Consider the following 57,671-nt stretch of genomic DNA (forward strand, 5'->3'; position numbering starts at 1 on the left):
CGGTTACATTCCGAACCCGGAAGCTAAGCCTTACAGCGCCGATGGTACTGCAGGGGGGACCCTGTGGGAGAGTAGGACGCCGCCGAACAATTTTTGAGGGAAACCCCCGTGCCATTCGGCACGGGGGTTTTCCGCGTTATGGGTGGTATCAGGCGTAAGGGCTTCCAGAGAGAAGCCCTTTTTGCATTACAGGCGGCCTGCCGCTTTCAGCGCGAGGTAGGCATCGGTCAGTGCCGGCGCCAGTTCGTCCGGAGGGGCGTCGACGACGGTGACTCCGTGGCGGCGGAGTCTTTCCGCGGTGCGGAGACGTTCCGATCGCGCCTGCGCTGCGGCCGCTGCTTCGTACACCGCATCGACGGTGCCTCGTGAGGCGGCCATGCGGGCCATGTGCGGGTCGGCCACCGCGGCAACCAGGACTGTGTGCCGGCGGGTGAGTTGCGGCAGCACCGGGAGGAGGCCCTCCTCCACCGGAGCGGCATCGAGAGCGGTCAGCAGGACGATCAGTGAGCCGCGGTGGGCAGTGCGCAAGGCCGTGGTCGTGAGACCGCGGGCGTCCGTCTCGACCAGCTCCGGCTCGAGGGACGCCAGGGTGTTCACCAGGGAGGGGAGCACATCTCGCGCTGTGCGGCCCTGGGCGAGCGCGCGCACCCGGCGGTCGTAGGCCAGGAGGTCGACGCGGTCGCCGGCACGGGCTGCGAGGGCGGCCAGGAGCAGGGCCGCGTCCATGGAGGCGTCCAGCCGGGGAACGTCACCGACCCGTCCCGCGGAGGTGCGCCCGGTGTCGAGGACCAGGAGGATGTGGCGGTCCCGTTCGGGGCGCCAGGTGCGGACGGTGGCCGTGGTCCGGCGGGCTGTGGCGCGCCAGTCGATGGACCGGGTGTCGTCGCCGGGCACGTAGTCGCGCAGGCTGTCGAATTCTGTGCCTTCGCCGCGGGTCAGGATGCTGGTGCGGCCGTCGAGTTCACGGAGACGAGCGAGTTTCGAGGGCAGGTGCTTGCGGCTGGTGAACGGAGGAAGGACCCGTACGGACCAGGGGATCCTGTGGGCGCCCTGGCGGGCGAAGAGGCGCAGAGGGCCGTAGGAGCGGATGGTGACGCGGTCGGCGTGACGGTCGCCGCGTCGGGTGGGTCGCAGGCGGGTGGTGATACGGCGGCGTTCGCCGGCGGGGACGGTGACCTTGTGGCGGGAGGCGGTGATCTCCGTGCCGGGCTGCCAGCTGCTGGGAGGCCAGGCGTCGCGCACGTCGGCGCGCAGGGGGCGTCGGGAGGGATTGGTGATGGTGAGGGTGACGTCCGCTGTGTCGCCGAGGCGTACGGAGGTGTCGCCGGAGCGGGTCAGACGCAGGCGGCGTACGGGGGCTGCGAGGGCGAAGTCGCAGGCGCACGCGACGGCCAGGGGGGCGTTGACCGCGAGGATGCCTGTCCAGCTGGGCTCCCAGATGCCGACGGGGAGGGAGCCCAGGGCCGCGAGGAGGGCGGTGCGTCCGGTGAGTGCCATCAGCGGGGGACGGGGACGTGGGTGAGGATCGCGGTGACGACCGAGTCGGGGGTGACGCCTTCCATCTCGGCCTCCGGGCGGAGTTGGACGCGGTGGCGGAGAGTCGGGAGGGCGAGGGCTTTGACGTCGTCGGGGATGACGTAGTCGCGGCCGGTCAGCCAGGCCCAGGCGCGGGCGGTGGACAGGAGAGCCGTTGCGCCCCGCGGGGACACTCCGAGGGTGAGGGAGGGGGATTCGCGGGTGGCTCGGCAGATGTCGACGACGTAGGCCGTGATCTCGGGGGAGACGGTGGTCTTGGCGACCGCGGCGCGAGCGGCTTCCAGGTCGGTGGGGCCGGCCACCGGGCGTACGCCGGCGGCGCGCAGGTCGCGTGGGTCGAAGCCCTCGGCGTGGCGGGTCAGGACGTCGATCTCGTCCTGGCGAGAGGGGAGGGGCACCGTGAGCTTGAGGAGGAAACGGTCCAGCTGGGCCTCGGGAAGGGGGTAGGTGCCTTCGTACTCGACCGGGTTCTGGGTCGCGGCGACCAGGAACGGTTCGGGGAGGGGGCGGGGCGTGCCGTCGACGGTGACCTGGCGTTCCTCCATGGCCTCGAGGAGGGAGGACTGGGTCTTCGGCGGGGTGCGGTTGATCTCGTCGGCGAGGAGGAGGTTGGTGAAGACCGGGCCGGGCTGGAAGGAGAACTCGGCGCTGCGGCTGTCGTAGACGAGGGAGCCGGTGACGTCGCTCGGCATGAGGTCGGGGGTGAACTGGACGCGCTTGGTGTCGAGTTCCAGTGCGGAAGCGAGGGCGCGGACGAGCAACGTTTTGGCCACTCCGGGGACTCCTTCGAGGAGAACGTGTCCGCGGCAGAGGAGGGCGACGACGAGGCCGGTCACGGCGGGGTCCTGGCCGACCACGGCCTTGGCGATCTCGGCGCGCAGGGCTTCGAGGGAGGCGCGGGCGCTGCCCGGGTCCCCGGTGCTCCCGGCGTTGTCAGTGGTCGGGTCCATCATGGACGGCGTACCTCTCTTTCGAGGGCGTCGAGTTGGTCGGCGAGGTCGATCAGGCCCGTGTCGTCGGCGGGTGGCGGGCCGAAGAGGAGGGGGTGCAGGGACTGTCCGTCTCGGTGGAGATGGGCGGTCAGCGCGGGGACGAGGGCCTCGGGCGCGTGTGCCTGGGTGCCGGGGACGCCTACGAGAGGGGCGAGGCGGGTGCGAGTGGTGGAGCGAAGAGCGGTGGCCGCGCGGTCGCGCGCGTCGGCCTTGCGGTAGAGCCGGGCACGGCCTTCGACGGTTTCGGAGGCGCGGATCGCGACGGGGAGTCTTTCGGGCACGAGGGGGCCGAGTCGGCGTGCCCGCCAGAGGGCGGCGAGGGCTGCCGCGGCGAAGAGTTGCAGTGTGCCCCAGAGCCAGCCGGAGGGGATCAGGTCGAAGAAGCTCCTCTCCTCGTCCTGGTCCGCGGCGGAGGTGTCGGACAAGGAGGGGAGGTACCAAACGAGATGAGGGCGCGAGCCGAGGAGCTGGAGGGCGAGGGAGGCGTTGCCCTGCTCGTCGAGGCGGTCGTTGTGGAAGATGTCGGGTGCGCCGAGGACGACTGTGTCGCCGTCGCCGGTGGTGGCCGGGACGCGTACGAGGGTGGCCAGGCGGTTGCTGGGGTAGCACTCGTCGGCGTCGGATCGGGTGGTGGTGTAGCGGATGCCGCCGGTGTCGGCGCTGCCGGCGCTCTGTGCGGCGGGCAGCGTGCAGTCGGGGTCGAGAGTGGAGCCGCGGCTGGTGGCGGGGTCCGCGGTGACACCGGGGGCGAGGGTCTCGACGGACCAGGCGCCGGGGGCGACGAGGACGGTGCGGCCGCCGGAGTCGGCTGTCGACGCGTGCAGTTCCCTTTGCCGGCGTTCCGTCAGCAGGTCGGGTGCGGCGACCAGGAGGGTGGTGTCGGGGCCGGTCGCGGCGCGGGCCTCGGCCAGCGTGGTGACGACGCGGGTCGAGACGCCGTGTTCGGCGAGCAGTTCGGCGACGGCGCGGCTGCCGTAGGGGTCCGCGGACCGGGGATCGAGGGCGCCGCGGTGGGCGTCGGAGCGGAGGGCGGCGAGAACTGCCGCGCCGGCCAGGAGGAGCACGAGGGCGAGGGCGACGCCGCGCGAGCGGGTCCACACCTGGCGGGCGGTGGGCGACGCCGAGGTGGCCGGGGGCGTGGCCTCGGTCGTCATCCGGTCCCCTGGCGGGTGTGCGGTGCCGCGTCGGGGTCGCTGTTGTGGGTGAGTCGGGGCCTGGTGTCGTCCAGGTCGCGGTCGAGGCCGGCGATGCGGTGGTACGCCTGCTCGGTCGCGGTGCGGCCGCCGTAGGTGACGTCGTCGAAGTCGCGTGCGGCGGAGCGGAGCCGGCCGGTGTGGGCGGGGAGGGTGCGGCCGGCTTCCGCGGCGGCCTCGTCGGCGGTGCGGCCGGGGCGGGCGTCGAGGAGGGCGCGTTCCTCCAGGGAGCGGACGATGGCGCGCATGCGTTCCTGGACGGCCTGGTTCCAGTAACCCTGGGCGGCGTGCGCCTCGGCGGCCGCGCGGTGGTCGGCGGCGCTGCGGGGGCGGTCGTCGAACAGGGCGGCCGCGGAGGCGGGTTGGCGGCGTGGAGTGCCGAGGCGCCACCAGAGGGCGGCCACGACGGCGGCGACGGCCAGGACGATGACGAGCAGGCCGAGCGCTCCGCCCGGGACGGCGGTCGAGGCGGCGCCGAACAGGCGGTCGAGCCAGTCCCAGAAGGTGTTCAGGGCGCGCTCGAAGAGGCCGGGATCGTTCTCGTGGTACAGCCGTTTGGACAGCTCACGGCGGGCCGCCTCGCGTGCGGGATCGCGCGGGACGGTCACCGGTGGTTCGCCGCCCGAGCGCGCCCACGACGGGGGTGAGCCGTCGGCCGCTCGCAGCAGGGCTTGCCCGGCACGGTCGGCGGCGCCCGACAGGGCCGTCGGGGCCGGACCGGCCGTGCCGGGCGGTGCCGCCGTGGGTGGACCGGCGGGTGTCGCCGTGAGAAATCCCCCCGCGGACCTCACCGCATCAGCTCCCCGCGGTGGTGCCGGGGGTGGGGGTTCCGTAGCCCTGGACGCCGGCGGCACGGGCGAGTTCGAGGTCGAGGGCTTCGCGGCGGATGCGCTGATCGACGTAGAGGAGCACGGCGACGCCCGCCGTGATCGGGAACGTGATCAGGGAGCCGATGACCGAGCCGACTCCGCTGATGACGAGGTATGTCCAGCCGAGTTCGGTGTCGGTGTCCGTGAAGGCGCTGAGACCGCCGGGGCCGAGGGCGGCACCGAGGAGGGCGAAGGGCACCGCGATGATCATGGCGACGATGTTCGCGATGATCAGGGAGAGCACCTGGATCCCGAAGACCCGCCACCAGGAGCCGCGGACGAGCTTCGCGGAGCGGGTCATGGCCTTCTTGATGCCCTGCTTCTCCAGCATCAGGGTGGGCGAGGCGAGGGAGAAGCGGACCAGCAGCGACACCGCGACGACGACCGATGCGATGCTGCCCATGGCCGCGAGGGCGTCGCCGGCGGCGCCGCCCAGAAGGGCGCCCGGCAGGACGCAGACGACGGCGACAGCCGTCACCATCAGCAGCAGCAGGAGGATCAGACCGAACAGTCTGAGCAGCTGGGGGCGGGCGTCGCGCCAGGCCTCACCGCTGGTGACCGGCTTGCCGAGGACGGCACGGCTGGTGACGGCGGTGAGGAGCGCGGTCGCCGTGATGGTGCCGACCAGGCTGACCAGGAAGATGACACCGGAGTTCAGCAGGACGGCGCCCATGGCGTCGAGCTGTTCGTCGACCGTGGCACTCGCGTCGCCGAGGGCGGTCGTGCTCGTGGATTCGTCCAGGACCAGGCCCTGGAGGAGGACGACGACGGTCTCGACGACGAGGGCGACGGTCAGGGAGATGCCGAGGACCGTGCGCCAGTAGGCGCGCATGGTGGAGACGGCGCCGTCGAGGATCTCGCCCACGCCGAGCGGGCGCAGGGGAACGACACCAGGCTTGGCCGCGGGCGGGGGGCCACCCCACCCACCGCCCCAGCCGCCTGGTGCGCCGTAGCCGGCGGGCGGGCGGGTGCCCCAGCCGGGGCCGGGAGGCGGTGGCGGAGGCGCCTGGGCCGGGTTCTGAGGGCCTGTCGGCGCGGACCACTGGCCGGGCGGCGGCTGCTGGGAGGACCACGGTGTGCCGGGACCCTGCGGCTTCGTGGCCGGCTGGTCCGCGGGCCGCGTGCCGCCGGGTCGGTCGGCGGGCTCGGGAGGCGTGGACGTCCCGGGCTCCTGTCCGTCGGACGGGGCGGATCCGGGCGAGGCCCAGCCCGGAGTGTCGTTCATCGTCGCTCCTTCACGGTGCCCGTCCGCGGTCGCGGCGGCAGGTTGGGAGCCATCGTGCCATGGGGTGGTCGACGGCGGATCGGCCGCGGTCCGGGCCGCACCGCTTCGATTGTCGGGCGGATAACGGGCACACTGACGGCATGGCTGATGAGTACGCGCAATCCGGCGATGACAAGCGGCCCACCGAGGTACCGACGATTCGCTGGGAGGAACCACCCGAAGGTCCCGTGCTGGTGCTTCTCGACCAGACGAGGCTGCCGGCCGAGGAGGTGGAGCTGGTCTGTACGGATGCGTCGTCGCTGGTGGAGGCGATCGGTTCGCTCGCAGTGCGCGGGGCGCCGCTGCTCGGCATCGCCGGGGCGTACGGGGTCGCGCTCGCCGCCGCGCGCGGCTTCGCCGTGGACGAGGCGGCGGACGCACTCGCGAGCGCCCGGCCCACCGCGGTGAACCTGTCCGTCGGTGTGCGCCGGGCCCGCGACGCCTATCAGGCGGAGATCGCCAAGGGCGGCGGCCCCGAACAGGGCGCCCGGGCCGCGCTGGCCGCGGCCCGGCAGCTGCACCGGGAGGACGCCGAGGCCAGCGCCCGGATGGCCGAGCACGGGCTGGCGCTTCTCGACGAGCTGCTGCCCGGCGGCGGGCACCGGGTCCTCACCCACTGCAACACCGGCGCGCTGGTGTCGGGCGGCGAGGGGACCGCGTTCGCGGTGGCTCTCGCGGCCCACCGGGCGGGAAAGCTGCGGCGGCTGTGGGTGGACGAGACGCGTCCGCTGCTCCAGGGCGCCCGGCTGACGGCGTACGAGGCGGCGCGCAGGGGCATGGCGTACACGCTGCTCACCGACAACGCGGCGGGGTCGCTGTTCGCGGCCGGGGAGGTCGACGCGGTGCTGATCGGAGCCGACCGCATCACGGCCGACGGCTCGGTGGCGAACAAGGTGGGGAGCTATCCGCTCGCCGTGCTCGCCCGGTATCACCACGTGCCGTTCATCGTGGTGGCACCGCTGACGACGGTCGACCCGGACACCCCCGACGGGGCGTCCATCGAGGTGGAGCAGCGGCCCGGGTTCGAGGTGACGGAGATGGCCGCGCCGCAGGCGCCCATGTCGGGAGCGGGGGCCGGGATCCCGGTGGCGCCCCTGGGGACACAGGCGTACAACCCGGCCTTCGACGTGACGCCGCCCGAGCTGGTCACGGCGATCGTCACGGAGGAGGGCGTCGTCTCGCCGGTGACGGCCGAGGGGCTGGCGGAGCTGTGCGCCAGGGCACGGCGCGTGACCACCGACTGAGGCGCCGGCCGCACCGCGGGGGGCTTCGGTCCCCCGCGGTGCGGAAGGGTCCGCCGACGGCCTCCGCGCGGGCGCTGATCCCCGCTGCCGGGGGCCGGGGCAGACAGTGACCGTTCCCTACGACTATCGTCACGGGCCAGTGACCCTGCTCACCAGCGCCACTGTCACTGTTATGAGAATGGGATGATGTCGTTTATGAAGGGACGAGTCCTTGTCGTCGACGACGACACCGCACTGGCCGAGATGCTCGGCATTGTGCTGCGTGGTGAAGGTTTTGAGCCGTCTTTCGTAGCCGACGGCGACAAGGCGCTGGCCGCTTTCCGTGAGGCGAAGCCCGACCTGGTGCTGCTGGACCTGATGCTGCCCGGACGGGACGGCATCGAGGTGTGCCGCCTGATCAGGGCGGAGTCCGGGGTACCGATCGTCATGCTCACGGCCAAGAGCGACACCGTCGACGTCGTCGTGGGCCTCGAATCGGGCGCCGACGACTACATCGTGAAACCGTTCAAGCCGAAGGAACTGGTCGCCCGGATCCGGGCACGGCTGCGGAGGTCCGAGGAGCCCGCTCCGGAACAGCTCACCATCGGCGACCTCGTCATCGACGTGGCCGGTCACTCCGTGAAGCGGGACGGGCAGTCGATAGCGCTCACCCCGCTGGAGTTCGACCTGCTGGTCGCGCTGGCCCGCAAGCCGTGGCAGGTGTTCACCCGGGAAGTGCTGCTCGAGCAGGTCTGGGGCTACCGGCACGCCGCCGACACCCGCCTGGTCAACGTGCACGTACAGCGGCTGCGCTCCAAGGTCGAGAAGGACCCGGAGCGGCCGGAGATCGTGGTGACCGTGCGTGGCGTCGGCTACAAGGCCGGACCGAGCTGACATGTCCGGGGACAGCGCCGCTTCGACCCCCGGTCGTTCCGGGACCCGTCCGGAGCGGCCTGTCGGACCGCGGCGGACGAGATCACGCTTCGCGCGCCTCCTCGCCGGCGGCCTCCTCCAGGGCGGCGTGCACAACAGCCCCGTCCTGCGCCTGCTGCTGCGCTGGGTGCGCCGGCCGCTGCTGCCCGTCATGCGGCTGTGGCGGCGCAACATCCAGCTCAAGGTCGTCGTCACCACGCTGCTGATGTCACTGGGCGTCGTCGTGCTGCTGGGCTTCGTCGTCATCGGGCAGGTCCGCAACGGGCTGCTCGACGCCAAGGTCAACGCCTCCCAGAGCCAGGCCACCGGCGGCTTCGCCGTGGCCAAACAGAAGGCCGACGAAGCGGCCGGAGCCGCCGCCGACGACGGCAACGACCCGGACGGCCGCACCTCCCAGAACGTCATCGAATGGATGAGCGAACTCGTGCTGTCGCTGTCCAGCGGCGGTCAGGGCGCCTTCGACGTGGTCACCCTGCCCCCCGGCGACGACAGCGGTGGCGGACGCGGGCCACGAGCCTCCGGCTCCGTCGACCCCAACAAGAGCGTCCCCGAGGTCCTGCGCGAGCGCGTCAACAGCAGCACCGGCGCCGTCCAGAGGTACTCCCGCATCGTCTACCTCAGCGACAAGGAGTCCCAGCCGGCCCTCGTCATCGGCAAGCGGGTCAACGACCCCAACGGCGACCCCTACGAGCTGTACTACCTCTTCCCGCTCACCCAGGAGGAGAAGTCCCTCAGCCTCGTCAGGGGCACCCTCGCCACCGCCGGACTCTTCGTCGTCGTACTCCTCGGCGCCATCGCGTGGCTCGTCGTGCGGCAGGTCGTCACACCCGTGCGGATGGCCGCCGGCATCGCCGAACGACTCTCCGCCGGCCGCCTCCAGGAACGGATGAAGGTCACCGGCGAGGACGACATCGCACGGCTCGGCGAAGCCTTCAACAAGATGGCGCAGAACCTCCAGCTGAAGATCCAGCAGCTGGAGGACCTGTCACGGATGCAGCGCCGGTTCGTGTCCGACGTGTCGCACGAGCTGCGCACACCCCTGACGACCGTACGGATGGCGGCCGACGTCATCCACGAGGCCCGCGAGGACTTCGACCCCGTCACCGCCCGCTCGGCGGAACTCCTCGCCGACCAGCTCGACCGCTTCGAATCCCTCCTCGCCGACCTGCTGGAGATCAGCCGCTTCGACGCCGGCGCCGCCGCCCTCGAGGCCGAACCCGTCGACCTGCGTGACGTCGTACGCCGGGTCGTCAGCGGAGCCGCACCGCTCGCCGAACGCAAGGGCACGTCCATACGCGTCCGCGGCGACCAGCAGCCCGTCGTCGCCGAGGCCGACGCCCGCCGTGTGGAACGCGTCCTGCGCAACCTCGTCGTCAACGCCGTCGAACACGGCGACGGCAAGGACGTCGTCGTCAAACTCGCCAGCGCCGGGGGAGCCGTCGCCATCGCGGTCCGCGACTACGGAGTCGGACTCAAGCCCGGCGAAGCCACGCGCGTGTTCAGCCGCTTCTGGCGCGCCGACCCGGCACGCGCGCGTACCACCGGGGGCACCGGACTCGGCCTGTCCATCGCCCTGGAGGACGCCCGCCTGCACGGCGGCTGGCTCCAGGCCTGGGGCGAACCGGGCGGCGGCTCACAGTTCCGGCTCACCCTGCCCAGGACCGCGGACGAACCCCTCAGGGGCTCACCGATACCCCTGGAACCCAAGGACTCCCGCCGAAACCGCGGACTCGACGAAGCCGGCCTGCCGCGCGGCGGAAGCGAGAAGAGCGCCACCGTGCCGGTCCAGCCCGCCGGCGAGCGGCGATCGCCCGGGCGGGCACCCCTGGCACCCCGGCAGGGCACGGTCGCCCCCACCGCCGACCCGACGGCACTGCCCGGGAACGGCGCGCGCGTCGTTCCCCGGCCCGCCTCCGGCACACGTCCGCCGGACCCGCCCACCAGGGACAGGACACACGGTGAGGCACCCGGCCGGACCGACAGGGACACCGACGCGGCGAACGAGCAAGGGGAGGCATTTCGTGGGCGCTGACCGCGAGGGGGGCCGCCGGCGCACGCCGGTGCGCGGGACGGCGTACGCCGCGTGTGGCGTCGTACTGCTGGCGGGATGCGCCTCGATGCCCGACAGCGGCGACCTGCGCGGCGTGGAATCCACCCCCCGCCAGGAGACACAGGTCCGCGTCTTCGCCCTGCCACCCCGTGACGACGCACCGCCCGCCGAGATCGTCCAGGGATTCCTCGAAGCCCTGACCAGCGACGACCCCAGCTACGCGACCGCACGCCAGTACCTCACCACCAGCGCCGCGCGACAGTGGGAACCCGAACGTTCCACCACGGTCCTCGCGGACGGACCGGGCACCCAGGCCGACCGCTCGGGCGGCAGGGAGGACAGCGACGGGTTCGCGTTCAGGCTCACCGGCACCCGCGTCGCCACCATCGACGCGCAGCAGTCGTACACACCCGCCTCCGGCGACTACGACCAGACGGTGCACCTCACCCGCGACAAGAAGACCGGACACTGGCGCATCGACACGCTGCCCGAAGGCGTCGTCATGGGCAAGTCGGACTTCCAGCGCAACTACATGTCGCTCAACAAGTACTACTTCGCCTCACACACCACGTCCGCCGGTTCCGGACAGCCCATGGCCGTCGCCGACCCGGTCTACGTCCGCGAACGCGTCGACCCCATGACCGAGATGGTGCGCTCCCTGCTCAACGGGCCCACCAGCTGGCTGCGACCCGTGGTCCGCTCCAGCTTCCCCACCGGCACCGCACTCAGCAAGGGCGTCACCTCACTGGCGCTCGACGACCAGAACAAGCTCACGGTGCCGCTCAACGACAAGGCGGCCGGCATCGGACACGGCACGTGCGACGAAATGGCCGCCCAACTCCTGTTCACCCTCCGAAGCCTCAACCCCACCGTCGACGAGGTCGAAGTCCGCGCCGGCGGAAACCAGCTATGCTCCCTCAGCGAGGACCGGGCCACCGCCGTCGCCGAACGCGGAGCGGAGGACCGACCCGACCACCTGTACTTCATCGACGCCCGTCACCGGCTGACACGCATGACGAACATCGGAGACAGCGCCAGGTCCGAAGCGGTACCCGGCGTATTCGGCGACGGCACCAAGGCCCTGCGCTCGGTCGCCGTGTCCCGTGACGAACGCAGCGCCGCCGGCGTCGCCCTCGACGGCAGGACGCTCAGCGTCACCTCCACCGACGCCGGCAACACCCTCGGCGAACCCGTCCTCCAGAGCAAGGGCAAGACCGAGGCCGACCGGCTGACCACACCCAGCTGGGACGGTCAGGGCGACCTGTGGGTGGCCGACCGCGACCCCGCCGACCCGCGCCTGCTCCTCCTGGAGAAGGGCGGCGGCCAGCCGCTGGAGGTCCTCACCCCCGGCCTGGACGGACGGATCACCACCGTACGGGTCGCCGCCGACGGTGTGCGGATCGCGCTCGTCGTCGACCAGGGCGGCAAGCAGCAACTGCTCATCGGGCGGATCGAACGCGACAAGAGCGGCGAGCGGCCCACCGTCGCCGTCCAGGAACTGCGCTCCGCGACCCCCGACCTGGAACAGGTCACGGCCATGTCATGGGCCGGGGACAACAGGCTCGTCGTGGTCGGCCGCGAAGCCGGCGGAGTCGAACAGGTCCAGTACGTCCAGTGCGACGGCTCGATCCCCGAGACCGGGACGCTTCCCGGCCTCACCGAGGTCACGAGCATCGCCGCCTCCGAGGACAGCGAAGCACCGCTTTTCGCCACCTCCAAGGAGGGCCTGCTCTGGCTGCCCGGCGGGAGCGGCTGGCGGACGCTGAAGGAGACCGGGCCGGTCGTGTTCTATCCGGGCTGACACCGGTCGCCCTCTGACGGGCCTCTGCCCCCAGGGGGCGCCCCGCCGGACCGGTCCTTCCGGTCCTACCGGTCCTTCCGGTCCTTCCGGCCCACCGGAGTTTTCCACAACGCCATACCGAGGGTTTTCCACAGGCGTGGCAGACCCTCGCCGTCCTTGGCACAGTGATCCGCGTGGAAAGCGTTCGGCGGTGGTGGCAGGACCTCTCCGGCCTGGTGCTCCCGGCGGAGTGCGGCGGCTGCGGCACGGCGCGCACGGTGCTCTGCCCCGAGTGCCGCGTCGCCCTCCTCGGCAGCATGCCCCGCCGGGTACGGCCGCATCCCGAGCCGCCCGGGCTGCCCGCCGTGCACGCGGCCGCCCGGTACGCGGACGAGGTACGAGCCGTGCTGCTGGCCCACAAAGAGCGCGGCGCGCTGACGCTGACGCGACCGCTGGGGACGGCGTTGGCGGGGGCGGTGCGGGTGGGGTTGGGGGAGGTGGGGGTGGGGGAGGGGCCCCCACCCCCACCAGCCCGAGCCGTCCTCCTCGTCCCCGTCCCCTCCGCGCCCCGCGCCACCCGTTCCCGTGGTCATGATCCGGTCCGGCGCATCGCGTTGGCCGCGGCCGCGGAGCTGCGGGCTGCCGGGCTGCCGGTGCGGGTGGCCGCGGTGTTGCGGCAGCGGCGGGTGGTGGCCGATCAGTCGGGACTCGACTCGCGGCAGCGGCTGCACAATCTGGCCGGCGCGCTGGCGGTGGTGGCCGGTGGCGCGCGGCTGCTGTGCGGCGCCGGTGCGGTGGTGCTCGTCGACGATCTGGTGACGACGGGGGCCTCTCTCGCGGAGGCGGCGCGTGCCGTGCGGGCGGCGACGGCCGCGAAGCGGGTGGTGGAGGCGGCCCGGTGGGCGGGGGGTGAAGAAGGTGTGGTGGCCGTGTACGGGGACGCTGGTCGGGAAGGCGGAGGGGTACGACCGTACGGGGCGCGGAAGGAAGGGACGGGTTGGGTAGGGCCGGTGGGTGCGGTAGGGGCGGGCGGCCTGCTGTGCGCGGCCGTCGTCGCGGCACCGCCGGACGCCTTCGCAATGAACCGGAACTGACCGACGACTTGGGTCGTTGCTCGTAATGAGAGGACTAATTCATCTGAACGGAGGTACGCCGCAGTAGAGGGTGACGACATCCGTCCGGGCGAGATATGTTCGGTTGTGAGGGAAAGCCGCAGGCCACACCTCTCGATCCGAATGCCCTGCTGTGGGTTTTCGGTAATCACCCGCAGCACCCGGGGTGGAGATGTCGCCCATGGGGGAGGAGGAGGTGGAAGTCACCGAGTCCGCGGTTCCGGTGCCACCGGAACCTGGTGCAAAAGGGAAATGCTCCGCCGCAGATGCGGAGCGATCCGGGAACGGAGTTCTGCGTGGACATCGTCGTCAAGGGCCGCAAGACCGAGGTGCCCGAGCGGTTCCGCAAGCACGTGGCCGAGAAGCTGAAGCTGGAGAAGATCCAGAAGCTCGACGGCAAGGTGATGAGCCTGGACGTCGAGGTGTCCAAGGAGCCCAACCCCCGACAGGCCGACCGGTGCGACCGGGTGGAGATCACGCTCCGCTCGCGCGGTCCGGTGATCCGGGCGGAGGCGGCGGCCAGTGACCCGTACGCGGCACTGGACCTGGCGGCGGAGAAGCTGGACGCCCAGCTGCGCAAGCAGCACGACAAGCGCTACACCCGGCGTGGCGCGCGGCGGATCTCGGCGGCGGAGGTCGCCGACCACGTCCCGGGTGTCGCGACCCTCGGCAGCAACGGCCACCCCGTCCCGTCCGACGAGTCCGACAGTGTGCCGACGAAGAAGATCGGATCGCTGGAGGTGCAGGGCGACGGCCCCCTCGTGGTGCGCGAGAAGACCCACGTGGCCGCCCCGATGACCCTTGACCAGGCTCTCTACGAGATGGAACTGGTCGGGCACGACTTCTACCTGTTCGTCGACTCCGAGACGAAGGAGCCGAGCGTCGTCTACCGGCGGCACGCCTACGACTACGGTGTCATCCACCTCAACACGGACCCGATGGTCGCTCAGGCGCATTCCCCCGAGGCGGGCGGCACGCTGGGCGGCTGACCCGCCCCGGTGACAACTGAGCAGGTGCCCCTGGAGCGCGTGTGCGCCCCCAGGGGCATCCGTGTGAGCCCCCTCGGGCATCGCTTCGTCACCGCGTTGCCGTCCGGGCATGGAATCATGGCGGCAACGGCTCAACCGGTGGGTCGTTGCCTTGCGTTGGCGATGGCACTCGACCACGGCCACAGCCTTCAGGGGGAGGAACGATGGCGGACAGCTTCGGACCGATGCATGACGGGGATGCCGTCGACGGCGTCGTCGGCACGGGCCCGGACGGGGGCGCTCCCCGCAAGGAGCCGATCAGGGTTCTGGTGGTGGACGACCACGCTCTGTTCCGCCGTGGGCTGGAGATCGTGCTTGCCGCGGAGGAGGACATCCAGGTCGTCGGTGAGGCGGGTGACGGCGCCGAGGCCGTGGACAAGGCGGCCGATCTGCTGCCGGACATCGTGCTGATGGACGTGCGGATGCCGAGACGCGGGGGTATCGAGGCGTGCACCTCGATCAAGGAGGTGGCTCCCAGCGCGAAGATCATCATGTTGACGATCAGCGATGAGGAGGCCGATCTCTATGAGGCGATCAAGGCGGGTGCGACGGGTTATCTCCTGAAGGAGATCTCCACGGACGAGGTGGCCACGGCCATTCGCGCGGTGGCGGACGGGCAGTCGCAGATCAGCCCTTCGATGGCGTCGAAACTGCTCACCGAGTTCAAGTCGATGATCCAGCGGACCGACGAGCGCAGGCTGGTGCCCGCGCCACGGTTGACGGACCGTGAGCTGGAAGTGCTGAAGCTTGTCGCCACGGGAATGAACAACCGGGACATCGCCAAGGAGTTGTTCATCTCGGAGAACACCGTGAAGAACCATGTGCGGAACATTCTGGAGAAGTTGCAGCTGCACTCCAGGATGGAAGCGGTGGTGTACGCGATGCGGGAGAAGATCCTCGAGATCCGGTAGGGCGACGGTCAGGCGAGGGCGCGGGCGAGTTCCCGGGTGAGGGGGGCGCGTAGTTCGGGGGCGTCGACCCGTTCCACTCGTACGTCCGTGCAGTCCACCCAGCTCGCTGCCTCGATCAGGGCCTGGGCGACGGCGGGGACGGCCTTGGGGCCGTCCAGGGTGATCTGCCGGGCGACGAGGGTGCGGCCCTCGCGGGCGGGGTCGACGCGGCCGACGAGCCGGCCGCCGGCGAGTACCGGCATGGCGAAGTAGCCGTGGACGCGCTTGGGCTTGGGCACGTAGGCCTCCAGGCGGTGGGTGAAGCCGAAGATCCGCTCGGTGCGGGCCCGCTCCCAGATGAGGGAGTCGAACGGGGACAGCAGGGTGGTGCGGTGGCGGCCGCGCGGCGGGGTCTCCAGGGCCGCCGGGTCGGCCCAGGCCGGTCTGCCCCAGCCTTCGACGGTGACCGGGACCAGGCCGGAGTCGGCGATCACCGCGTCGACCTGTTCGCCCTTGAGGCGGTGGTAGTCGGCGATGTCCGCGCGTGTGCCGACGCCGAGGGAGCGGCCGGCGAGGCCGACCAGGCGGCGCAGGCATTCGGTGTCGTCGAGTTCGTCGTGCAGCAGGTCGGCGGGGACGGCGCGTTCGGCGAGGTCGTACACGCGCTTCCAGCCGCGGCGTTCGACGCAGACCACTTCGCCGTACATCAGGGCGCGTTCCACGGCCACCTTGGTGCCGGACCAGTCCCACCATTCGCTGGTCCTCTTCGCGCCGCCCAGTTCGGTGGCGGTGAGGGGGCCCTCGGTGCGGAGTTGCTTGATGACCTGGTCGTAGGTGCCCTCGGGGAGGCTGTGGTTCCAGTGCGGGCGGTTGCGGTAGGCGCGGCGGCGGAAGGCGAAGTGGGGCCACTCCTCGATGGGGAGGACGCAGGCGGCGTGGGACCAGTACTCGAAGGCGTGGGGCCGGGCCTCGGTGCCGGGGGTGGGCTTCCAGTAGGCGTCCTCGACGGTGGTGCGCCCTACGGCTCCCAGGCGGGCGTAGGGAATGAGTTCGTGGCTGCGGGCGAGGACGGAGATGGTGTCGAGCTGGACCGCGCCGAGGTGGCGCAGGACGCCGCGGACGCCGGCTCTGCGGTCGGGGGTGCCGAGGAAGCCCTGGGCGCGCAGGGCGATGCGGCGGGCCTCGGCCGCGGAGATTTCGGTGGCGGGGGGCGGGGTCGTCATGGTGCGCACGATAGGGGGTGGGTCTGACAGTGAGCGGGGGAGCTGTGGGTTCGCCGGTGCTCAGTCGTGGGCGGGGCCGGGGTGCGGTGGTGCCGGGAGGTAGGGCGCCGCCGAGGGCAGGCCCACATCCGACGGGAGCAGGGAGGCCACCCAGCAGTCGCGTCGTACGCCCTTGTTGTTGAGGGCGGAGCGCAGGGTGCCCTCCAGGGTGAAGCCGGCGTGTTCGGCGACCGTCCGGGAGGCGGTGTTGCCGACCTCGGCGCGCCATTCGACGCGGTCGACGGCGAGGTGCGTGAAGGCCCAGCGGGAGGCGGTGAGGGTGGCCTCGGTGGTGTATCCGCGGCCACGGTGTTCCTTGGCGGCCCAGAAGCCGACCTCGGCGGTGCCGAGGGAGCGCATGGTGAGGCTGAGGAGGCCGGTGAGGCTGGTGTCGTGGAGGAAGACGCCGAACGTGAACATCGAGTGGTTCGCCCAGCCTTCGGGGGCGAGTTGTTCGGTGAAGCTGCGGGCGTGTTCGAGGAGGTAGGGGGAGGGGATGGTGGTCCAGCGCTGGATGTCGGGGTCCTGGGCGGCGGCGTGGACCGCGTCCGTGTCCTGGGGGCCGACCGGGCGCAGGACGAGGCGGTCGGTGGTGAGGGTGACGGGCTCCATCGGCCGATTCTGCGCGTCGGGCGGACCGGGCGCCACGTTTCAGCGGTGTGTGATCGGGTGATCACCGTTCGCGCAATTCGTCTTCCCTGCGTGGCACCATCGGTGGGGCCCGGCCGTTGTGTCTGTGGAGGAGGGATCGGGCGCTGCCGTGAGGCGGTGTGCGGTCCGCGTCGCGGCAGGCCTCCCGGCGTGGCGGGGTCCTCGCATACGATGGCCGTTGCTCAGTAAGTCAAGTGAAACCGACCGTCCCAGGCCCGACCGGCAAGGAGACCAACCCCCGTGTCCGTCCTCTCGAAGATCATGCGTGCAGGCGAAGGCAAGATCCTGCGCAAGCTGCACCGCATCGCGGACCAGGTCAACTCCATCGAAGAGGACTTCGTCGACCTCTCCGACGCCGAGCTGCGGGCCCTCACCGATGAGTACAAGCAGCGGTACGCCGATGGTGAGACGCTGGACGACCTGCTTCCGGAGGCCTTCGCCACGGTTCGTGAGGCCGCCAAGCGCGCTCTGGGCCAGCGTCATTACGACGTGCAGATCATGGGTGGTGCGGCCCTGCACCTCGGCTATGTCGCCGAGATGAAGACCGGTGAGGGCAAGACCCTGGTGGGTACCCTGCCCGCGTATCTGAACGCTCTGTCGGGTGACGGCGTTCATCTGATCACGGTCAACGACTACCTGGCCGAGCGTGACTCCGAGATGATGGGTCGCGTCCACAAGTTCCTGGGTCTGTCCGTCGGTTGCATCCTTGCCAACATGACGCCGGCCCAGCGCCGCGAGCAGTACAACTGTGACATCACGTACGGCACGAACAACGAGTTCGGCTTCGACTACCTGCGCGACAACATGGCGTGGTCCCAGGACGAGCTGGTTCAGCGCGGCCACAACTTCGCGATCGTCGACGAGGTCGACTCCATCCTGGTCGACGAGGCGCGTACGCCGTTGATCATCTCGGGTCCGGCGGACCAGGCGACCAAGTGGTACGGCGACTTCGCCAAGCTGGTCCAGCGTCTCAAGCGCGGCGAGGCGGGCAACCCGCTGAAGGGCCTGGAGGAGACCGGTGACTACGAGGTCGACGAGAAGAAGCGCACGGTCGCCATCCACGAGGCGGGTGTCGCCAAGGTCGAGGACTGGCTGGGCATCGACAACCTCTACGAGTCGGTGAACACGCCTCTGGTGGGCTACCTGAACAACGCCATCAAGGCGAAGGAGCTCTTCAAGAAGGACAAGGACTACGTCGTCATCGACGGCGAGGTCATGATCGTCGACGAGCACACCGGCCGTATCCTCGCGGGCCGCCGCTACAACGAGGGCATGCACCAGGCGATCGAGGCGAAGGAAGGGGTGGACATCAAGGACGAGAACCAGACGCTCGCGACGATCACCCTGCAGAACTTCTTCCGCCTCTACGACAAGCTGTCCGGCATGACCGGTACGGCGATGACCGAGGCCGCCGAGTTCCACCAGATCTACAAGCTCGGTGTGGTGCCGATCCCGACGAACAAGCCCATGGTCCGCAAGGACCAGTCGGACCTGATCTACCGGACCGAGGTCGCCAAGTTCGACGCGGTCGTCGACGACATCGCCGAGAAGCACGAGAAGGGCCAGCCGATCCTCGTCGGTACGACGTCGGTCGAGAAGTCCGAGTACCTGTCGCAGCAGCTCAGCAAGCGGGGTATCCAGCACGAGGTGCTGAACGCCAAGCAGCACGACCGTGAGGCGCAGATCGTCGCCCAGGCGGGCCGCAAGGGCGCCGTGACGGTGGCCACGAACATGGCCGGTCGTGGTACGGACATCAAGCTGGGCGGCAACCCGGAGGACCTCGCCGAGGCGGAGCTGCGTCAGCGCGGTCTCGACCCGGAGGAGCACATCGAGGAGTGGGCCGCGGCGCTGCCGGCCGCCCTGGAGAGGGCCGAGCAGGCCGTCAGGGCGGAGAAGGAGCAGGTCGAGGAGCTCGGTGGGCTGTATGTGCTGGGCACCGAGCGGCACGAGTCGCGGCGTATCGACAACCAGCTGCGGGGTCGGTCCGGCCGTCAGGGCGACCCGGGCGAGTCCCGCTTCTACCTGTCGCTGGGTGACGACCTGATGCGTCTGTTCAAGGCGCAGATGGTGGAGCGGGTGATGTCGATGGCGAACGTGCCGGACGACGTGCCGATCGAGAACAAGATGGTCACGCGAGCCATCGCGTCCGCGCAGTCGCAGGTCGAGCAGCAGAACTTCGAGACGCGTAAGAACGTCCTGAAGTACGACGAGGTCCTCAACCGGCAGCGTGAGGTCATCTACGGCGAGCGGCGTCGTGTCCTGGAGGGCGAGGACCTTCAGGAGCAGATCCACCACTTCATGGACGACACGATCGACGCGTACGTGTCGGCGGAGACGGCGGAGGGCTTCGCCGAGGACTGGGACCTGGACCGGCTCTGGGGCGCCTTCAGGCAGCTGTACCCGGTGAAGATCACCGTGGAGGAGCTGGAGGAGGCGGCCGGCGACCGTGCGGGGCTGACCGCCGAGTTCATCGCCGAATCCATCAAGGACGACATCCGCGAGCAGTACGAGTCGCGGGAGAAGCAGCTCGGTTCCGAGATCATGCGTGAGCTGGAGCGGCGGGTCGTGCTGTCGGTCCTGGACCGCAAGTGGCGTGAGCACCTCTACGAGATGGACTATCTCCAGGAGGGCATCGGCCTGCGCGCGATGGCGCAGAAGGACCCGCTGGTCGAGTACCAGCGTGAGGGCTTCGACATGTTCTCCGCGATGATGGACGGCATCAAGGAGGAGTCCGTCGGCTATCTGTTCAACCTGGAGGTCCAGGTGGAGCAGCAGGTCGAGGAGGTGCCGGTCGAGGACGCGGCGCCGGTCGACATGGAGAAGCAGGACGTGGTGCCGGCGCAGGTCCGTCCGGAGATCCGCGCCAAGGGTCTGGACGCCCCGCAGCGGCGGAACCTGCACTTCTCGGCGCCGACCGTGGACGGCGAGGGGGGCACCGTCGAGGGCGACTTCGACAGCGACGAGGAGCCCGTGCGGTCGGAGGCCGACGGTCTGACGCGCGCGGAGCGGCGCAAGCAGGCCAAGGCCGGCCGTCGTCGCAAGAAGTAGGCGTCACGGTAGTCGCGGGAAGCAGCCGGGCGAGGCGGCCGCGAGCCCTGGTCGCGAGAGGGAGCCACGTGGAGTAGGCGTGGCCGTGTGAGGGGCGGGGCTTCGAGGGCCGGATCACCTGAGGGTGGTCCGGCCCTCCGGCGTTCGTGCAGTGGTGCGGGCAGGTCGCCCACGGGGTGGGGGCGGGGATGCTCAGTCGTCGTCGGTGTGGGGCCTGCGGGGGCCGCCGAGTTCCACCGCGGTACAGCGCCAGCGGCGGTCCGTGCCGCGTTCCAGGCGGAAGGCCATCGCGCGCAGGCGGTCGCCGGCGCCGATGCGGGCGAAGACCTCCAGGGCGCCGGGGCGGGCGACGTAGTAGCCGATGTCGCGGACGACGGGGTTGCTGCCGTGGGTGGTGCGCAGGGCGCCGCTCTCGGCGAGGTGCGCCAGGTCGTCGTAGGCGCGGCCGACGGTGTGGCGGAGCATGGAGTGGACGGGGCGGCGGCCGCTGAGGACGGCGAGGAGGCGTTCGGCGAAGAGGTCGGTGGTGCTGGGCTGTCCGGGCTGGATGAGGGGCCCGCGACGGTTCTGGGCGCCGGCGGTGGGCGGCGTGGTGAGGGACGCGGTGGGAGGCGCGGCGTGGGACGTGCCGACGGCTGTCGGGGGGCGGTTGTCGGCGGGGCGGGTGCGGGCGGGGGCGGGGGTGACCGGCGAGCCGGGCGGGCGGCCGCCGGCGGGCGCGGGGCGGGTCCCGCCGGTCGGGACACGGGGCGGGGTGCCGGCGGGGCGGCGCGTGTCGCCGCGGCCCGGAGGGCGGCTGCCGGGGGTGCGCTGTGTCCTCGTCATGACCTTGTTCATGGGTGTCCCCGTTCGCTGGCCCGGCCGAGATCTTCTACCGGGCGGTAACTTGCGTCGTGGATCTTGTACGCGGTCGCGGAACGTGACGGCAAGTGAGCGCCGGGTGACTTCGGTGTGGGAGGGCACTTCACCTATCAGGGTGGCCTGAGACATGGAAAGTGCAGGTGGTGGCGGTGTGGGGGGTGATTTTCGAGGCCTGAGGTGGACGGCTGCGAGGGGGCGGGATGGGACCCGAAAGGGGACGCCCGGGGTCGTATCCTGGAGGCCCTCCGGAGATGCGGGGGACACCGAGCTGAGCCTTCGACCACGAAAGAGCGGCCCACCATGCGCGTCTACGTCCCCCTGACCCTCCCCGGTCTCGCCGAGGCGCACACAACGGGGGAGCTGGGGTCGTCCGGGCCGATCGTCGCGTACGCGGTCACGCCCGGACTGCGCGAGTGGTACCTGTCGGACGACATCGAGGAACTGGAGTACGCGGCCCTCGGCCGGGCCGCGCTCGCCTCGCTGCGGCTGCTGGCGGTGGACCCCGCGGCGCCGCGGCGGCGCGTGGTGATCGCCGTCGACGTAGCCGACGGCGCGGCCACGTCCGACCCCGACCGCGCCCTGGAGCCGGCGGCGCTCGGCGAGGTCCGGGTGGCCGGGGCGGTGCCGCTGGCCAAGGCGGCCGCCGTGCACGTCGACGCCGTCGACGCGGTGTCGGACGTGACCGCCGCGGCCGACGCGCTGCCGGCGGCGGACGCGGGGGACGACGACGCCCAGTTCGTGGTCGACGGGGCCGAGGACCACGAGCTGCTGTGGTTCGCCCCGCAGGAGATCGCCAACCTGGTGGGATCGGGCGGCTGACGGCGGCTGACGACGGCACCGAAGGGGAAGGGCCCGGAGGTGGTTTCGTGACCCGCCCTCGTGGCGGCGCGCCGGTCCGCGGCCCCGTCCCCGGAGTCTGTGAGCCCCTGCGTCCCGCGTTCCCGTTCTCCCGGTTGTCGGTGGGGGCGGGTACGTTTGCGGGTATGGGGAAGCAGGCCGGGGCGCACATCGTGTGGGACTGGAACGGGACGCTGTTCCACGACAACGACGCCATCATCGGAGCGACGAACGCGGCGTTCGTCGAGTTGGGGCTGGAGCCGATCACGCTCGAGCGGTACCGGGCGCTGTACTGCGTGCCGGTGCCCAGGTTCTACGAGCGGCTGTTGGGAAGACTGCCCACCCAGGCCGAATGGGAGGTCATGGACGAGGTCTTCCACCGGTACTACGCCGAGCACCGGGTGCGGTGCGGGCTCACCGCCGGGGCGGCGGAGCTGCTCGCCGGGTGGCGGTCGGCAGGCCGCAGCCAGTCCCTGCTGAGCATGTACGTGCACGACGAACTGGTTCCGCTGGTCCGAGGCTTCGGGATCGAGCCCTATTTCCTGCGGGTCGACGGGCGGACCGGTCCGTCCGGGGGCAGCAAGGCCGAGCACATGGTGCGCCATCTGGAGACCCTGACCGAGATCGACGCGCGACGCACCGTGGTGATCGGGGACGCCGCCGACGACGCGGTGGCGGCGCTGCACGTGGGGGCGCGGGCCGTGCTCTACAGCGGGGGATCGCACAGCCGGGCCAGCCTGGAGGGGGTCGGCGTGCCCGTGGTGGACACTCTCCAGGAGGCCGTCGAGACGGCGGAGCGGATCGCTTCCTGACCCGGCGTTGCTCACGACGGGTACGGCACGGACCCGCCCTGTGGGTCCGGCGGGGAACCCCGCCCCTGCCCTGCCCGCCCCTGTGGGTCCCGCAGGCGCGGAGCCCGGCCCCGCGGGCCCCGCACCATGGCCGTAAGCCGGCTGTGGGCGCCCCTGCGCCCCCCGACGGCTCATGCCTGCCCCACCACCCCATCCCCGCCGTGCGGGCCTCGAGCCCCGGCACGGCCCTACCGGCCTCCGGCCCGCCTCGCGGCCCCGCGACGCCGGGCGGAGGCGGATCGTGGCGGCCGGGTCAGGTCACCGGTGCCTTCGCGCGCAGCACCTTCAGGAAGGCGCGCATCCACGCCGGGTGGTCCGGCCAGGCGCGGGAGGAGACCAGCGTGCCGTCGACGACCGCCTCGATGTCCTGGAAGGTCGCGCCGGCGCTCTGCATGTCGAGTTCCAGCGCCGGGTACGCCGTGACGCGGCGGCCCGTCAGGCCGTCCACCGCGGCGGTCAGCAGCGGGCCGTGGCAGATCTGGGCGACGGGCTTGTCCGTGTCGAAGAACGACTTGAGGATCTTCCGCAGCTCGGGGTCGTTGCGCAGGTACTCGGGCGCGCGGCCGCCGGGGATCACGACGGCGGCGTACTCGCCGGGGTCGACCTCGGAGAACGCGAGGTCGGCGGGCCAGGTGTAGCCGGGCTTCTCGGTGTAGGTGTCGAAGCCGGGTTCGAAGTCGTGGACGACGAAGCGGAGCTGTTTGCGGGCGGGAGCGGCGATGTGGACCTCGTAGCCCTCCTCGCGCAGACGTTGGTAGGGGTAGAGGACTTCCAGGGACTCCGCTGCGTCGCCGGTGACGATGAGGATCTTCGTGGTCATGCCGGGCGGCTCCTCTCGGCCGGGTGCTCTCCATGGCAACCTGCCTCTTGCGGGAGGCCCTGCCAAGAGGTGGGTCGCTTCAAGAGTGCCCGGAGCCGTGGCGGGCGTCGACTTCTTGTCCTTCTCCGGGCTTCCGTGCGCGCCCGGCCCTTTCTCCGGGCTTCCGTGCGCGCCCGCGCCTTTAGCCGAGCTTCTGCGCGCTTCGCGCCCCTCGGGAGCTTCCGTGCGCCCCCGCGCCCCGGCCCCTTCACACACCACCCCCACCGCACTCCTGTGCAGAACGTCAAACTTCCACCCCCGGTTTTGTACACATACGGCTCATGACGGGCCCCCCGTGAGGAGCGATAGCCTGGTGGCGTGATCAGCGCGATAGCTCGCGGGGGTGCGGTGGCCCCTGCCCCGCGCCCGGTGCGTGCGGACGACATCCGCAGCCGGGCGTCAGTCGCTGGTCCTCGCGGGCGGGACGGGGCCACCGGGGCCCCCAGGACGCCGTACCCATCCCCTGAGCAGGCGGCGCGGAGAGCAGCGTCACACCCGTGGGGCATGTCGGGAATGGCCGATCACCCCCCGCCGCTCTCGTCCTGCGGCATAGCGTCAAAGCAGCCCGGAGACCCCGGGCCGTGGCGTCGAGCCGCAGGGGAAGAGACCGTACTTCCTTCTACGTCACGCAACGGCGCGCGACAGGAGCCAGAGGACAATGCAGACCAAGCTGGACGAAGCCAAGGCCGAGCTGCTCGAACGGGCGGCCCGGGTCGCTGAGAACAGTCCGGTCGGGGGGCACCTACCGACCGGGACGACGGGCGAGGGCGGTCCGGGGATCCCGGGCACACCGGACCACGCGTCCGTGCTGTCGTTCCTCCAGCGCTACTACCTGCACACCGCTCCGGAGGACCTCGTCGACCGCGACCCGGTCGACGTCTTCGGAGCCGCTTTCTCGCACTACCGGCTGGCCGAGAACCGGCCCCAGGGCACCGCGAACGTACGCGTCCACACGCCGACCGTCGAGGAGAACGGCTGGACGTGCAGCCACTCCGTCGTCGAGGTCGTCACCGACGACATGCCCTTCCTCGTGGACTCCGTGACGAACGAGCTGACCCGTCAGGGCCGCGGGATCCACCTCGTCATCCACCCGCAGGTCGTCGTCCGCCGCGACGTCACCGGCCGGCTCATCGAGGTGCTCGAGACACCCCCGGCCGCCGCCGACCTGCCGCACGACGGGCACATCGAGTCCTGGATCCACGTCGAGACGGACCGCGAGACCGACCGCGCCGACCTCAAGCAGATCACCGCCGACCTGCTGCGCGTCCTGTCCGACGTCCGTGAGGCCGTCGAGGACTGGGAGAAGATGCGCGACGCCGCCCTGCGGATCGCCGACGACCTGCCGGGCGAGCCCGTGCCCGGCGACCTGACCGCGCCCGACGCGGAAGAGGCCCGCGAGCTGCTGCGCTGGCTGGCCGACAACCACTTCACCTTCCTCGGCTACCGGGAGTACCAGCTGCGCGAGGACGACTCCCTCGCGGCCGTCCCCGGCACCGGGCTCGGCATCCTGCGCGCCGACCCGCATCACGCCGAAGGTGACACCCACCCCGTCAGCCCCTCCTTCGAGCGGCTCCCGGCCGACGCCCGCGCCAAGGCGCGCGAGCACAAGCTGCTCATCCTGACCAAGGCCAACAGCCGGGCGACCGTGCACCGGCCGTCGTACCTGGACTACATCGGCGTCAAGAAGTTCGACGCCGAGGGGAACGTCGTCGGTGAACGCCGGTTCCTCGGGCTGTTCTCCTCCGCCGCCTACACGGAGTCCGTGCTGCGCGTGCCGGTCGTGCGGCGCAAGGTCGACAGCGTGCTGAAGGGCGCCGGCTTCTCGCCCAACAGCCACGACGGGCGCGACCTGCTCCAGATCATGGAGACCTACCCGCGAGACGAGCTGTTCCAGACGCCGGTCGACGAACTGCGCTCCATCGTCACGTCCGTGCTCTACCTCCAGGAGCGGCGCCGGCTGCGGCTCTACCTGCGCCAGGACGAGTACGGCCGCTACTACTCGGCTCTCGTCTACCTGCCGCGCGACCGCTACACCACCGGGGTGAGGCTGCGGATCATCGACATCCTCAAGGAGGAACTGGGCGGCACCAGCGTCGACTTCACCGCCTGGAACACCGAGTCGATCCTCTCCCGTCTGCACTTCGTCGTCCGGGTCCCGCAGGGCACCGAGCTGCCGGAGCTGTCCGACGGTGACAAGGAGCGCATCGAGGCGCGGCTCGTCGAGGCGGCCCGCTCCTGGGCCGACGCCTTCCAGGACGCGCTCAACGCCGAACTCGGCGAGGAGCGGACGGCGGAGCTGCTGCGCCGCTACAACCACGCCTTCACGGAGGGCTACAAGGCCGACCACACCCCGCGCTCCGCGGTCGCCGACCTGGTCCACATCGAGCGGCTCACCGAGGAGCAGAACTTCTCCCTCAGCCTGTACGAGCCGGTGGGCGCCGCTCCCGACGAGCGCCGCTTCAAGATCTACCGCAAGGGGGACTCGATCTCCCTGTCGGCGGTGCTGCCGGTGCTCAACCGCCTCGGCGTCGAGGTCATCGACGAGCGGCCGTACGAGCTGCGCTGCTCCGACCGCAGTGTCGCCTGGATCTACGACTTCGGCCTGCGGCTGCCGAAGTCGCTGGGCGGCGGCGCCGGCGACCAGCTCGGTGACGACGGACGCGAGCGGTTCCAGGAGGCGTTCGCCGCGACCTGGACCGGCAAGGCGGAGAACGACAGCTTCAACGCCCTCGTGCTCAGCGCCGGGCTCACCTGGCGGCAGGCGATGGTCCTGCGGGCGTACGCGAAGTACCTGCGCCAGGCCGGTTCCACCTTCAGCCAGGACTACATGGAGGACACCCTCCGGACGAACGTCCACACCACCCGGCTGCTCGTCTCGCTGTTCGAGGCGCGGATGTCGCCCGACCGGCAGCGCGCCGGACTCGAGATCGTCGACGCGCTGCTGGAGGAGCTGGAGGCCGCCCTCGACCAGGTGGCCTCCCTCGACGAGGACCGGATCCTGCGGTCCTTCCTCACCGTCATCAAGGCGACGCTGCGCACGAACTTCTTCCAGCACACCGCGGACGGCACCCCGCACGACTACGTGTCGATGAAGTTCGACCCGCAGGCCATTCCCGACCTGCCGGCGCCGCGCCCCGCGTTCGAGATCTGGGTGTACTCGCCGCAGGTGGAGGGCGTGCACCTGCGGTTCGGGAAGGTCGCGCGCGGCGGTCTTCGCTGGTCGGACCGGCGTGAGGACTTCCGCACCGAGGTCCTCGGTCTGGTCAAGGCGCAGATGGTGAAGAACACCGTCATCGTGCCGGTCGGCGCGAAGGGCGGTTTCGTCGCCAAGCAGCTGCCGGACCCGGCCGTCGACCGCGACGCGTGGCTCGCCGAGGGCATCGCCAGCTACCGGACGTTCATCTCGGCGCTGCTCGACATCACCGACAACATGGTCGCCGGGGTGGTCGTGCCGCCGGCCGACGTCGTCCGGCACGACGAGGACGACACCTATCTCGTGGTCGCCGCCGACAAGGGCACGGCGACGTTCTCCGACATCGCCAACGAGGTCGCGCAGTCCTACGACTTCTGGCTCGGCGACGCCTTCGCCTCCGGTGGCTCCGCGGGTTACGACCACAAGGCGATGGGCATCACCGCGCGCGGCGCCTGGGAGTCCGTGAAGCGCCACTTCCGCGAGCTGGGCGTGAACACGCAGGTCGAGGACTTCACGGTCGTCGGCATCGGTGACATGTCCGGTGACGTGTTCGGCAACGGCATGCTGCTCTCCGAGCACATCCGGCTCGTCGCCGCCTTCGACCACCGGCACATCTTCATCGACCCCGAGCCCGACGCGGCGACCTCCTACGCCGAGCGCCGCCGCCTGTTCGAGCTGCCCCGCTCCAGCTGGGCCGACTACGACACGGCGCTGCTGTCGGCGGGCGGCGGCGTCTTTCCGCGCACGGCGAAGGCGATTCCCGTCAACGCGCACATCCGGGCGGCCCTCGGCATCGACGACAAGGTCACCAAGGTGACCCCGGCCGACCTGATGAAGGCCATCCTCAAGGCGCCGGTGGACCTGCTGTGGAACGGCGGCATCGGCACGTACGTGAAGTCGTCGGCGGAGTCGAACGCCGACGTCGGCGACAAGGCGAACGACGCCATCCGCGTCGACGGCGCCGACCTGCGCGCCAGGGTCGTCGGCGAGGGCGGCAACCTGGGCCTGACCCAGCTCGGCCGGATCGAGTACGCGCGCGGCGGCGGCAAGATCAACACCGATGCCATCGACAACAGCGCCGGCGTGGACACCTCCGACCACGAGGTGAACATCAAGATCCTGCTCAACGGTCTGGTCACGGACGGCGACATGACGGTCAAGCAGCGCAACAAGCTGCTCGCCGAGATGACCGACGAGGTGGGCGGGCTCGTCCTGCGCAACAACTACGCGCAGAACACCGCCATCGCGAACGCCCTCGCCCAGTCCAAGGACATGCTCCACGCCCAGCAGCGCTTCATGCGCCACCTGGTCCGTGAGGGCCACCTCGACCGGGCACTGGAGTTCCTGCCCACCGACCGGCAGATCCGCGAGCGCCTCAGCTCCGGCCACGGCCTGACCGGGCCGGAGACGGCCGTCCTCATGGCATACACCAAGATCACGGTGTCGGACGAGCTGCTGCGCACCTCGCTGCCCGAGGACCCCTACCTGCGCGGACTGCTGCACGCCTACTTCCCGACCGCGCTGCGTGAGCGGTTCGCCGAGCAGATCGAGAACCACCCGCTGCGCCGCGAGATCACCACGACGGTCCTGGTCAACGACACCGTCAACACCGGCGGTACGACCTACCTGCACCGTCTGCGGGAGGAGACCGGCGCCTCGCTGGAGGAGATCGTGCGGGCGCAGACCGCGGCTCGGGCGATCTTCCGCTCGGCGCCCGTGTGGGACGCGGTCGAGGCCCTCGACAACCAGGTCGAGGCCGACGTCCAGACCCGCATCCGGCTGCACTCGCGCCGCCTGGTCGAACGCGGCACGCGCTGGCTGCTCAACAACCGGCCGCAGCCGGTGGCACTCGCCGAGACCGTCGACTTCTTCGCCGACCGGGTCGAGCAGGTCTGGGGGCAGCTGACGAAGCTGCTGCGCGGCGCGGACCTGGAGTGGTGGCAGCAGATCTCCGACGAGCTGACCGGCGCCGGAGTGCCCGACGAGGTCGCCAACCGGGTCGCCGGGTTCTCGTCGGTGTTCCCGGCGCTCGACATCGTGTCGGTGGCCGACCGCATGGGCCGGGACCCGCTGGACGTCGCCGAGGTGTACTACGACCTCGCCGACCGGCTGCACATCACCCAGCTCATGGACCGCATCATCGAGCTGCCGCGCGCCGACCGCTGGCAGTCCATGGCCCGCGCCTCCATCCGGGAGGACCTGTACGCGGCCCACGCGGCGCTCACCGCGGACGTCCTGGCCGCCGGCAACGGCACCTCGACGCCCGAGCAGCGCTTCAAGGCGTGGGAGCAGAACAACGCGGCGATCCTGAGCCGGGCACGCACCACGCTGGAGGAGATCCAGAGCTCGGAGACCTTCGACCTCGCCAACCTGTCGGTGGCGATGCGGACCATGCGGACGCTGCTGCGTACGCACTCGTAGAGCCGTGGAAGGGGGGTGCCCCCGAGCCGTGCGGCTCGGGGGCACCCCCCTTCCTGCTGCCTGGCCGCTGTGCGGGCCGTCAGGCCTTCGCCGCCGCCGGGCGCGGCTTCTTCTTCGGCTCCGTGAACGCCTCGTACTCCTTGAGGACCTCCTCGGTCGGGCCGTCCATACGCAGCTCGCCGCGTTCCAGCCAGAGCACCCGCTCGCAGGTCTCGCGGATCGAACTGTTGCTGTGGCTGACCAGGAAGACCGTGCCGGCGTGCTCGCGCATGGCCCGGATGCGGTCCGCCGACCGCTGCCGGAACTTCGCGTCACCCGTGGCCAGCGCCTCGTCGATGAGGAGGACGTCGTGGTCCTTGGCGGCGGCGATGGAGAACCGCAGCCGGGAACCCATGCCGGAGGAGTAGGTGCGCATGGGCAGGGAGATGAAGTCGCCCTTCTCGTTGATGCCCGAGAAATCGACGATGTCCTGGTAGCGCTCCTTGATCTGCTCTCGGGTCATGCCCATGGCCAGGCCGCCGAGGTAGACGTTGCGCTCGCCGGTCAGGTCGCTCATCAGGGCAGCGTTCACGCCGAGGAGGGACGGCTGGCCGTCGGTGTAGATCCTGCCGTTCTCCACCGGCAGCAGGCCCGCGACGGCCTTGAGCAGTGTCGACTTGCCCGAGCCGTTGGTGCCGATCAGGCCGATCGCCTCGCCCTTGTACGCCACGAAGGAGACGTTCCTGACGGCGTGCACCGTGCGGACACCCGCCGCCTTCTCGGTCTTCTTGCGGCGCACGATGCGGTTCAGGGCGGCGGTGGCGGAACCGCGCCCTCCGGTGGTGCCGTTGACGCGGTAGACGATGTCGACGCGGTCGGCGACGACGGTGGGGACGGGCTCGGCGGCGCCGCCGGTGCCGGTCGTGTCGGTGAGCGTTGCGTTGTCAGCCACGGCCGTACGTCTCCTCAGCCTTCCAGAAGTAGATGAAACCGCCGACGCCCGCCAGCAGGGCCCACCCGACCGCGGTCGCCCACACGTGCGGCGGCAGGTTGTCGGCGTGGAAGCTGTCGATCAGCGCGAACCGCATCAGGTCGATGTAGATGGCCGTCGGGTTGGCCCGCAGCACGTCGGCGACCCAGGACGGCAGGTCGCTGTGCTTGCTGAGCAGGATGTCGATGCTCCACATCACGCCCGAGACGTACATCCACGTGCGCAGGACGAACGGCATCAGCTGAGCGATGTCCGGCGTCTTCGCGCCGAGGCGCGCCAGGATCATCGAGACGCCCGCGTTGAAGGTGAACTGGAGCAGCAGCGCCGGGATCGCGAGCAGCCAGGAGACGGCCGGCGGCACCCCCACGACGAGGAGGATCAACACGAGGGCGGCCATCGAGAACAGCAGTTGTTGCAGCTGCTGGAGGCAGAACGAGATCGGCAGCGCGGCGCGGGGGAAGTGCAGCGCCCGCACCAGGCCGATGTTGCCCGAGATCGCCTTGGTGCCCGCCATGATCGAACTCTGCGTGAACGTCCAGATGAACACCCCTGTCACCAGGAACGGGATGTAGTCCGGGACGTTCTTCTTGGTCTGGAGCAGGACGCCGAAGATGAAGTAGTACACGGCCGCGTTCAGCAGCGGGGTCATCACCTGCCAGACCTGGCCCAGCTTCGCCTGGCTGTACTGCGCGGTGAGCTTGGCCGTGGCGAACGCGGTGATGAAGTGGCGGCGCGCCCACAGCTGCCGGATGTACTCGGGCAGGGAGGGGCGGGCACCGCTGACCGAGAGGCCGTGCCGGGCCGCGAGGGCCGCGAGGTCTTCATGGGCCTCGGCCCGCGCCTGGGGCGGTGTGTGGAGGACCTGACTCACATCCGCTGCTTTCACTCGGGGGTGGGGTGCGCGCGTCCGCCGTCCCGCGGGCGGCCGGCGTTTCCTTACGCTTCTCTTCACGTTTTCTTACGTCGGGACGGCACCGTATCGTCGCAACGTGAGCGTAGGCCGAGTCGGCGTCGGAACGCAACCGTTCCGTCGTCACGGCGGTGCGGGTGCGTTGCGGCGGCGAGACCGTTCCGAGGCGGCAACGAGACCGAGCCGACGCCGGGACGAGACGGAATCGTCGTCGCGACGAGACCGTCACGTCGCGACGATGGGTCCGACGCCCGGCACGAACCCGTCGCCACGACGGCGCACCGCGACCGGGCGGCGAAGCCGCACTACGGGCCGGCGGTGGCGGCGTGCCAGGGTCCGGCGGGGGCGGCGCCAGGGCGCGGCGTGACGGCGCCAGGGTCCGGCGGGGGCGGCGTGCCGAGTTCCGGCGGTGAGGGCGTCAGGGTCCGGCGGCGACGGCACCACGGTCCGGCAGCGACGGCGCGCCGCGGACCGCGCGGCGGCGCCACCGTGCCGTCGTGACGCCCAGCCGCATTGCGTAGGGACGGGCCCGTATCGTCGTCACGCCCTATGCTGGTCCGCATGACGACGAACGCCGACGGGCCCCAGACGCGTCCTCGCCGCCGGGCCCCCGCGGGGGCGGCCGTGCTCCGGGAGGACGTGACGGAGGCCATCCGGGCGGCCGTGTTCGAGGAATTGGCGACCGTCGGCTACGCGCGGATGTCCATCGAGGGCATCGCCCGCCGTGCCGGCGTGGGCAAGACCGCCGTGTACCGGCGGTGGCGCTCCAAGCTGCACCTGGTCCTCGACATCGTCTCGGCGATCGCCGTACAGGGCCTGCCGGCCCCGGAGACGGGCAGCCTCGAAGGCGATCTGCGGGTCCTGTACGAGGTGACGTCGCGGGCGCTGCGGCATCCGGTGGCCTCGCAGATCATCCCGGACCTCCAGGCCGAGGCGGCCCGCAACCCGGAGATCGCCGAGGCCATGCAGAAGGCGCTGCGGGACGGGCAGGAGGGCGTCGCCCTGAAGATCGTGGCGGCGGCGACGCAGCGCGGTGAGGTGCGCGCAGAACTGGATGACGAGTTGGCGCTCGACCTGATCTCCGGTCCGCTCTACTGGCGGTCGGTGGTGATCCGCAGCCCGAAGCTGCCCAAGGGGTATCTGGGCGCGCTGTCGCGGGCCACCGCCGAGGCGATCAAGGCGCTCTGAGGGAAGGGCTCGGCGCGCCGTGACCGGAGCCGCACGGGAGTCGTGATGGCGAGGACAACGCCCTGCTGGGGAGGGCCGGGCCTGCCGCCGACGTCATCACGGAGGTGAGCAAGCGCGTCGGCAACGTCGTGCCTGAACCCGGACCTCCCGCGGAGCACAGCGGCCACCGCGGGGAACCGGGGCCGGCGGGCTCGACCAACGCGCAGGCGCGTCGGGGCCGCTGCGCCGTCGTCACACCCGAGCCGCCTCGGGGTGCAGCCGTACCCAGCCCTCCCAGGCCGAGGTGATCATGTCCTGGACGTCGAGCCTGGCCTTCCAGCCCAGGACCGCTGCGATGCGGTCGGCGGCGGCGACGACGCGGGCCGGGTCGCCGGGACGGCGCGGGGTGACCGTCGGGGGGCGGCCGTAGCCCGTGACGGCGTTGACGCGGTCGATCATCTCGCGGACGGAGACGCCCTCCCCGCGGCCGATGTTGAGGGTGAGGTCCTGCCCGGAGGAGGCCCGGAGGGCGTGCGCCGCGGCGACGTGGGCCTCCGCCAGGTCCACCACGTGGATGTAGTCCCGCACGCAGGTGCCGTCGGGCGTGGGGTAGTCGTCGCCGAAGATGCGGGGCGCCGCGTCCTGGGTGAGGCGCTCGAAGACCATGGGAACCAGGTTGGACACGCCGGTGTCGGCCAGCTCGGGGCCGGCCGCGCCGGCCACGTTGAAGTACCGCAGCGAGGCCGTGGACAGGCCGCCGGCCCGGCCGGCCGCGCGGACCAGCCACTCCCCGACCAGCTTCGTCTCGCCGTAGGGGGAGATCGGTACGCACGGGGTCTCCTCCGTGACCAGGTCGCCGTCCGGCGTGCCGTAGACGGCGGCCGAGGAGGAGAACACGAACGACGGAACCTCGGCCGCGGTGACCGCTTCGAGCAGGACGCGCAGCCCTTCCACGTTCTCCCGGTAGTAGTGCAGGGGCCGGTGCACCGACTCGCCCACCTGCTTCTTCCCCGCCAGATGGACGACCCCGGTGACGGCGTGTTCGGCGAGGGTGCGGGAGACCAGCGGACCGTCCAGCGTCGAGCCCACCACGAGCGGCACCCCGGCCGGCACGCGCTCGGCGACGCCGGTGGACAGGTCGTCGTACACCACCGCACGCTCGCCCGCCTCGGTCATCGCCCGTACGACGTGCGCCCCGATGTAGCCGGCGCCGCCCGTGATCAGCCAGGTCATGTCCCGGTCTCCCCCTCGTCGATGAGTGGTTCGTCTGCCTCGTGAGTGGTGGTGGGTTTTCATGGGAGAAACCCGCCAATAGCCCCGCAAGGGGGTCGCCTCACAGTGAAGCAGGCGCCGCGCGCTCCCGCAGAGCCTGTGGACAACCCTCGCTCCCCGGTGGACCCTCGCTCCCCGGCCGGCACTCCCACTCCCGGACGCTCCTGGTCTCCGGACGTCCTCGTCACCGGTCGCCCCCGGTCGCCGCCCGGCCCGGCTCACCCCTCCTCGCCCAGGTCCTCCTGCCGGGCGGCCCCGTCCAGCGCGGTGGTGAGCCGATCGAGGCGTTCGCGCAGATCGCCGATCTCCTCCAGGCCCAGACCGGTCGCGGCGACGATCCGGCGCGGCACCCGCAGCGCTCGCCCGCGCAGCGCCGCGCCCTCCTCGGTGAGCCGGACCTCCACCGAGCGCTCGTCGACGGCGCTGCGCTCGCGTCGCACCAGGCCCGCCGACTCCAGCCGCTTGAGCAGCGGGGAGAGTGTGCCGGAGTCCAGGCGCAGGTGCTCGCCCAGCGTCTTGACGGGCAGCTCGCCGCGCTCCCAGAGGACGAGCATCACCAGGTACTGCGGGTAGGTGAGCCCGAGGTCCTTCAGGATCACGCGGTAGACGCCGTTGAAGGCGCGCGAGGCGGCCTGGAGGGAGAAGCAGATCTGGCTGTCCAGGCGCAGCCAGTCCTGCTCCTCGGAGCCGGCAGCGGCGGCAGCGGCTGCGGGGGACGACATCGGAGTCATGCCTCCAGGGTAACTCTCGTCAACCATTCAGTTGTGTGCAATTAAATCGTGTGCTCTACTTATCGCCGTGAGGCCGCCCGGACGTGAACGGCGCGAGGGCTGCTCACCCCGACCACAGACTTCACAGAGGGATGGTTCATCCATGGACGCGCTCTACACCGCAGTCGCCACCGCCACCCACGGCCGCGAGGGCCGCACCGTCTCCTCCGACGGCAAGATCGACCTCGGCCTGGCCATGCCGGTGGAGCTGGGCGGCGACGGTCAGGGCACCAACCCCGAGCAGCTGTTCGCCGCCGGATACGCGGCGTGTTTCGGCAGCGCCCTCGGCCTGGTCGGCCGGCAGGCGAAGGTCGACCTGTCCGACGCCGCCGTCACCGCCGAGGTCGGCATAGGCAAGCAGGGCGAGGGCTTCGGCCTCAAGGTCGCCCTGCGCGTCGAGCTGCCGGACAGCGTGGACGAGGCGACCGGCCGCAAGCTGGTCGAGCAGGCCCACCAGGTCTGCCCGTACTCCAACGCCACCCGCGGCAACATCGAGGTCGACCTCGTCATCGAGTGACCGCCGTCACGGAGCGACCCGCGCCAGCACCTCACCCGTCTCCCGGCTCCACGCCACCACCACGGCCTCCTCGGGCACCCGGTGCCAGCGCGTGAGCAGCAGCCAGCGGACGCGGTGACGGCGGACGATCGCCGACCGCTCGGCGCGGGTCGACTCCGGGGACAGATAGGCGCGCACGTCCGCGAGCCGCCGTAGCCGCTCCCGCTCCTCCAGGGCCGCGTCCGGCCAGGCGGGGGCGGCGAGGTTCGGACCGTACCCGGCGATCATGTGGACGGCGTAGTACCCGTCGGCGATCACCACCTCGCCGGGCGTCATGTACCGGGCGGCCCAGTCGTACGCCGGCCAGCGCGGCGGCTGCGCGAAACCGACCGGGTCCACCGTGCGCGGAACCACCGCCCCCGCGTGCACCGTGAGGAACCCGACGCAGGCCGCGACCGCCGCGAACGCCCCCAGCACCCGCCGCCCCGCGCCCCACGGCCGGGGCGCCGCCAGTTCCACCGCGAGCGCGAACTGGAGCGGCACGAGCGTGAGCCCGAGGATCCGCCCATAGGTGTAATGGCCGCTGACCCAGCCGTACGCCACCACCAGACAGTCCAGGGCGAACATCACCACGAGCGGATCTCGGACGCCGTTCCCGCGGCCCCGCAGACACAGCGCCGGTACGCCCAGCAGCGCCAGCCAGAAATGCCCGGCGAGCCCCTCGTACAGCCGCCGGTGCATCGCGTGGACACTGCCGTCGCCGACCAGCGAGAACACGTCGAAGTACGGCCATGCGACGGCGGCCAGCAGGGCCGTCGTGCCCGTGAGGGCCCAGCGCAGCACCAGCGCCGGGCGCCGTCCGCGCTGGGGGCCCGCCACGAAGGCCAGGCCACCGGTCACCGCCGCGACCGCCGTGATCGGGTGCACCAGCAGGATCGCTCCGTACAGCGCGCCCAGCGCCGCGTACCCGGCGTAACCACGCAGCCCGCTCGGACCGACGAACCGCACCGCTCGCGCGTCACGCGCGCGCGTGGCCGTCCACGCCCACGCCCAGAACGCCAGCCCGATGGCGAACGTCGACGGATAGCCGAGGTTGCCCGTCATCGACATCAGGCCGAGATAGCCGCTCCACCAGGCCCGTTCGGTGCCCCACAGCAGGGTCATGGCCGCCACCGCCAGCACCGGCGCCCACGGCCGCGGTGTCAGCGCGCGCGTGAAGCGGCCGATCCCGGTCAGCAGCACCGCCAGGTTCACCGGCCCGGCGACCCGCAGCACGTCCCAGCCCGACAGCCCGGTCAGCCGCGCGAACACGCCCTGTGCCACCGCGTACGGCGAGTAGTACGGGCTGCCCGCGCCCGGCAGGTCGCCCGTCGGGTGGCGCGGGTCGAGCAGGTCGGCCCGCAGCCGTTCGACGACCGCCGCGTGCTGCCCGGCGTCGCAGCACAGCGGCACCCGCCAGTACGCCAGCGACATCACCAGCCAGAACAGGAACCCGAAGACCTGGTACGGGGTCGGACGCAGGCCGCGCCCGCCGTACAGCGCCGTCGCGCCGCGCACGGGACGCCGGGTCAGGACGGCGACGCTCATCGAACCAGAACAAAGAGGGGCATTGGCGGTATGTTCCCGCCCGCGTCAACAGCTTTGCGTCCGTCACCTCATCGAGTGAGTCCGATCGGGCCGTTCCTGCACCGGCAGGGCCACCCGGCCCCGTACCAGCGGCTCCAGCAGCAGCGGCAGCCCCAGCACCGGCAGCAGCCACACCAGCACGATCAGCCTCCCACCCCAGATCGCGATGTCGGGGTGCCCGGCCTGGGTCAGGACCCCGGTGGACGCGGCGGCGACCAGCAGCACCCCGAACGCCCGCCGCGGCCCGCGCAGCGCCCCCCACGCCCCGGCCGCCAGCGCCGCCAGGAACAGCGGCTCCCACAACTGCCGCCGCAGCCACTCCGGCCAGAACCGCTGTTGGAGCTGCCAGAACTCCGGCCAGGGCCGCTCCCGGTCCGGCCGCGCGAAATGATGGGTCAGCAGATCCTGAAGGCTCTCCGACTCGGACGGATGGTGCAGCAGCCCCGCGAGCAGCAGCGTCCCCACCGCCCCGCCGGCCCCCGTCACGGCCACCGCCACCACCCCGCGCCCCACCGGCCGTCCGCGCCGCCGACCCCGCACGGCCGACAGCGCGCCCGCGCCCGCCAGGGCGAACCCGAGGAAGAGGGCCTGCGAGTGCTTCACCGTGAACAGGGCGGCCAGCGCGCCGCCCACCAGCCAGACCCCGGCCCGCACCCGCCCGTCCAGCGCCAGCGCACAGCCCCACACGGCCGTCAGGGTCAGCGCCAGCAGCAGGCCCTCGGTCATCGGGCGCATGGCGGTCGTGCCACACGGCAGGACGTAGTACAGGGTCTGCCCGGTCAGACAGACGCCGGCCGGTGCGCGCAGGCTGCGCAGAACGAGGAAGACCAGCACCCCGCCGGTCACCGCCACCGCGACACCCGCCGCCCACATGCCCCAGGTCACGCCGAACAGGGTGAGGAACGGCACGAGGAACACCGGGTAGCCCGGCCGTGCCTCGAAGATCCGCATGAAGCGGTCCGGCATGAACGGCACCGTGTGCCCGCCGGTCTGTCCCGCGGCCAGCCGTGCCCCGACGTTGCGCCACTCCCGCTCCCGGCACTCGGCGAGGACCGCGGCGGTCGGGTCGGCGCGGTGGAACCGCACCACGTCCACGCTCTGCCGGCGGGCCGCGATCGACGCCTCCCCCTCGCACGCCCAGTCGATCGTCGCGACCGCCGCCTCGTGCTTGCCCTCCCCGCGCAGACTCAGCGCGTACGACAAGTAGTTCTTGCTGTCCGGGGTGCCCCGGCCGGTGACGTTCGCGAGCTGGAGCAGCGCGTACACCACGGCCAGGACGAGGACCCAGACGCGAGGGCGCAGCCTCACCTGGACGCCAGCACGTCACCCGCGACGGCCGGGGCGGGCACCCGCGGCGAGGCCGGGCCGGTCATCTCCTCGCCGAGCAGCAGCGTCCGGACGACCCGTTCGGCGGCCCGCCCGTCGTCGAACACGCAGAACCGCGCCCGGAAACCGGCCCGCAGCCGCGCCGACTCCTCGTCGCGCCAGCTCCCCGACCTCATCAGCCGGGCCAGCTCCCCGTAGCTGCGGGAGACATGGCCCGGCGCCTCGGCGGTGATGTCGAAGTAGGTGCCCCGGCTCGCCGTGTAGGCGGCCCAGTCGTCGGCGTGCACCACGATCGGCCGGTCCAGGTTGGCGTAGTCGAACATCAGGGCCGAATAGTCGGTGACCAGGACGTCGGACGCCAGCATCACGTCCTCGACGTCCGGGACGTCCGTCGCGTCGACGACGATCCCGCGCCGGTGCAGTTCGGACAGGCCCATCCCGCGCGCGGGCCCGGTCGCCAGGGACGGGTGCAGCCGCACCACCAGGGTGTGCCCGTCGCCGAGGTCGGCGGCGAACCGGGCCAGGTCGATCCGGTCGACGTGACCGCCGCGGACGTACTCCCGGCGGGTCGGCGCGTACAGCACGACCGTGTGGTCCGCGGGGATCCCGAGGCGCGCGCGGGCCCGCGCCCCGGCCCGCGCGTCGGCGGTCACCAGCACGTCGTTGCGCGGACTGCCGGTGCGCGCCGAGATGAAGTGGCAGGGGTAGGCCCGCTCCCACACCAACTCGGAGTACGGGTTGGCGACCAGGCTGTGGTCCCAGCGGTCGGCGCGGCGCAGCATCTGCGGCACGTCCACCCCGTACCGGGCGCCGGGCCGGTCCAGCAGGTCGGCCGCCATGTACTTGAGCGGGGTCCCCTGATGGGTGTGGATATGGACGCTGCCGGGGCGCTTGGCGAGCGTGCCGGGCCAGTTGACGTTGTTGACGAAGAAGCCGGCCCGCGCGGTCACCCGGCGGTACGCGGGGGAGTCCAGCAGCACGTGCTCCACCCCCTCGGGGAGTCGGGCCGCCGTCTCCTCGTCCCGCACGACCCACACCCCGCGCAACTGCGGGGCGATCTCGCGTGCCTTGCGGTACACGGCGCCCGGGTCGCCGAGCACGCCCCGGTGCGAGAACGCCGAGTAGACCACCAGCCGCGGATCCAGCGGGCGCCTGGCCTGCAAGGCGCCCGCGCCCCGGCGTACGCGCCCCGCGGCCGCCCCCCGTGCCTGCGCCGCACGCCGGGCGAGCTCCCGCCCGGCCCGCGCGCCCTGCCGCCGGGCCACGTAGACGGCGTACGGTCCTCGCAGCACGCGCAGTTCGGCGGGCACCGGCTGGCCCGCCGGACGGTGCCGGGCGAACAGCGCGGCCGTACGGCGGAAGAACTCGCTCCTGTCGGACGGGGGCAGCCGGTCCGGCTTGGCGAGGATGTCCAGGCAGTGCTCGCCCATCTTGCGGTGCAGATAGGGCCGCCAGTTCTCCAGCTCGGGGCGGGAGTCGACGAAGGCGAAGACCCGTTCGTACTGGTCGTGGATGTCGAAGTGCTTGCGGCTGGTGGTGGACAGGATGTTGCCCTGGCGGCGCTGGCGGTAGTTCAGACAGATCCGGTCCAGCGTGGCGATCCGCCGTGCGCTGAGCATGACCGGGAAGGTCCAGGGAGTGTCCTCGTAGTAGCCGGGCGGGAATCGGAAGCCGTTGCCCTCGACGAAGTCCCGCCGGTACACCTTGTTCCACACGACCATCAGCAGATCGAGGATCTCCGGGTGCTCGGCGGCCGTGAAGGTCGCGTCCCCGCAGTCGGTGAGGACGTGCGCGAGGGCGTTGCGGCGGGTGCCGCCCCACCAGTAGGTGCGGGCGTAGTCGAAGACCAGCACGTCCGGGTCGGCGGCCTCGTCGAGGCGGTCGGCCATGGCCCGCAGGGCGCCCGGCGTGAGGGTGTCGTCGCTGTCGAGGAAGAGGAGGTAGTCGCCGCTCGCGTGCGGCAGCCCCGCGTTGCGGGCGCGGCCGAGGCCGGCGTTCTCCGGCAGGTGCAGGACCCGCACCCGGTCGTCGCGGGCCGCGTACTCGTCGAGGATCGCGCCGCAGCCGTCGGGTGAGCGGTCGTCGACGGCGATCACCTCGAGATCCCGGTACGACTGCTCCAGGACCGAGTCGAGGCACTCGCGCAGGAAACCCTGCACCTTGAAGCAGGGGACGATGATGCTGAAGCGGGGCACTGCGGGGGTCAGCTCCTTACGAGGGTGGAGGCGGCGGGAGCCGGGACGCGTTCGGCGAGCGGCCGCACGGGCGGGATCGCCTCCGCCGGCTCGCCGAGCAGCACCCGGCGCACCACGCGCTCGGCGGCCCGGCCGTCGTCGAACTGGCAGAAACGGGCCCGGAAGGCGCTTCTGAGCGACCGGGACGCCGCCGAGGCGTACGAGCCGTCGGCGAAGACGCGGGCCAGCTCCTCGGGCGTGCGGGCGACCGGGCCCGGCGGGGCCGCCATCAGGTCGAAGTACACGCCCCGCGTCTCGGTGTAGACGTCCCAGTCGTCGGCGTACACGACGATCGGGCGGTCCAGGTTGGCGTAGTCGAACATGATCGACGAGTAGTCGGTGACCAGCGCGTCGGCGGCCAGGCACACGTCCTCGGAGGAGCGGTGCCCGGTCACGTCGATGATCCGGCCGGAGCCCTGCCGCGCGCCCCGGTCGTAGAAGTAGTGCGCCCGCAGCAGCACGACGACGTCCTCGCCCGCCGCCTCGCAGAACGCCTCCAGGTCCAGGCCCGGGTCGAAGCCCGTCCGGTAGTCGCGGTGGGTGGGCGCGTACAGCACGGCCGTCTTCCCCTCCGGGACGCCCAGCTCGAGCCGGACGCGGGCGACGTCCTCGGCGGTCGCTGTGCAGAAGACGTCGTTGCGCGGATAGCCGTACTCCAGATGTTCGTACGAGCCGGGGAAGGCGCGTTCCCACATCTGGGTGGAGTGGGTGTTGGAGGACAGGTTGTAGTCCCAGCGGTCGACGCGGCCCAGCAGCTTGGTGAAGCTGCCGGTCGCCGCCGCCACCACCGGGTACGTCGCCTGGTCCACGCCCATCTTCTTCAGCGGGGTGCCGTGCTGTGTCTGCACGTGAACGCTGCCGGCGCGCTTGACCACACCCTCCGCGAAGTTGGCGTTGTTGACCAGGTACTTGGCTCGCGCGAGGAGCCGCCAGGCGCGGCGGCTGCCGATGAGGGCGTGCTCGACCCCCGGTGGCATGGCGTGCGCCTGGTCGGGCTCGACGAGGAACACCGAACGGATGTGCGGGGCGAGTTCGGCGGCCTTGGCATGGATGGCGGCGGGGCTGCACGCGTAACCACGGCCCCAGTACGCGCAGTACACCGCCAGGTCGGGATCCATACGGCGGCGCAGCTGGAGCCGGTAGTACAGGCGGGTGCGCAGTCCGCGGGGGCGCGGGACCCGCTGGACGGCGGCCGTCGCCGCCCGGTTGGCGCCCCGCAGCGCACGGAACGCCGTGTACGCCCCCGCCGCCAGCAGCCGGTGCTGCACCCCCAGACTGCCGCCCGGCCGCCGGAACCCGGCCGGCCGGTGCCGCCGGTACAGCGCGGTCGCCCGGCGGAAGAAGGCCCGGCGGCCGGACGCGGGCAGCCGGGCCGGGTGCGCGGCCGTCTTCAGGACGGCGGCGAACAACTGGGCGAACAGGGCGCCGGTGGAGTCGCGTTCGGCGGCCCTGGTGAGGACCAGGTCCGTCTGCTCCAGCAGGTCGGCGTGGTGCTCGCCCGGCAGGTTCAGCCGGCTTCCCTGCCGCCGCAGCAGATGCCGTACGACGACGGAGCGCAGCACCGCGATCCGCTCGGCGTGCACGGTGACCAGGCCGCCGAAGCCGATGTCCGTGAAGTGACCGGCCGGGAAGGCGAGGTCCTGCGCGGTGAGGAAGTCGTGCCGGTAGGCGGCGCTCCACACGGGCAGCTGCACGCCGGTCACCTCGGGGGCCTCGGCGGGGGCGAAGGCGCCCTTGGGAGCCTTCGCGAACAACGGGGCCGCCGGGTTGGCCGGCTCGCCCTCCCACCACGGGACGCGCTCGTGCTCGGCGTACAGGACGTCCACCTCACCCGTCTCCGTCAGCCGGGCGTCCAGCGCGGTCAGCGCGCCGGGCACGAGGGTGTCGTCACCGTCGAGGAACAGCAGATACGCGCCGGTCGCCGCCCGCGCCCCGGTGTTGCGGGCTCCCGCGAGCCCCGCCGACGGCGGCGAGAACACCGGCGTCACCCGGCTGTCCCGCTCGGCGTACCCGGCGGCGACGGCCGCGGCCGCGGTGCCGGGCGCGTCACAGACCGGGATCAGCTCGAAGTCGCCGAAGGACTGGCCGAGGACGGAGTCCAGCGCCAGGGGCAGCCGGCCGGCGACCCCATGGGACGGAACGATGATGCTGAAGCGGGGCATTCTGCTCTTTCTGTGTCTGGCGCGGTCGGGCCCGGCGGGTTCCGGCACGTTCGGTGAGGCGCCCTAGGGACGGGTGACGCGAGGGCCCGAAGGCTGCGGCACGGTGGTCAGCGCCGGCCGCGTGTGCGTCGACGCCGCCGACGGCACGGGACGGCGCTCGGCGAGCGGCACGACGGGCGGCAGCTCCGTCTCGCCCAGCACGACCCGTCGTACGACGCGCTCGGCGGCGCGTCCGTCGCCGTACGGGCAGAACCGCTCGCGGAACGCGGCGCGCAGCTGGGCCGAGCGGGAGCCGCGCCAGTGGCCGGTCGCGAAGATGTCGACCAGTTCGTCCTCGCTGCGGGCGACCGCGCCCGGCGGGAACGCGCGCACGTCGAAATACGTGCCGCGGGCCGCCTCGTAGGCCTCCCAGTCAGCGGCGTGGATGACGATCGGGCGGTCCAGGTCGGCGTAGTCGAACATGATCGACGAGTAGTCGGTGACCAGGGCGTCCGACGCCAGGCAGAGGGACTCCACGCTCGGATGGCCGCTGACGTCGATGACCCGGCCGTCGGCGGGCGGGGCGGTGGGCTGCCAGTAGTGGGCGCGGGCCAGGATCACGAAACGCGGGCCCAGCCGGTCCAGGAGCCGCTCCAGGTCGAGGGCCGACCGCTGGGTGCGGCGGTAGTCGCGGTGGGTGGGGGCGTACAGGATGGCCACCGTGTCGCGGGGGATGCCCAACTCCTCGCGCAGCCGGGCCACGTCCTCGGCGGTGGCGCGCTGGAAGACGTCGTTGCGGGGATAGCCGTACTCCAGCGTGGTGTAGCCGCCTGGATAGACGCGTTCCCAGGTGAGGGTGGTGTGCCGGTTGGCGGACAGGACGTAGTCCCACTTGTCGACGCCCCTCAGCAGCTCCGCGAAGTCCATGTCGCGGGCGGCCGCGGGGCGCTCCTGGAGGTCGAGGCCCATGTGCTTGAGCGGGGTGCCGTGTTGGGTCTGCACGAAGATCTGTCCGGGGCGCTTGACCAGTCGGCGGTCGAAGTTGACGTTGTTCACCAGGTACTTGGAGCGGGCCAGCGCCGTCCAGTAGGCCGCGGTGCCGGGACGCAGCGGGCGCGGGCCCGGCGGGATGGTGTGCTGGTGCTCGGGACGGGCGACCCATGCCGTGCGCACCTGCGGGGCAAAGGCGCGGAACGCGCTCTCCAGCGCGCCCGGGTTGCAGCCGTGGCCGCGGCCCCAGTAGGCGGCGAAGACCGCCCGGTCGTCGCGCAACGGGAGCCGCAGCTGGATCCGGTAGTGGAGGTGGAGACAGACGGCCTTGAGGGCGCGGCCGAGTCTCGCGGCGAGCCCACCGGTACGGCGGCGCAGGACCGCGGCGGCCTGGAGCATCCGGTAGGTGCGGTGCAGGCCGAAGCGGACGAGGCCGTGGCGCACCCGGGCGCGCAGCGGGACGGGCGCGCCGGGCGTGCGGTAGCGGCGGTAGTGGGCGCGGGCCCGGCGCAGGAACTCGCCGCGGGAACCGGGTGGCAGCCGGTCCGGCCTGGTGAACACCGTCGTCAGGTGGTCGATCATGCGGCGGAACAACACAGGTCGCCAGCGCGCGAGTTCGGGCCGCTGGTCGATGAACGCGAACACGCGGTCGTACTGGTCGAGGACGTCGAAGTGCCGGCGGCTGGTGGTGGACAGGATGTTCCCGCCGCGGCGCCGCCGGTAGTGGACGCAGACCCGGTCCAGGGTCGCGATCGATTCGGCGGCCATCAGCGCCGGGTAGGTCCACGGGGTGTCCTCGTAGTAGCCGGGCGGGAAGGCCAGGCCGGTCCGCTCGACGAATTCCCGCCGGTACGCCTTGTTCCAGGCGACCATCAGCACCCTGAGCAGCCCCGGCCGGTCCTCCAGCCGGAAGGGCGCCGGACCCCGCTCGGTGAGCTGCTCGGCGAACCGGTTGCGCTCGGTCTCACCCGTCCAGAACGCCGTCGCGTAGTCGTACACCAGGACGTCGGGCTCGCCGGTGTCCTTCAGCCGGTCGGCGATGGCGCGCAGCGCGTCCGGGGTGAGCGTGTCGTCGGAGTCGAGGAACAGCAGGTAGTCGCCGGTGGCCTGGGCGAGGCCCGCGTTGCGCGCGTGGCCCAGGCCGGCGTTCTCCGGCAGGTGCAGGGCGCGCACGCGGGTGTCGCGGGCCGCGAACTCGTCGATGATCTCGCCGCACGCGTCCGGCGAACCGTCGTCGACGGCGATCAGTTCGAAATCGGGGTACGACTGGGAGAGCACGGAGTCGAGGCACTCGTGCAGGTACGCCTGAACCTGGTACGCGGGGACGATGACACTGAACCTGGGCAAGGGACATCCATGGGTCGGCGCGGATGACAGGGCCTGGTCCGGGCAACGGCCGATGGAGTGACTTGGTTACGTTCGCCTACGGCATCCGGGGGACACCCGGTGAACGGAGGGGGGTGGGCCGGTGACGCCCACCCCCCTTGCCGGACCGCCTACTTGACCGCGCCGGCCATCACGCCGGACACGAACTGCCGCTGGAAGGCGAAGAACACGGCCAGCGGGATCACCATCGAGATGAACGCGCCGGGTGCCAGCACGTCGATGTTGTTGCCGAACTGCCGTACCTGGGTCTGGAGCGCCACCGTGATCGGCTGGCTGTCGGCGTCGGTGAACACCAGTGCCACCAGCATGTCGTTCCACACCCACAGGAACTGGAAGATGCCCAGGCTCGCGATCGCCGGCCCGCCCAGCGGCATCACGACCGTCGTGAACAGGCGCAGTTCACCGGCGCCGTCCAGCCGGGCCGCCTCCAGCAGCTCGCGGGGGATCTCCGCGAAGAAGTTCCGCAGCAGGAACACCGCGAACGGCAGGCCGAAGCCCACATGGAAGAGGATCACGCCGAGAACGGACCCGAACAGGCCGAGCTTGCCGAACAGTTCGGCGATCGGGATCAGCGCCACCTGCACGGGCACCACCAGCAGGCCCACCACGCCCAGGAACCACCAGTCCCGGCCGGGGAACTCCATCCAGGCGAACGCGTATCCGGCGAGCGAGCCGATGACGACGACCAGGACGGTCGCCGGGACGGTGATCAGCACCGTGTTGAGGAGGGAGCTGGTGATGTCGCCGTTCTCCAGCAGTTTCCGGTAACTGTCCACGGTGAGCTGGGACGGCTCGGCGAACACCTTCCACCAGCCGCTCGCGCTCATGTCCTCCGGGGAGCGCAGCGAGGAGATCAGCAGACCGATCGTCGGCACCAGCCAGAACAGGCCGATCAGGATCAGGAACACCCGGACCGCCCCGCCGCCCAGCTTCTCCACGATCCGCCCGCCCAGCGAACGCTCGGGCCTCACGGTCTCGACGGGGGCCTTCATCGCCGTACCTCCCGTCGCAGCCGACGCACGTTGAACCACATCACAGGGATCACCAGCAGCAGCAGGAACACCGCGATGGCGCTGGCGATGCCCGGTTGGTCCTCGGAGAAGCCCTTGCGGTACAGCTCCAGGGCGAGCACGTTCGCGTCGTCCTGGGAGGAGCCGGGCGCGATGATGAAGACCAGGTCGAACACCTTCAGGACGTTGATCATGAGGGTGACGGTGACCACCGCGAGGACCGGGGCGAGCAGCGGCACGGTGACCCTGCGGAACACCTGCCACTCGTTCGCCCCGTCCACCCGCGCCGCTTCCATCAGCTCGCGCGGCACACTGGCCAGCCCGGCTGCGATCAGCACCATCGCGAAGCCCGCCCACATCCAGATGTACGACCCGATGATGGCCGGCGTGACCAGCGACGGGCCGAGCCAGTCCAGGCCGTTGTAGGCCTCCTTGAAGTTGCTCGCGGGCAGACGCAGTCGGGCCCCGTCGGCCTCCTCGGGCAGGGTGAAGGTGCCGTCGTCGGCCGCGGTGGTCGACGCCACGACCTGGCCGTCCCTGACCGCCTCGATCCGCATCCCGGCGTAGCCCAGCTCGGTCGGGTCCGGGGAGCCGAGTGTCCCGACGCCCTTGCCGCGGGTGAAGTCCTGCCAGGCCGTGCCGGTGACCTTGCCCGTCTCGGGCTGGGCCGGCTCGGCCTTCTCCGCGCTGTCGGGCATCTGCTCCGGGGGCACCCCGACCAGCGGCAGGGAGACCGGGTCGCCCGCGCGGACCGGCTCCTTGGTGAGGAACGCGCCGCCCTTCGCGGACTCCAGCGGCGACTGGCGGCCGGGGTGGGCCTTGGGGAACGCCGACGACTGCGCGAACGTGTCGTGCACGCCGACCCAGACCGCGTTCGCCACGCCCTTGTCCGGGTCCTGGTCGTACACCAGCCGGAAGATGATGCCGGCGGCGAGCATCGAGATCGCCATCGGCATGAAGACGACCAGCTTGAACGCGGTACCCCAGCGGATGCGTTCCGTCAGCACCGCGAAGATCAGTCCGAGGGCGGTCGCCACGGTCGGCGCGAACACCACCCACAGGACGTTGTTCTTCAGCGCCGTGCGGATGCCGTCGTCGGTGAAGAGGGCCTTGTAGTTGTCGATGCCGGCGAAGCCGTCGCCGGACTGGTCGTAGAAACTGCGCACGACCGAGTACCCGATCGGGTAGACCACGAGCGCGCCCAGCAGCACCAGGGCGGGCAGCAGGAACAGCGCCGCCACCGCCCTGCGGGTGCCGGTCACGCTTCGGCGCGAGCGAGGAGGGGCGGGGGCTCCGGGAGCCCCCGCCGCACCGGCCGATGCCACCGGCTCAGTTCCCGTACGCCGCTGCCGCGTCCGACTCCAGCTTCGCCTGGATACCGGCCACGTCCGTCGGGTTCTTCAGGAAGTCCTGGAGGTCCTTCCACTCGCCCTTGCCGGGCGTACCGCCGAACGCCTGCGGGGCCTGGTCGGACATGTCGAAGCGGAAGTCGTCGCCCGCCGCGACCAGCGCCTCGGCGATCTTGCGCTGCACGTCGTTCGGGTACGCCGCCAGGTCGACGTTCTTGTTCGGCGAGAGGTATCCGCCCAGCTTCGCCTGGATCTCCGCCGCCTCCGGTGAGGCCAGGAAGGTCGCCAGCGCCTGCGCGCCCTTGGAGTCCTTCAGGATGACCGCCGCGTCACCGCCGGAGACCACCGGCGCGGTGTCGCCGACCTTCGGGAACGGGAACACCTTCGCGTCCGTGCCCACCTTGGCGTCCGTCTGTGCGATGTTGACCTGCACGAAGTCGCCCTCGTAGACCATCGCGGCCTTCGGCTGGTCACCGCCGGTGAAGGTCTGGGTGACGGAGTTCGGGAACTGCGTCTGGAGGGCGCCGTCGGCGCCGCCCGCCACGTAGTCCTTCTTGCCCCAGATCTGCGCGAGCGTGGTCAGCGCCTCCTTCACGGAGGGGTCCGTCCACTTGATCTCGTGCTTGGCCAACTGGTCGTACTTCTCGGGGCCGGCCTGGGAGAGATACACGTTCTCGAACCAGTCGGTCAGCGGCCAGCCGTCCGCGCCGGGGATCGAGAAGGGGGTGACACCGGAGTCGTAGACGGTCTGCGCGGTCGTCAGCAGCTCGTCCCACGTCTTGGGTTCGGACGCGCCCGCGTTCTCGAAGACCTTGGCGTTGTACCAGATCAGCGACTTGTTGGCGGCCTTGTAGTAGACGCCGTACTGCTCCCCGCCGACCTTGCCGATGTCCTGCCAGCCCTGCGAGTAGTTCTTCTGCAACTCCTCGAGCGCCTCCGGACCGAGCGGCTTGGCCCACTTCTTGTCCACGGCCTGCTTGATGGCGCCCGGCTGCGGCAGCATCGCCACGTCCGGTGGCTGACCGCCCGCGACCTTCGACCCGAGGAAGTTGATGATCGGGTCCTGCGCCGGTACGAAGGTGACCTTCGCGCCCGTGCGTTTCTCGAACTCGGCCAGCACCTTCTTGAAGTTGGCCTGCTCCGGGCCCGTCCAGACGGCCGCGACCTCCAGCGTCGTGCCGTCCAGGTCAGGGAGGGCGAGGGCGTCGCCGGACGCCTTCGGGCCGGTGCTCTCGTTTCCGCCGCTCTTGTCGTCGTCGCCGCCGCACGCGGTGAGCGAGAGCGCGAGTGCTCCCGCGAGGATCGTGGCGGCCGTCTTCACGGTCGTGCGTGTCCGGATGGTGTTGCTCGTGCTGCGCATCACTGCCCCGTTCTTCGTTCCTCGTCGAACGTCGAGCGCTGTTCCGTGGCACTGGTCTACGCCGGGTGCGTGAGGTCGGCAAGTGCGCGTGCCGTGTCAAGCGGGAGATCGTGACCGCGTCGTGACGGGAGGGTGCGTGTTCGCCCGTGCGGGCGCCGTCCGGGGGGCTGCCGCCCCCGGACGTCCGCTTCGGCCCTGAACGGGCATGGTCCCCAAGTCCCCCGGAGGGGCGCCCCCGGAGGGGCTGAGTCGAGGTGCCCCCGCTCAGAGCAGCGACGGCACCTCCGCCGCCGACACCTCGCGGGCCGCCCGTTCCAGGGCGCTGGCCAGGAGGGCGAGGTCGGTGGGGCCGTTGCCCAGTTCGCGGACGGGTCTGCGGGTCGGGGGATCGCCCATGCGCTGCCACTCCAGGGGGACGACCGTGGGGCGCAGGGTCGCGGTGCGGGGGATGCGGCCGGTGACCCGGCCGCCCTGGAAGGGGATGAGCCGTCCGTCCGCGCCCCTGAGGCGGCCACGGCCGGGAGCCGGTTCGTCGGCGCCCGAGCCGGGTGCTTCGAGGGCGATCCGCAGCGTGGCCCGCCGGGCGGGCTCGGACTCGGCGGTACGGCCGCCCGGACCGGTGGCGGCCACCAGGTGCACGCCGAGCCGCTCGCCCTCGCGGGCCACCGACTCCAGCGCGCGCATCACCGAACCGGCGGCGGGGCGGCCGGGGGAGCCGAGCGCGGGCGAGACCAGGGCGTCCAGATCGTCCACCACGACGACCAGGCGGGGCAGCGGCGGGGCCGCCTCCGTCTGCCGGCGGGCCGCCGCGCCGGGACGCAGCCGCAGGGTCGAACTGGGCGGTGTGTCGAGGTCGGCGGCACCGGTCCCGCCGCCGGCCGGCTGGCGCTGCGGCACGATACGGCCGGACACCGCGCGGTGCGTGTGCCACTCGGCGAAGTCGGACCGCCCGAGCAACTCCGCCCGCCGCTTCAGTTCGGCGCTCAGCGACTGCGCGAACTCCCGCATGCGGACCGAATCGTTGGCGGTGAGATGCGTGGTGACGTGCGGTACGTCGGTGCAGACCCGCAGGCCCTCACCGTGGCCGGCGCCCGCCTTGCCGACGGTGTCCCGGCCGTCCAGCAGGACGATGCCGAGCCGGTCGGGGCGCTCGGCGGCGGCCAGTGAGGCGACGACCGCCCGCAGCAGTTCCGTACGCCCGCTGCCGGGCGGGCCCTCGATCAGCAGATGGGGGCCCTCGGCGGACAGGTCCACGGAGACGGGGCCGCGCGGGCCCGCGCCGAGTACGGCCGAGGCCCGGCCGCCGAGCGCCTCGGTGTCGTCGGCCGCGTCGGCCCAGCGGGCCATCAGGGAGGCCGGGGTCGCGCGGGCCAGGCCCAACTCGTCCAGGAGGCGCGCCGACTGGGGCAGCGGGGCGGACACGCGCGCGGGGCGGTCGCCGCCGGAGACGGCCTCGGGGCGCAGCGGCGCCAGGGCGCGCGCGAACCGCTCAGCCCAGGCGGCGGAGACCGCGTCGACGGCACCGACCGTGCCATGGCCCACCGGGCCCGCCCGCTCGGACTCCGATCCGGCCGGGGCGACCCGCAGCAGCCGCAGGGCGGTCGCCACATCCCCGCTGAGCAGGGCGACCGCCCCGCACGCGCGGAACGTGGGTGCCGCCGCGCAGGCCGCCTCGTACACGTCGGTCACCGGCGCGGCGGGGGAGGCGGCGGCCGTCTCGGCCAGGCAGAGAACGTGGATCCCGGCCCGTGGGCCGGCCGTGGCCAGCCGTGCCGTCGCCTCGCGCAGGTCCGCGCCGCCGGGGTCGCCGTCCACGACGAGGACGGTGTACGGGCCGGGGAAGCCGTCCCCGGCGTCGTCCGCCACCGCCCACGAGGGGCGGCGGGGCGTGCCGCGCGGGGCGGGGAGGGGCGCGGGCGCCGCCACGCCGTCCGTCAGACGGTCCTCCAGGCGGCGCAGCAGTTCGTCGGTGCGGGCGGCGGCCTGGTCGCGGTCGTGGGCGAGGAGGAGACGGCAGTCCTGACCGTGTCCCGGTCGCAGTTGCGGCAGCCAGCCGAGCCAGGACCACTCGGCGACGCGCTCCTCCTCGGAACGCGCGCGGTCCGTGCTGATCAGCACGATCTCCAGCAGGTCCGGGGAGTGCAGCGCGGCGAGCTGCGCCAGCACCGCGCGCGCCAGCCCGGCCAGCCTCGGGCGCGGCCCGGCCAGACCCAGGGCGCCGACCTCGCGCAGACCCGCCGTCACCGGCACGGCCGGCAGCAGCGATCCGTCGGGCGCCACCCGGTCGGCCGTGCCCAGCCGGACCGCGAGCGTCTCGGGGTGGCCCGGTCCGCGCTCCCACAGGCGCGGGCCGGGACCGAGCGCGGTCAGCAGCAGGGCGGCCGGGTCCGGCCAGGTGTCCGGGGCGGACGGCACGCCGACGGGCGGTTCCTCCGCCGCCGCGGGCGCCTGTTCGTCGTATTCGCCGTACGCCGCCGGATCGTCCGTCTCCTGCGGGCCGCCGCGTCCGCCGGTCAGCCGGCGGGCCCAGGCGGACAGACCGCCCCGCCTACGCAGGCCCTGCGGCACCTCGGTGCCGCGCAGGGGCGTGCCCTTGCGGGAGGTGCCGCCGTCCTCCTCCCCCAGGACGGGCCGGTGCGGGCCGCCGGCCTCCGAGGGGTCGGTGAAGGAGCCGAGGCCCGAGCGGCCGCCGTGGGTGGCGCCGTCGCTCTCGAGGGGCGGTGCGCCGCCCTGGCCCGGCACCAGCGCCGTGGGCGCGCGCTCGCCGCGGGTGGGTGCCGAGCCGTGCCAGTCGACCGTGCCGTGGGCGTGGCCGGTGGGGGCGGAGGGCGGGCCGCCGCTCGCATGCGCGGGGCGGGTGTCCTCGGCGGTGGGGAACCCGCGTGCGGGGGCGGTCTCGGGCTCCGGGCCCGCGCACGGCACCCGGATGTGGCCCTCCCCGTCGGGTGTCGTGGCCGTCCGGGCGGCGGGACGGCCGGGCGGCGCCAGCCGCAGGGCCGACTCGCCGACGCGCAGCAGGGCGCCCGGGGTGAACCGGAGCGGGCGGCCCTGCACGCGCGTGCCGTCCAGGGTGGTGCCGTTGGTGGAGCCGAGGTCGGCGACCGTGACCCGGCCGTCGGCGGCGAGCGTCACCGCGCAGTGCAGGCGGGAGACGTCCGGGTCGTCGAGCGGGACGTCGGCGTCGGCGGAGCGGCCGACGCGGATCTGGCCGCCGTGCAGCAGATGGACCCCGCCCGCGTCCGGCCCCGCCACCACGTGCAGCCGGGCCGGGGCGTCGTCGACCTCCGGATGCGGTTCGGGGTCAGCCGGGGCGCCCAGGCACAGCACGGCGCCGTCGATCAGGGGTGGTTCGCCGAGGGTGCAGCGCTGGGCGTCCAGCCGCAGCGCGCCCGCGTACAGCACGGGCTGGGCTCCCCCGGACGGAGCAGTGCCCCCCTCCCCGGAGACCGCCGCGGCCAGGGCGGACGCCACCGCCGCCAGAGCCGCGCCGGCCGGCGCCGTGACCAGCACGTCGCAGCTCGCGGCTCGGCCCCGCGTGTCCCCGGGCGGGCCCTGCGGGTCTACGACGGTCAGCCGGATCTGCATCGCCGTCAGCGGTCCCTTCTGCCCGGGCGCGGACTTTCCCCCACCCCACACGAGCACGTCGGCCAGTACTCCAGGCATCCTCGCACCTGTCACTGACAATGCGCCCGCAACCGGGGGACAAGTGATCTTGATTGGTCGGCTCTGCCCGTAAAAGTGCCTGACCCATGACGTACGGATGACCGCTTGAGATCGGTCACGTCCGCCCTCGGCAACCAACGGACCGAGGTGAGCGTCTTTCCTTCGAACTTGTACGGGCGGGGCGCGTAGCCGTACGCAAGGGCGTACGAAAGGACCATAGGAAGACGACAGCCCGGTGCCGGGGGCACGGCACTACAGTGGGTCGGAACACAGGCAAGCAAGCAGCAGGGAGCGCGTGACGTGCGGCCAGTCGGCAGCAAGTACCTGCTCGAGGAGCCGCTCGGACGCGGCGCCACGGGCACCGTCTGGCGAGCCCGCCAGCGCGAGACCGCGGGCGCCGAGGCGGCCGTGGCCGGTCAGCCCGGCGAGACCGTGGCGATCAAGGTCCTCAAAGAAGAACTCGCGAGCGACCCCGACATCGTGATGCGCTTCCTGCGGGAGCGCTCCGTGCTGCTCCGGCTGACCCACCCCAACATCGTCCGGGTCCGCGACCTGGTCGTCGAGGGCGATCTGCTGGCCTTGGTCATGGACCTCGTCGAAGGCCCCGACCTGCACCGCTACCTCCGCGAGAACGGCCCCTTCACGCCCGTCGCGGCCGCGCTGCTCACCGCGCAGATCGCCGACGCCCTCGCCGCGAGTCACGCCGACGGCGTAGTCCACCGCGACCTGAAGCCGGCCAACGTCCTGCTTCTCCAGGACGGCGGGCAGATGCACCCGCTGCTCACCGACTTCGGCATCGCGCGCCTCGCCGACTCCCCGGGCCTCACCCGCACCAGCGAGTTCGTCGGCACGCCCGCGTACGTCGCGCCGGAATCCGCCGAGGGCCGCCCGCAGACCTCCGCCGTCGACATCTACGGCGCCGGCATCCTGCTGTACGAGCTGGTCACCGGACGCCCGCCGTTCTCCGGCAGCTCGGCCCTGGAGGTCCTCCACCAGCACCTGAGCGCCGAACCGCGCCGCCCCTCCACCGTGCCCGAGCCGCTGTGGACGGTCATAGAGCGCTGCCTGCGCAAGAACCCCGACGAACGCCCCAGCGCCGAGAACCTCGCGCGCGGGCTTCGCGTCGTCGCCGAGGGCGTCGGTGTGCACGCCAACTCGATGCAGATCGCCGCGGCCGAGGGCGTGAGCCACCTGCTCGCGCCCGACCCGGCGCCCGCGACCGTGCCCGGCGCGCCCACAGGCGCCTACGACCCCAGCGCCGCGACCAGCGTGCTGCCGCACACCGCCGGGCCCGGCAACCCGCCGGGCGCCGCGGACCCCACCGCCGTCCTGCCGCAGACCGGCGGCCCGGCGGGAGCCGCCGACCCGACGGCCGTCATGCCGCCGGTGCCGCCGCACCAGCCCGGCGGACACGGACCGCAGGGACAGCAGCCGGAGGAACCGCACCCCTGGCAGAACCAGCTGCGTGCCGCCCGCGACCGCAACGAACAGACCCAGATCCAGTACCTCGACCCCGACGACGACCCGCTGCGCCGCCGCCCCCAGCGGCAGGTGGCCCGCCCGCAGCAGCAGCCCCGCCCGCAGCAGCCGAGGCCCCAGCAGCGCCCGCAGCAGCGGCCCCAGCAGGGCTACGGCCATCCCCAGCAGCAGCCGCAGCAGTACGCCCCGCAGCAGCAGCCCCGGCCCCAGCGGCACACCCCGCAGCCCCAGCAACCCCAGCAGCGGCCCGCGCCGGAGCCCCGGCAGCCCCGGCAGCCGCGCGAGCCGAGGCAGCGAAGCGCCAACCCGATGAAGATCCCCGGACTCGGCTGCCTGAAGGGCTGCCTGTTCACGGTCGTCATCCTCGTCGTGGCCGGCTGGCTGGTCTGGGAACTGAGTCCGCTTCAGGACTGGATCGGCACCGGCAAGGGCTACTGGGAGCAGCTCGGCGACTGGTTCGAGACCGTGAGCGGCTGGATCGGCGATCTCGGGAAGAACTCCGGCGGCTGAGCGTGACGGGCGGGTCCGCCCGAGGGAATCCGCCCGCGACTTTGGATATTTGTCGACTCCTGGCGGGTGATTTCCGTCCCCGAGGCGAGGATCGCGTCGCGAGGCGCGTAGTTTTGTCGGCCGGGGGTCTGGGGGCCTGCGGCCTGGCAGCCGACGCCAGTGCCCCCGGATGGCGCAGCGTCGGCAACACGCGTCTGTAGGAGCAGCCTTGGCACGGAAGATCGGCAGCCGGTACACCGCCCACCAGATCCTGGGACGCGGCAGCGCCGGCACGGTGTGGCTGGGCGAGGGGCCGGACGGTCCCGTCGCCGTCAAGCTGCTGCGCGAGGACCTCGCCTCCGACGAGGAACTGGTGGGCCGCTTCGTGCAGGAGCGCACCGCCCTGCTCGGTCTGGAACACCCCCACGTGGTCTCCGTACGGGACCTGGTGGTCGACGGCAACGACCTCGCGCTCGTCATGGACCTGGTCCGCGGCACGGATCTGCGGACCCGCCTCGACCGGGACCGCCGGCTCGCGCCCGAGGCCGCGGTGGCGATCGTCGCGGACGTCGCCGAGGGGCTCGCCGCCGCGCATGCCGCCGGGATCGTCCACCGGGACGTCAAACCGGAGAACATCCTCCTCGACATGCGGGGCCCGCTCGGCCCCGGCGGCTCGCACCGGGCCCTGCTGACCGACTTCGGCGTCGCGAAGCTGATCGACACGCCCAAGCGGACCCGCGCCACGAAGATCATCGGCACGCCGGACTACCTCGCCCCCGAGATCGTCGAAGGCCTCCCGCCGCGGGCCTCGGTGGACATCTACGCGCTGGCCACCGTGCTGTACGAGCTGCTCGCGGGCTTCACGCCGTTCGGTGGCGGGCATCCGGGCGCGGTGCTGCGCCGGCACGTCACCGAGTCCGTCGCCCCGCTGCCCGGCATCCCCGACGAGCTGTGGCAGCTGATCGTGCAGTGCCTGGCCAAGGCGCCGGCCTCCCGGCTGCGGGCCTCCGAACTGGCCGCCCGGCTGCGCGAGCAGCTGCCGATCCTGGCGGGGATGCCGCCACTGGACGTGGACGAGCCGGACGTGGAGGCGCCGGAGGACGGCGAGCCGGGGGCGGGCCGTGCCGAGACCGTGCAGGCGCCGGTCCCCTCGGACACCGACCGGCGGACCCGGCGGGGGTCGGTCTCCCTGGTGCCCGGCGCCAAGCCGGACTCCAACCGGGACACGCACACCTCGATGCGGGTGCCCGCGCCGGACGAGCTGGCGGGCGGGGCGCACGGGACCGCGCGGGTGCCTCGGGCGGCGGGGGCGCCGCGGCCGGGGTCGGCGCGCAACCGTGCGGCCACTCGGCGGCGGCGGCTCGTGGTGGGGGTGGCCGCCGCGGTGCTGGTGGCCGCGGCGGGGGTGGGGACGTGGGTGGCCACGGCGGGGGACGGCGACGGGGCCGGACCCGTTCCCGGGGAGTCGGGGAACTCGGCGCCGGCGTCGCCCTGAGCGAGGAGTTCCGCCCCGCCGCCCCTACCTTGCCGGCTTGCCCCTGAGGGCTGCCGCCCCGGGCCCGCGCTCCGGCCCCATGACGGCCTCGTCCTCGAACTCCCCCGGCGGGAACACCCCAGAAGGACCGGGTCGCCCCCGACCGGCGCCGACAGGTCCGCCGTCGGCCGGGTGATGCCGGCCGGGTGATGCCGGGTGGGTGATGCCGGGTGGGTGATGTCGGGCGGGCCCGGCTGGTGCCGCCATCGGCGCCTCACGCTTGGCGGAGCCGTTACGCTGGAGGGGTGGCAGTCGTCGATGTATCCGAAGAGCTCAAATCCCTCTCCTCGACCATGGAGTCGATCGAGGCCGTTCTGGACCTCGACAAGCTGAGGGCAGACATCGCCGTGCTCGAGGAGCAGGCGGCCGCGCCGTCCCTGTGGGACAACCCGGACGAGGCGCAGAAGATCACCAGCAAGCTGTCCCACCTCCAGGCCGAGGTCAGGAAGGCCGACACGCTGCGCGGCCGGATCGACGATCTCTCCGTGCTGTTCGAGATGGCCGAGGAGGAGGACGACCCGGACACCCGTGCCGAGGCCGAGTCCGAGCTGGTCGCCGTCAAGAAGGCGCTGGACGAGATGGAGGTGCGGACGCTGCTCAGCGGGGAGTACGACTCCCGCGAGGCGCTCGTCAACATCCGCGCCGAGGCCGGTGGCGTCGACGCCGCCGACTTCGCCGAGAAGCTCCAGCGGATGTACCTGCGGTGGGCCGAGCAGAAGGGCTACAAGACCGAGATCTACGAGACCTCCTACGCCGAGGAGGCCGGCATCAAGTCGACCACCTTCGCCGTGCAGATCCCGTACGCCTACGGCACCCTCTCCGTCGAGCAGGGCACGCACCGGCTGGTGCGCATCTCGCCCTTCGACAACCAGGGGCGCCGCCAGACCTCCTTCGCGGGCGTCGAGGTCCTCCCGGTGGTCGAGCAGACCGACCACATCGAGATCGACGAGTCCGAACTGCGCGTGGACGTCTACCGCTCCTCCGGCCCCGGCGGCCAGGGCGTGAACACCACCGACTCCGCGGTGCGCCTCACCCACCTCCCCACCGGCATCGTCGTCTCCTGTCAGAACGAGCGGTCGCAGATCCAGAACAAGGCGACCGCGATGAACGTCCTCCAGGCCAAGCTCCTCGAGCGGCGCCGCCAGGAGGAGCAGGAGAAGATGAACGCCCTCAAGGGCGACGGCGGCAACTCCTGGGGCAACCAGATGCGTTCCTACGTCCTGCACCCGTACCAGATGGTGAAGGACTTGCGCACCGACTTCGAGGTCGGCAACCCGGAGGCCGTTTTCAACGGTGAGATCGACGGGTTCCTGGAGGCCGGCATTCGCTGGCGCAAGCAGCAGGAGAAGTAACTTTGTCGACAAGGCAACTGCCCCCGGGGTGGGGGTGGTTGCCTTTTCGCTTGCCTGCGCTTTCCGGCATGTCTGGGTTTTACGTCACACTCACACCTTCAACGTGCGGCAAAGCGTGCTGAGTTGGACATTGCGTGCGCAACGGCCTTGACGTTGCTTTGAAAAATGGGAAGGGTGCACTTTGGCATGCGTATCTCTGGGGCGCATGTGAACCGGGGGGCCCTGCCAGTTCCGGCCACCCCCGTCGATCACCGCCCCGGCGCGGCCTCATCGACGATTTCGGCTACTGGGGGTAGCAACCATATGACCAAGAAGACGCGCGTCCGCATCGCGCGCATCGCCGCGGGCGCAGTGATCGCCGCGGGCGCCTCGCTGACCGTGGCGGGTGTGGCTTCGGCCACCGGTGACGAGGGTGGCCTCAGCGGCCTTGTGGAGACGTCCGGTGACGTCACGGTGCAGACGGGCGACGACCCGATCTGCGACATCGTCGCCGACCCCGACTGCGATGACGAGGAGCCCGGGACCGCCTCCGTCGGCGGCGCCGCCTCGATCGGTGGCGCTACTGCTTCGGGCGACCAGAGCAACGGCGGCGCTGCTGCTTCGGGCGACCAGAGCAACGGCGGCGCTGCTGCTTCGGGCGACCAGAGCAACGGCGGCGCTGCTGCTTCGGGCGACCAGAGCAACGGTGGCGCTGCTGCTTCGGGTGACCAGAGCAACGGCGGCGCCGGCAACAACGGTGGCGGCAACAACGGCGGTGCCGGCAACAACGGTGGCGGCAACAACGGTGGCGCTGCTGCTTCGGGTGACCAGAGCAACGGTGGCGGCAACAACGGTGGCGGCAACAACGGTGGCGCCAGCAACGGCGGCACCTCCACCACCGGCGGGTCCAGCAGCACCGGTGGTTCCACCGACGGCGGTTCCACCACGGGTGGCGGCTCCACCTCCGGTGGTTCGACCTCCGGTGGCTCCACCACCGGCGGTTCCGGCACCACCCCCGACGGCACCGCCGCTCAGGAGGTCGGCAGCTCCGCGCTGACCGACACCTCGGACACGACCTCCGACAACGCCGCCCAGGGCGGTGGCAAGGAGCTGGCCGAGACCGGTGCCGGGCAGACCACGTTCCTGATCATCGGTGCCGCCACGATGATCGTCGGCGGCGTCGGCTTCCGTGTTCTCCCGCGTCTCGCGGAGGGCCGCGGCGGGGCCGCTGCCTGACGGTAGCCGGCCGCACCGGTAGGTGACGTACGCGCGAAGGGCCCGGAGCTGAGAAGCTCCGGGCCCTTCGGTGTCGTAC

39 protein-coding genes and 1 rRNA gene are annotated in these 57,671 nt (G+C 72.0%); 18 read left to right on the forward strand and 22 right to left on the reverse strand.

The features are described 5' to 3' along the window. Window positions 1-88, forward strand: a 5S ribosomal RNA gene (gene rrf, locus ACZ5Y0_RS19595); the annotation flags it as partial. Between the two features lie 98 nt (window positions 89-186). Here the strand turns inward: rrf and ACZ5Y0_RS19600 are convergent. Genes ACZ5Y0_RS19600 through ACZ5Y0_RS19620 form a run of 5 tightly spaced genes read right to left on the reverse strand, consistent with a single transcriptional unit; the run spans window position 187 to window position 5,815 of the window. Then, entirely contained in the window at window positions 187-1,497 is a 1,311-nt protein-coding gene (locus tag ACZ5Y0_RS19600; RefSeq protein ID WP_469129941.1) for a DUF58 domain-containing protein, read from the reverse strand. Beyond that, window positions 1,497-2,486 carry an AAA family ATPase gene (locus ACZ5Y0_RS19605; RefSeq protein WP_469130147.1) on the reverse strand — a complete coding sequence of 330 codons (990 nt, stop codon included), beginning with the start codon at window positions 2,484-2,486 and terminating at the stop codon, window positions 1,497-1,499. Before ACZ5Y0_RS19605 ends, ACZ5Y0_RS19600 begins: the two co-directional genes overlap by 1 nt. Then, window positions 2,486-3,682, reverse strand: a complete 1,197-nt coding sequence (locus ACZ5Y0_RS19610) for a DUF4350 domain-containing protein (RefSeq protein ID WP_469129942.1) — start codon at window positions 3,680-3,682, stop codon at window positions 2,486-2,488. Before ACZ5Y0_RS19610 ends, ACZ5Y0_RS19605 begins: the two co-directional genes overlap by 1 nt. Beyond that, window positions 3,679-4,512: a DUF4129 domain-containing protein gene (locus tag ACZ5Y0_RS19615; RefSeq protein WP_469129943.1), complete on the reverse strand. Its 834-nt coding sequence runs from the start codon at window positions 4,510-4,512 to the stop codon at window positions 3,679-3,681. Before ACZ5Y0_RS19615 ends, ACZ5Y0_RS19610 begins: the two co-directional genes overlap by 4 nt. A gap of 4 nt (window positions 4,513-4,516) precedes the next feature. After that, window positions 4,517-5,815, reverse strand: coding sequence for a DUF7847 domain-containing protein (locus ACZ5Y0_RS19620; RefSeq protein WP_469129944.1), 1,299 nt, complete (start codon window positions 5,813-5,815; stop codon window positions 4,517-4,519). A 140-nt stretch (window positions 5,816-5,955) separates the two neighbouring features. Between ACZ5Y0_RS19620 and mtnA the strand changes: the two genes are divergently transcribed. The 7 genes from mtnA (at window position 5,956) to ACZ5Y0_RS19655 (ending at window position 14,891) form a co-directional block, all read left to right on the forward strand. Next, entirely contained in the window at window positions 5,956-7,098 is a 1,143-nt protein-coding gene (gene mtnA, locus ACZ5Y0_RS19625) for an S-methyl-5-thioribose-1-phosphate isomerase (protein ID WP_469129945.1), read from the forward strand. Between the two features lie 183 nt (window positions 7,099-7,281). Continuing rightward, window positions 7,282-7,971: a two-component system response regulator MtrA gene (gene mtrA / locus ACZ5Y0_RS19630; protein WP_005316841.1), complete on the forward strand. Its 690-nt coding sequence runs from the start codon at window positions 7,282-7,284 to the stop codon at window positions 7,969-7,971. A 1-nt stretch (window position 7,972) separates the two neighbouring features. Further along, window positions 7,973-10,042, forward strand: a complete 2,070-nt coding sequence (mtrB, locus tag ACZ5Y0_RS19635) for an MtrAB system histidine kinase MtrB (RefSeq protein WP_469129946.1) — start codon at window positions 7,973-7,975, stop codon at window positions 10,040-10,042. Beyond that, on the forward strand, window positions 10,032-11,861 hold the full coding sequence (locus tag ACZ5Y0_RS19640; RefSeq protein WP_469129947.1) for an LpqB family beta-propeller domain-containing protein: 1,830 nt from the start codon (window positions 10,032-10,034) through the stop codon (window positions 11,859-11,861). The genes mtrB and ACZ5Y0_RS19640 overlap by 11 nt, the downstream gene beginning before the upstream one ends. Window positions 11,862-12,034: 173 nt before the next feature. After that, the gene (locus ACZ5Y0_RS19645; protein WP_469129948.1) at window positions 12,035-12,934 is read left to right on the forward strand and encodes a ComF family protein; all 900 of its coding nucleotides are present in this window, start codon (window positions 12,035-12,037) and stop codon (window positions 12,932-12,934) included. 314 nt (window positions 12,935-13,248) lie between these two features. Further along, window positions 13,249-13,941 (forward strand): ribosome hibernation-promoting factor, HPF/YfiA family, encoded by a 693-nt coding sequence (gene hpf / locus ACZ5Y0_RS19650; protein WP_469129949.1) that lies wholly within the window; start codon window positions 13,249-13,251, stop codon window positions 13,939-13,941. Window positions 13,942-14,144: 203 nt separating this feature from the next. Continuing rightward, entirely contained in the window at window positions 14,145-14,891 is a 747-nt protein-coding gene (locus tag ACZ5Y0_RS19655; protein WP_469129950.1) for a response regulator, read from the forward strand. Between the two features lie 8 nt (window positions 14,892-14,899). On the opposite strand, the gene ACZ5Y0_RS19660 is transcribed toward ACZ5Y0_RS19655, so the two are convergent. Further along, a complete protein-coding gene (locus tag ACZ5Y0_RS19660; RefSeq protein ID WP_469129951.1) occupies window positions 14,900-16,093 on the reverse strand; it encodes a winged helix-turn-helix domain-containing protein in 1,194 nt (397 codons plus the stop codon). A 60-nt stretch (window positions 16,094-16,153) separates the two neighbouring features. Next, window positions 16,154-16,744: a GNAT family N-acetyltransferase gene (locus ACZ5Y0_RS19665; protein WP_469129952.1), complete on the reverse strand. Its 591-nt coding sequence runs from the start codon at window positions 16,742-16,744 to the stop codon at window positions 16,154-16,156. A gap of 279 nt (window positions 16,745-17,023) precedes the next feature. Between ACZ5Y0_RS19665 and secA the strand changes: the two genes are divergently transcribed. Beyond that, window positions 17,024-19,831: a preprotein translocase subunit SecA gene (gene secA / locus ACZ5Y0_RS19670; RefSeq protein WP_469129953.1), complete on the forward strand. Its 2,808-nt coding sequence runs from the start codon at window positions 17,024-17,026 to the stop codon at window positions 19,829-19,831. Between the two features lie 192 nt (window positions 19,832-20,023). Here secA and ACZ5Y0_RS19675 read toward each other — a convergent pair whose 3' ends face one another. After that, a complete protein-coding gene (locus tag ACZ5Y0_RS19675) occupies window positions 20,024-20,668 on the reverse strand; it encodes an Rv3235 family protein (protein WP_469129954.1) in 645 nt (214 codons plus the stop codon). 324 nt (window positions 20,669-20,992) lie between these two features. Between ACZ5Y0_RS19675 and ACZ5Y0_RS19680 the strand changes: the two genes are divergently transcribed. Beyond that, complete coding sequence (locus ACZ5Y0_RS19680; protein WP_469129955.1) at window positions 20,993-21,511, forward strand: DUF6912 family protein; 519 nt, start codon at window positions 20,993-20,995, stop codon at window positions 21,509-21,511. Between the two features lie 164 nt (window positions 21,512-21,675). Continuing rightward, window positions 21,676-22,341 (forward strand): HAD family hydrolase, encoded by a 666-nt coding sequence (locus ACZ5Y0_RS19685; RefSeq protein WP_469129956.1) that lies wholly within the window; start codon window positions 21,676-21,678, stop codon window positions 22,339-22,341. A 292-nt stretch (window positions 22,342-22,633) separates the two neighbouring features. Here the strand turns inward: ACZ5Y0_RS19685 and ACZ5Y0_RS19690 are convergent, their stop codons facing one another. Next, window positions 22,634-23,200, reverse strand: a complete 567-nt coding sequence (locus ACZ5Y0_RS19690; RefSeq protein WP_469129957.1) for a DJ-1/PfpI family protein — start codon at window positions 23,198-23,200, stop codon at window positions 22,634-22,636. A 697-nt stretch (window positions 23,201-23,897) separates the two neighbouring features. On the opposite strand from ACZ5Y0_RS19690, the gene ACZ5Y0_RS19695 reads away from it, so the two are divergent. Continuing rightward, window positions 23,898-28,853 carry an NAD-glutamate dehydrogenase gene (locus ACZ5Y0_RS19695; protein WP_469129958.1) on the forward strand — a complete coding sequence of 1,652 codons (4,956 nt, stop codon included), beginning with the start codon at window positions 23,898-23,900 and terminating at the stop codon, window positions 28,851-28,853. 79 nt (window positions 28,854-28,932) lie between these two features. On the opposite strand, the gene ACZ5Y0_RS19700 is transcribed toward ACZ5Y0_RS19695, so the two are convergent. Then, window positions 28,933-29,784 carry an ABC transporter ATP-binding protein gene (locus ACZ5Y0_RS19700; protein ID WP_469129959.1) on the reverse strand — a complete coding sequence of 284 codons (852 nt, stop codon included), beginning with the start codon at window positions 29,782-29,784 and terminating at the stop codon, window positions 28,933-28,935. Further along, window positions 29,777-30,694, reverse strand: coding sequence for an ABC transporter permease (locus tag ACZ5Y0_RS19705; protein WP_469129960.1), 918 nt, complete (start codon window positions 30,692-30,694; stop codon window positions 29,777-29,779). The genes ACZ5Y0_RS19700 and ACZ5Y0_RS19705 overlap by 8 nt, the downstream gene beginning before the upstream one ends. A 588-nt stretch (window positions 30,695-31,282) precedes the next feature. Here ACZ5Y0_RS19705 and ACZ5Y0_RS19710 point away from each other — a divergent pair. Further along, window positions 31,283-31,921, forward strand: a complete 639-nt coding sequence (locus ACZ5Y0_RS19710) for a TetR/AcrR family transcriptional regulator (protein WP_469129961.1) — start codon at window positions 31,283-31,285, stop codon at window positions 31,919-31,921. Between the two features lie 231 nt (window positions 31,922-32,152). Here the strand turns inward: ACZ5Y0_RS19710 and galE are convergent, their stop codons facing one another. Continuing rightward, window positions 32,153-33,133: a UDP-glucose 4-epimerase GalE gene (galE, locus tag ACZ5Y0_RS19715; protein ID WP_469129962.1), complete on the reverse strand. Its 981-nt coding sequence runs from the start codon at window positions 33,131-33,133 to the stop codon at window positions 32,153-32,155. A 257-nt stretch (window positions 33,134-33,390) separates the two neighbouring features. Next, complete coding sequence (locus tag ACZ5Y0_RS19720) at window positions 33,391-33,903, reverse strand: MarR family winged helix-turn-helix transcriptional regulator (protein WP_469129963.1); 513 nt, start codon at window positions 33,901-33,903, stop codon at window positions 33,391-33,393. 142 nt (window positions 33,904-34,045) lie between these two features. On the opposite strand from ACZ5Y0_RS19720, the gene ACZ5Y0_RS19725 reads away from it, so the two are divergent. After that, complete coding sequence (locus ACZ5Y0_RS19725) at window positions 34,046-34,459, forward strand: organic hydroperoxide resistance protein (protein ID WP_469129964.1); 414 nt, start codon at window positions 34,046-34,048, stop codon at window positions 34,457-34,459. 6 nt (window positions 34,460-34,465) lie between these two features. Here ACZ5Y0_RS19725 and ACZ5Y0_RS19730 read toward each other — a convergent pair whose 3' ends face one another. The 9 genes from ACZ5Y0_RS19730 to ACZ5Y0_RS19770 form a co-directional block, all read right to left on the reverse strand. Next, a complete protein-coding gene (locus ACZ5Y0_RS19730) occupies window positions 34,466-36,025 on the reverse strand; it encodes a hypothetical protein (RefSeq protein ID WP_469129965.1) in 1,560 nt (519 codons plus the stop codon). A 63-nt stretch (window positions 36,026-36,088) separates the two neighbouring features. Next, window positions 36,089-37,366: a hypothetical protein gene (locus ACZ5Y0_RS19735; protein ID WP_469130148.1), complete on the reverse strand. Its 1,278-nt coding sequence runs from the start codon at window positions 37,364-37,366 to the stop codon at window positions 36,089-36,091. Window positions 37,367-37,368: 2 nt separating this feature from the next. Continuing rightward, entirely contained in the window at window positions 37,369-39,585 is a 2,217-nt protein-coding gene (locus ACZ5Y0_RS19740) for a bifunctional glycosyltransferase/CDP-glycerol:glycerophosphate glycerophosphotransferase (protein WP_469129966.1), read from the reverse strand. Between the two features lie 8 nt (window positions 39,586-39,593). Beyond that, window positions 39,594-41,786: a bifunctional glycosyltransferase family 2 protein/CDP-glycerol:glycerophosphate glycerophosphotransferase gene (locus ACZ5Y0_RS19745; RefSeq protein WP_469129967.1), complete on the reverse strand. Its 2,193-nt coding sequence runs from the start codon at window positions 41,784-41,786 to the stop codon at window positions 39,594-39,596. 63 nt (window positions 41,787-41,849) lie between these two features. Next, window positions 41,850-44,102: a bifunctional glycosyltransferase/CDP-glycerol:glycerophosphate glycerophosphotransferase gene (locus tag ACZ5Y0_RS19750; protein ID WP_469129968.1), complete on the reverse strand. Its 2,253-nt coding sequence runs from the start codon at window positions 44,100-44,102 to the stop codon at window positions 41,850-41,852. Between the two features lie 149 nt (window positions 44,103-44,251). After that, window positions 44,252-45,133 carry a carbohydrate ABC transporter permease gene (locus ACZ5Y0_RS19755; RefSeq protein WP_469129969.1) on the reverse strand — a complete coding sequence of 294 codons (882 nt, stop codon included), beginning with the start codon at window positions 45,131-45,133 and terminating at the stop codon, window positions 44,252-44,254. Beyond that, the gene (locus tag ACZ5Y0_RS19760; RefSeq protein ID WP_469129970.1) at window positions 45,130-46,413 is read right to left on the reverse strand and encodes a carbohydrate ABC transporter permease; all 1,284 of its coding nucleotides are present in this window, start codon (window positions 46,411-46,413) and stop codon (window positions 45,130-45,132) included. The genes ACZ5Y0_RS19755 and ACZ5Y0_RS19760 overlap by 4 nt, the downstream gene beginning before the upstream one ends. Before the next feature lie 67 nt (window positions 46,414-46,480). Next, complete coding sequence (locus ACZ5Y0_RS19765) at window positions 46,481-47,860, reverse strand: ABC transporter substrate-binding protein (RefSeq protein WP_469129971.1); 1,380 nt, start codon at window positions 47,858-47,860, stop codon at window positions 46,481-46,483. Window positions 47,861-48,124: 264 nt separating this feature from the next. Further along, window positions 48,125-51,445 carry an FHA domain-containing protein gene (locus ACZ5Y0_RS19770; RefSeq protein WP_469130149.1) on the reverse strand — a complete coding sequence of 1,107 codons (3,321 nt, stop codon included), beginning with the start codon at window positions 51,443-51,445 and terminating at the stop codon, window positions 48,125-48,127. Between the two features lie 378 nt (window positions 51,446-51,823). Here ACZ5Y0_RS19770 and ACZ5Y0_RS19775 point away from each other — a divergent pair, with 378 nt between their 5' ends. The 4 genes from ACZ5Y0_RS19775 to ACZ5Y0_RS19790 all read left to right on the forward strand — a co-directional run bounded on the left by ACZ5Y0_RS19775 (window position 51,824) and on the right by ACZ5Y0_RS19790 (window position 57,592). Next, window positions 51,824-53,512, forward strand: coding sequence for a serine/threonine-protein kinase (locus ACZ5Y0_RS19775; RefSeq protein ID WP_469129972.1), 1,689 nt, complete (start codon window positions 51,824-51,826; stop codon window positions 53,510-53,512). A gap of 208 nt (window positions 53,513-53,720) precedes the next feature. Then, window positions 53,721-54,986 (forward strand): serine/threonine-protein kinase, encoded by a 1,266-nt coding sequence (locus ACZ5Y0_RS19780; RefSeq protein WP_469129973.1) that lies wholly within the window; start codon window positions 53,721-53,723, stop codon window positions 54,984-54,986. A 284-nt stretch (window positions 54,987-55,270) separates the two neighbouring features. Further along, window positions 55,271-56,377 carry a peptide chain release factor 2 gene (prfB, locus tag ACZ5Y0_RS19785; protein ID WP_467512395.1) on the forward strand — a complete coding sequence of 369 codons (1,107 nt, stop codon included), beginning with the start codon at window positions 55,271-55,273 and terminating at the stop codon, window positions 56,375-56,377. Between the two features lie 303 nt (window positions 56,378-56,680). Continuing rightward, complete coding sequence (locus tag ACZ5Y0_RS19790; RefSeq protein ID WP_469129974.1) at window positions 56,681-57,592, forward strand: hypothetical protein; 912 nt, start codon at window positions 56,681-56,683, stop codon at window positions 57,590-57,592. Window positions 57,593-57,671 lie beyond the last annotated feature (79 nt).

Source organism: Streptomyces sp. NPDC033216, assembly GCF_055577115.1.

Coding starts and splice junctions, on each gene's coding strand:
- ACZ5Y0_RS19720 (WP_469129963.1), bottom strand. CDS start 33,903: ATGACTCCGATGTCGTCCCCCGCAGCCGCTGCCGCCGCTGCCGGCTCC.
- ACZ5Y0_RS19765 (WP_469129971.1), bottom strand. CDS start 47,860: ATGCGCAGCACGAGCAACACCATCCGGACACGCACGACCGTGAAGACG.
- ACZ5Y0_RS19600 (WP_469129941.1), bottom strand. CDS start 1,497: ATGGCACTCACCGGACGCACCGCCCTCCTCGCGGCCCTGGGCTCCCTC.
- ACZ5Y0_RS19770 (WP_469130149.1), bottom strand. CDS start 51,445: ATGCAGATCCGGCTGACCGTCGTAGACCCGCAGGGCCCGCCCGGGGAC.
- ACZ5Y0_RS19610 (WP_469129942.1), bottom strand. CDS start 3,682: ATGACGACCGAGGCCACGCCCCCGGCCACCTCGGCGTCGCCCACCGCC.
- ACZ5Y0_RS19710 (WP_469129961.1), top strand. CDS start 31,283: ATGCTGGTCCGCATGACGACGAACGCCGACGGGCCCCAGACGCGTCCT.
- ACZ5Y0_RS19620 (WP_469129944.1), bottom strand. CDS start 5,815: ATGAACGACACTCCGGGCTGGGCCTCGCCCGGATCCGCCCCGTCCGAC.
- ACZ5Y0_RS19680 (WP_469129955.1), top strand. CDS start 20,993: ATGCGCGTCTACGTCCCCCTGACCCTCCCCGGTCTCGCCGAGGCGCAC.
- ACZ5Y0_RS19755 (WP_469129969.1), bottom strand. CDS start 45,133: ATGAAGGCCCCCGTCGAGACCGTGAGGCCCGAGCGTTCGCTGGGCGGG.
- ACZ5Y0_RS19665 (WP_469129952.1), bottom strand. CDS start 16,744: ATGGAGCCCGTCACCCTCACCACCGACCGCCTCGTCCTGCGCCCGGTC.
- ACZ5Y0_RS19695 (WP_469129958.1), top strand. CDS start 23,898: ATGCAGACCAAGCTGGACGAAGCCAAGGCCGAGCTGCTCGAACGGGCG.
- ACZ5Y0_RS19655 (WP_469129950.1), top strand. CDS start 14,145: ATGGCGGACAGCTTCGGACCGATGCATGACGGGGATGCCGTCGACGGC.
- mtrB (WP_469129946.1), top strand. CDS start 7,973: ATGTCCGGGGACAGCGCCGCTTCGACCCCCGGTCGTTCCGGGACCCGT.
- ACZ5Y0_RS19730 (WP_469129965.1), bottom strand. CDS start 36,025: ATGAGCGTCGCCGTCCTGACCCGGCGTCCCGTGCGCGGCGCGACGGCG.
- ACZ5Y0_RS19605 (WP_469130147.1), bottom strand. CDS start 2,486: ATGGACCCGACCACTGACAACGCCGGGAGCACCGGGGACCCGGGCAGC.
- ACZ5Y0_RS19690 (WP_469129957.1), bottom strand. CDS start 23,200: ATGACCACGAAGATCCTCATCGTCACCGGCGACGCAGCGGAGTCCCTG.
- galE (WP_469129962.1), bottom strand. CDS start 33,133: ATGACCTGGCTGATCACGGGCGGCGCCGGCTACATCGGGGCGCACGTC.
- ACZ5Y0_RS19790 (WP_469129974.1), top strand. CDS start 56,681: ATGACCAAGAAGACGCGCGTCCGCATCGCGCGCATCGCCGCGGGCGCA.
- ACZ5Y0_RS19660 (WP_469129951.1), bottom strand. CDS start 16,093: ATGACGACCCCGCCCCCCGCCACCGAAATCTCCGCGGCCGAGGCCCGC.
- mtnA (WP_469129945.1), top strand. CDS start 5,956: ATGGCTGATGAGTACGCGCAATCCGGCGATGACAAGCGGCCCACCGAG.
- ACZ5Y0_RS19675 (WP_469129954.1), bottom strand. CDS start 20,668: ATGAACAAGGTCATGACGAGGACACAGCGCACCCCCGGCAGCCGCCCT.
- ACZ5Y0_RS19745 (WP_469129967.1), bottom strand. CDS start 41,786: ATGCCCCGCTTCAGCATCATCGTTCCGTCCCATGGGGTCGCCGGCCGG.
- mtrA (WP_005316841.1), top strand. CDS start 7,282: ATGATGTCGTTTATGAAGGGACGAGTCCTTGTCGTCGACGACGACACC.
- ACZ5Y0_RS19685 (WP_469129956.1), top strand. CDS start 21,676: ATGGGGAAGCAGGCCGGGGCGCACATCGTGTGGGACTGGAACGGGACG.
- ACZ5Y0_RS19725 (WP_469129964.1), top strand. CDS start 34,046: ATGGACGCGCTCTACACCGCAGTCGCCACCGCCACCCACGGCCGCGAG.